This is a genomic window from Streptomyces sp. NPDC023541 (genome assembly GCF_055559995.1).
Genome location: NZ_JBVHJO010000024.1, coordinates 1 through 57,671, shown reverse-complemented (window position 1 = coordinate 57,671; position 57,671 = coordinate 1). Strand labels below are relative to the sequence as shown.

The following is a 57,671-nucleotide window of genomic DNA, read 5'->3' as shown; positions in this document are numbered from 1 at the left end:
CGTCCGCCAGTCCAGGCCCTGGGGCAGGGCGGGAACGGTGAAGGAGTCGAGCTCCTGCGCCTCGGCCGGCTGGGGCGCGCCGACGCAGGGGAGGGCGTCGGTGGCGGGCCGGCCGGTGCCGGCGCACACGGTGAGCCCGAAGGGGTTCCACGGGGTCAGGCAGAGCGCGTGCTGCGGCAGGTACTCCTCGTCCGCGACGAGGGCGATCGACTGGCCGCAGTCGGGGCAGATCGCGTGGTGGATCTCGAACCCCCCGCCGTCGTCGAGGTATTCGCCGTCAGCGGGATAGGCGTCGTCCCCGGAGTCGAGCGGTTCGAGAGGCTCCGGTTCGGTGCGACCGGCGCGCTTGGTGTTCAGCATGGATGTACTCCCCCTTGGGTGGGCCGGGCGGGCTGGTACTTCGGCCTCGGCCACAGCAACCATTTCCCGTCGAGCGTCACGAGTAACCACAACAGACCAGCCTCCACCTGCATACCCCTGTGGCCTTGGTCACATGCCCGGCGCAGATGCCTCCAGTGGGCGGACAGCACTGGGCCTGGCGTGCCTTTGGCCGTAAGTTGAGCGGCTATGAGCGCAATGGAGGAGCTGGACCGCCAGATCGTGGATCTGCTCGTGCGGGACGGGCGGATGAGCTATACGGATCTGGGCAAGGCCACGGGACTGTCCACGTCGGCAGTCCATCAGCGGGTACGCCGTCTGGAGCAGCGCGGGGTGATCCGCGGCTACGCGGCCGTGGTCGACCCGGAGGCCGTCGGCCTGCCGCTGACCGCGTTCATCTCGGTCAAGCCCTTCGACCCGAGCGCCCCGGACGACATCGCCGACCGGCTGTCCGGCGTGCCGGAGATCGAGGCCTGCCACAGCGTCGCGGGCGACGAGAACTACATCCTCAAGGTGCGCGTCGCCACCCCGCTGGAGCTGGAGGACCTCCTGGGCCGGCTGCGCGCCCTCGCCCACGTCGCGACCCGGACGACCGTGGTCCTCTCCACCCCCTATGAGGCGCGCCCGCCCCGCGTGTGACCCCGAAGGGGTACCCGGCGGTCGGGAAGGGCGGGGCGACGCGGGACACTGGTCGGCATGACTGACCGCACCGCCCCCTCCGCCGAAGCCGCCGGAGCACCGACCAGGACCGTCCTCCTCCGCGGGGGCGAGGTACACAGCCCCGCCGACCCCTTCGCCACGGCGATGGTCGTCGAACGCGGCCACATCGCCTGGGTCGGTTCCGAAGGCGCGGCCGACGCCTTCGCGCAGGGCGTCGACGAGGTCGTCGACCTCGGCGGCGCGCTCGTCACGCCTGCCTTCACCGACGCCCACGTCCACACGACCTCCGCGGGTCTGGCCCTGACCGGGCTGGACCTCACCGGAGCGGGCTCGCTGGCCGCCGCGCTGGACCTGGTACGGGCGTACGCCGTGAGCCGGCCCGGCGACCGGGTGCTCCTCGGGCACGGCTGGGACGCCGCCCGCTGGCCCGAACGCCGTGCGCCGCGCCGCGCCGAGCTGGACGAGGCCGCCGGCGGCCGTCCCCTCTACCTCAGCCGTATCGACGTCCACTCGGCCGTGGTCACCACCGCCCTGCTCGACCTCGTCCCCGGGGTGCGCCCCGACGGGGACCGGCCGCTGACCGCCGACGACCACCACGCCGTACGGCGGGCCGCGCTCGCCGCGGTCACCCCCGCCCAGCGCGCCGAGGCGCAGCGGGCCGCGCTGGACCGGGCGGCCTCCCTCGGTATCGGCTCCCTGCACGAGTGCGGCGGGCCGGACATCTCCTCCGCCGAGGACTTCACGGGCCTGCTCGCCCTCGCGGCGGAGCGGCCCGGGCCGCGCGTGTTCGGGTACTGGGCCGACCGGGACCTGGACCTGGTCCGGGAGCTGGGGGCCGTCGGGGCGGCGGGCGACCTGTTCGTGGACGGCGCCCTCGGTTCGCACACCGCCTGCCTGCACGCCCCGTACGCCGACGCCTCGCACACCGGTACGGAGTACCTGGACGCGGTCGCCGTCGCCGAGCACGTGGCTGCCTGCACCGAGGAGGGGTTGCAGGCGGGCTTCCACGCCATCGGTGACGCGGCGGTCACCGCGGTGGTGGAGGGGGTCCGGGCGGCCGCCCGGAAGGTCGGCCTGGCCCGGGTCCGCGCGGCCCGGCACCGCGTCGAGCACGCCGAGATGATGACCCCGGCCACCATCGCCGCCTTCGCGGAGCTGGGGCTCACCGCCTCGGTGCAGCCGGCGTTCGACGCGGCCTGGGGTGGCGGGGACGGCATGTACGCCGACCGGCTCGGGGCCGAGCGCGCCCGCACCCTCAACCCGTACGCGGCCATGCTGAAGGCGGGGGTGCCTCTGGCCTTCGGTTCGGACGCGCCGGTGACCCCGCTCGACCCGTGGGGCACCGTGCGCGCGGCCGCCTTCCACCGGACTCCGGAGCACCGGGTGTCGGTGCGGGCCGCCTTCACCGCGCACACTCGGGGCGGCTGGCGGGCGCTGGGCCGCGACGACGCGGGGATCCTCGTCCCCGGCGCCCCGGCCGACTACGCGGTCTGGCAGACCGGCGAACTGGTCGTCCAGGCACCGGACGACCGGGTCGCCCGCTGGTCCACCGATCCCCGCTCCGGCACCCCCGGACTGCCCGATCTGACCCCCGGGTCCGAACTGCCGGTGTGCCTCGCCACCGTCGTCGGCGGGCGGGAGGTATTCGTACGCCCACAGGGGTGATCCGGTCGGCCTCGGTTCGGTACGGGCCCTCGGACCCGGATAGGTTCGGCCGGGTCCACCACAGGACGTCGTGCCGGACGGATCCGTCTGCTCAGCGCGCCCGCGCCTCGGGGGCGAGGGAAGGTTTCGCCGGGCGGCGGGTGGCCCCAGGTCGGGGTCCGGCGGTCCAGTAGACAACGGTCACGGCGGCCCGCATCCAGCGGGAGTCTGATCGGCCCGAAGGACCGCGGGCCCCGATCACCCGACGGGGCGCCGCAGGGGAGGCCCACCGGCACCGCACCGCCGGGGCGGGCCGCGGCCGATGTTCTAAAGTCATCCTCTGCGACCAGACGTACAGGACGTGCCAAGAGCACAAAAGGGGACTCAGTGAGCGACGGCGGACAGCGGACCTACGGGCCGCTCGGTACAGCCTTGGTGATCATTCCGACCTACAACGAGGCGGAGAACATCGGGCTGATCGTCGGCCGCGTCCGGGCGGCGGTGCCCGAGGCCCACATCCTGGTCGCCGACGACAACAGCCCCGACGGCACCGGCAAGCTCGCCGACGAGCTCGCGGCCGGTGACGACCACGTGCACGTGCTGCACCGCAAGGGCAAGGAGGGGCTGGGCGCCGCCTACCTCGCGGGCTTCGTCTGGGGCCTGGAGGAGGGCTACGGCGTCATCGTCGAGATGGACGCCGACGGCTCCCACCAGCCCGAGGAGCTGCCCCGTCTGCTGACCGCACTGGCCGGCGCCGACTTGGTCCTGGGCTCCCGCTGGGTGCCGGGCGGCCGCGTCGTGAACTGGCCCAAGACGCGGGAGTTCCTCTCGCGCGGCGGTTCGACGTACTCCCGGCTGATGCTGGACGTCCCGATCCGCGACGTGACCGGCGGCTACCGCGCCTTCCGGCGCGAGACCCTGGAGGGCCTGGGCCTGGAGGAGGTGGCCTCGGCGGGCTACTGCTTCCAGGTGGACCTGGCCCGCAGGGCCGTGCGGAAGGGTTTCCGCGTGGTGGAGGTCCCCATCACGTTCGTCGAGCGCGAGTTCGGCGACAGCAAGATGAGCAAGGACATCGTCGTGGAGGCCCTGTGGCGGGTCACCCAGTGGGGCCTGAAGGCCCAGGCGGCCAAGCTGCTCGGCAAGGACAGCGGCAAGCGGAGCGGCACGGCCTGACCCGGCCCGATCGAGCGGGCCCCCTGCGGGGGTGTCCCGCCGATCATTCCGGGCTCGCGGCGCGGATCCGGGCCCGACCGGCGGGACACCCCTTAGGGGGTGGCCCGTACCTCCGGCTGAGGACACTTTTATCCCGCCCGGGCACACTGGGTGTTATGACGACCGGCACTGGATCCCTGCGAACGGGCACCCCGACGGCCCCCCGTCGGCGCTCGCCCGCCCGAACCTTCCTCCCCCTGGCCATCGCCGCCTGGCTGATCCTGGAGATCTGGCTGCTCGGCCTGGTCGCCGACGCGGCCGGCGGGCTGGCCGTGGCCGCGCTGATCGCGGGCGGACTGGTGCTGGGCGCGGTGGTCATCAAGCGCGCCGGGCGCCGCGCCTTCAAGAATCTGACGGACACCTTCCAGCAGGCGCAGCAGGGTGTGCAGCCCACCCCCCAGCAGCCCGGCCGGGGCAACGGCCTGACCATGCTGGCCGGCCTGCTGCTGATGCTGCCGGGCCTGCTCTCCGACGTGGCGGGCCTGCTCCTGCTGCTCCCGCCCGTCCGGGCGTTGGTAGGCCGCAGGGCCTCGCGTTCCCTGGAGCGGAAGATGGCCGCGGGCCCCGCGGGTAGCTTCGGGGACGCCTTCCAGCAGGCCCGTATCCACTATCCCGACGGCAAGATCGTCCAGGGTGAGGTGGTCCGCGACGACGGGCCCGGTCCGCAGGCCGGCCCGGACACCACGTACCGCCCGCCTCTGGCGCCGTAGGCGCAGCGGCGCAGGGAGCAAGCCGAGGGGCCCCGCCACACGATGTGTGGCGGGGCCCCTCGGCTTGTGCGTTCGTCCGGCTGTCAGGCGGACTTGCGGCTGTCCCGCGGATGCACGGCAATGTTCATGGCGCCGGAGCGCAGGACCGCCAGCCTTTCGGCCAGCACTTCCTCCAGCTCCTCGCGAGTGCGTCGCTCCATGAGCATGTCCCAGTGCGTTCGCGCAGGCTTGCCCTTCTTCTCTTCGGGCCCGTCCCCGTCAACCAGGAGTGCCATGGCGCCGCACGCCTTGCACTCCCACTCCGGCGGAATCTCTGCCTCAACCGAGAACGGCATCTCAAATCGATGTCCGTTCTGGCATGCGTACTCCACCGCCTGGCGCGGGGCCAGATCGATGCCGCGGTCCGTCTCGTAGCTGGTAACCACGAGGCGCGTACCGCGGAGAGCTCGCTCACTCATGAATCGTGCCTCCCGGGCTTGTCGCCCACAGGACAGGTGTCGCTGTCGTCGTCATCCGGTCAACGTCCGGTCGGCGGTATAGATTCCCGCTCCGGGTCATGCGTCGCCCGTCGTACCGCCCCTTGTTGTACCCACCAGTGCCCGGTTTGTCACATCTGGCAGCAGATGTCACCCAACGTCTAGACTTCTTTAGCGCGCAGTAACGGTCCGCCTGGCAGGCCAAAGGCGTACACTACCGGCCCTTCGCTGCAACGTCTAAATCCGTTCGGAATTCGTTCGTGAATCCGGACCGGAAGCGGGTGTGCACCCGGTCTCAGATCCGCTCCGGTACAGGATTGCCCGCCGCCTCCACCGCGCGCCGCACCGGCACTCGCGCGAGCAGCAGGAACCCCAGTGCGAAGAAGGCCACCAGCGAGATGATCGCGTCCCGATAGCTCCCCGTCACCTGGTAGGTCAGGCCGAAGACGAGCGGACCCACCCAGCTCAGGCCGCGGTCGCTCATCTCGTACGCCGAGAAGTACTCGGCCTCCTTGCCCGCGGGCACCAGGTGCGAGAAGAGCGAGCGCGACAGCGCCTGGCTGCCGCCCAGCACCAGGCCGATCATGGCGGCGAGGACGAAGAACCACACCGGCGTCCGCGCCGGCAGGAAGTAGCCGACCGCGAGCGTCACCGCCCACGCGGCGAGTGAACCCATGATCGTCCGCTTGGCGCCGTAGATCCGGGCCAGCCGGCCCATGCCCAGCGCCCCGCCGACCGCCAGGACCTGCACCAGCAGCACCGCCCCGATGAGCGTGGACTGCTCCAGCTCCAGCTCTTCCGAGCCGTAGACGGAGGCCTGGGAGATCACCGTCTGCACGCCGTCGTTGTAGATCAGGTACGCCAGCAGGAACGACAGGGTCAGCGGGTAGCGCCGCATGTCCTTGAAGGTGGCGATCAGCTGCCTCCAGCCGCTGACGGCAGGCGCCGCCCCGGGCTCCCGGACCACGGCCCGGTCCCGCAGCCGGCGCAGCGGGATCAGCGCGAAGGCGCCCCACCACAGGCCCGACGCCGCGAGGCAGATCCGCACCGCGGTCCCCTCGGAGACGCCGAAGGAGTCGTGCCCCAGGTAGAGGGCCAGGTCCGCGATCAGCATCACGGAGCCGGCGGTGTACCCGAAGGCCCAGCCGCGCGAGGACACGGTGTCCCGCTCGTCCGGGGTGGAGATCTGCGGCAAGTAGGCGTTGTAGAGCACCATCGACACGGACAGCGAGGCGTTCGCCACGACCAGCAGGAACCCGCCCAGCAGGTAGCGCTCGCCGCCTAGGAAGAACATCGCGGTCGTCGCCGCGGCCCCGGTGTACGCGGCCACCGCCAGCAGCGGCTTCTTGCGGCCGGTCCGGTCCGCGATCGCACCCGCGATCGGCATCAGCAGCACGGCCAGGATCACCGAGGCCGAGACCGAGTAGGCGAAGAAGGCCCCGGCCCGCACGGGTATCCCCAGCGGGTGCACGAAGCCCTCGGCGTCCGCGGCGGCCTTGGCCACCGAGGTGAGGTAGGGCCCGAGGAACACCGTCAGTACGCTCGCCGAGTACACCGAGACGGCGAAGTCGTAGAAGTACCAGCCGCGCTGCTCGCGCTTGCGCGAGGCCGCCGCCGAGGCCTTCTCGGCCGCGGTGGATCTGCCGTCCTCCGCCCCGGGTTCCGCTTCCTCGGTCCGGCTGCTGTTGTCCGCGCTCACTCGTCGTCCCCCCAGGTGGTCCCGTACCGCAACGGCCGCCGCGTCCGCCGCGACGGCCGGGAGCGGGTCAGGCCCAGGCGCCGCGCCGGTCCAGCACCGTGCGCAACAAGTCGATGTGGTCGGTCATGATGCCATCGACACCCAGGTCGAGGAGAGCCTCCATGCGTTCCGGTTCGTTCACGGTCCACACGTGGACCTGCAGGCCCCGCTCGTGCGCGGTCCGCACGAAGCGCCGGTCGACCACGCGGATGCCCGCCTGGGTCTCCGGTACCTGGGCCGCCACCGCGCCCACGCGCAGCGCCGCCGGGATCGCGTAGGAGCGCAGCCGCAGCCCGACCACCCCGCGCACTCCGTACGAGGTCGCCAGCCGCGGACCGGCGATCTTCTGCGCGCGGGCCACCCGGCTCTCCGAGAAGGAGCCCACGCAGACCCGGTCCCAGATCCCGGCCCGCGCGATCAGATTGACCAGCGGGTGCAACGCCGACTCCGCCTTGACGTCGATGTTCCAGCGGGCGTCCGGGAACTCCTCCAGCAGCTCCTCGAAGAGCGGCAGGGGCTCGGTGCCGCCCACCCGGGCCTCGCGGACCTGCTTCCAGGGCAGCTCGGCGATCCGGCCCCGGCCGTCGGTCACCCGGTCCAGCGTGGAGTCGTGGAAGGCGACGAGCTTGCCGTCGGCCGTGGCGTGCACATCGGTCTCGAAGTACCGGTAGCCCGCCGCGGCGGCCCGGCGGAACGCCGCGGCGGTGTTCTCCAGCCCGTCCGCGGCACCTCCCCGGTGCGCGAAGGGGATCGGAGCCGGGTGGTCCAGATACGGATGGCGAAGGCGTACGTGCGTCACGGCGGCAGTATCCCCCGTGACGGCAGGGACCGGTGGTACCCGAGGTGAACGGGATACGGCGGGCCCTGTACGGCCCTGGTGCAAGTGGACTGACTCGTGGCACGCTGTGCCCCGGACAGCAATCCAATCCAGGTCTCGGTCGAGGCCAATCGGACGAAAGTGGACCGCACGCCATGGCCGAATGGACCTCAGCGGTCGGTGCCGCACAGCTCGCCCGTCTCATCACCTCGCAGCAGGAGCGGACCGCCGTAGCCGGCGCCCGCAAGCCGCCTGCGTACCGCACCCTCGCCGACGGGATCCGGCTCCTCGTCCTTGAGGGCCGCATTCCGGTCGCCGCCCGGCTGCCCGCCGAGCGGGAACTCGCCGTCGCACTGTCGCTCAGCCGCACCACCGTTGCCGCCGCCTACGAGGCCCTGCGCGGGGAGGGCTTCCTGGAATCCCGCCGGGGCGCGGGCAGCTGGACCTCCGTCCCCGCCGGGAACCCGCTGCCCGCACGTGGCCTGGAGCCGCTGCCGCCGGAGTCCCTCGGCTCGATGATCGACCTCGGCTGCGCCGCCCTGCCCGCCCCCGAACCGTGGCTGACCAGGGCCGTCCAGGGCGCCTTGGAGGAACTGCCGCCGTACGCGCACACGCACGGGGACTACCCGGCGGGCCTGCCGGCGCTGCGCCGGATGCTCGCCGACCGCTACACCGAGCAGGGCATCCCCACCATGCCCGAGCAGATCATGGTGACCACCGGGGCGATGGGCGCCATCGACGCCATCTGCAGCCTGTTCGCCGGGCGCGGCGAGCGGATCGCCGTCGAGTCCCCCTCCTACGCCAACATCCTCCAGCTGATGCGCGCCGCCGGCGTCCGGCTCGTACCGGTGGCCATGGCCGACGGGCTGGCCGGCTGGGACATGGACGTCTGGCGCCAGGTCCTGCGGGACTCCGCCCCGCGCCTCGCCTATGTCGTCGCCGACTTCCACAACCCCACCGGAGCCCTCGCCTCTGAGGACCAGCGCCGCGCGATGGTCGAGGCCGCCCGCTCCGCGGGAACCGTCCTCGTCGCCGACGAGACCATGATCGAACTCCAGCTGGACCCGGACCTGGAGATGCCCCGCCCGGTCTGCTCCTTCGACCCGGCCGGCAGCACGGTGATCACCGTGGGCTCCGCCAGCAAGGCATTCTGGGCGGGCATGCGGATCGGCTGGGTCCGGGCGGCCCCCGAGGTCATCCGCAGCCTGGTCGCGGCGCGCGCCTACGCCGACCTGGGCACCCCGGTGCTGGAACAGCTGGCCGTGAACTGGCTGATGCGGACCGGCGGCTGGCAGGAGGCGGTGCAGATCCGCAGGCAGCAGGCCCGCGAGAACCGCGACGCACTGGTCGCGGCCGTCCGGCGGGAGCTCCCGGACTGGGAGTTCGAGGTCCCCGCGGGCGGCCTGACGCTGTGGGCCCGCGCGGGCGGACTCTCCGGCTCCCGCCTGGCCGAGGTGGGCGAGCGGGTCGGCGTACGGGTCCCCTCGGGCCCGAGGTTCGGCGTGGACGGAGCCTTCGAGGGCTACGTCCGACTGCCCTTCACCGTGGGCGGCCCGGTGGCCGAGGAGGCCGCCACCCGCCTGGCAGCGGCAGCGAGCCTGGTCGGCAAGGGCGCGGGCGACAGCGGGGCAGAACCCCCACGCACGTTCGTGGCGTAAGGCCGCGGGGCGGTGACCACAGGGCGGGGTGCCGTCGGGGCGGCCTCGGACGGGTCGGCCATCCGCGCGAGGGTGCCTGAGGGTCGGGGACAGGGCGGGGTGTCGTCCGGGACGTAGAACGTGATTTGTCGGCGCGGTATCGCCCGCGCCGACGAAACTCCGACAGGGCGCCATGAATCATGAGTCCCGGACGACACCCCGCCCTGGCACTTGCCCGCCCCGGCACCACCGGCCCGCACCACCGTCCCGCATCGGCACCGGCGGCCCGCACCGGCCCGCCCCGGCAACCACCGGCCCGCGCCGGCCCTGGCACCACCGGCCCGCACGGGCCAGCCCGCATCACCGGCCCGCGCCGGCCCGCCCAGGCACCACCGGCCCGCGCCGGCCCGCCCGCACCGCCCCCGGCGCTACGACGGTTCCGGCGCGTCGAGGACCTTGACCAGCGCCGGCCCCGCCGCCCCCGCAGGTCCCGCCGCCCCCGCCGGCGGCCCCACCGTTCCCGCCGGAGCCACGGACGCCGCCGCCCCCGCCGGCCCCTGCTGCCGCTCCGGGAGCAGTTCCAGCACCGCCTGCCGGTACCCCGGATGCGTGCCCTCGTCGTACGGGTCCGGCGTGGCCGGCACCTGGAGCCGGTGCACGGCCCCGGTCCCCAGCCGCGCGTACCCCCGCCCCGGCGGCACCTGGCTCGTGGGCGTGGTGTGCGGCGGCAGCCCCAGGACGTCGGTGATCTGCTGGATCGCGGCGGGCCCGAGCACGATCCGAGCCCGGGTGTGCTGCCACACCGCGTCGTGCAGCAGCTCCAGGTGGTCGAACTGCTCGGCAACGACCACCGTGACGTGCGCGGGCCGCCCGTGCCGCAGCGGTACCTGCAGGTGGTTCATGGGGTCGGGCCCGCCCTCGGCGACCGCGAGGTGCGCGAGCACGCTCGGCTGGTCGAGCAGGATCCACAGCGGGCGCCGGGTGTCCTCCGGTGCGGGCCGGCCGGCCTCGCGGGCCCGGTGGGTGGCGATGAGCCGCCGTTCGGTCTCCCGCGCGGCCCACTCCAGGGTGGCCACCGCGCCGACCGGCCCGCACTCCACGGCCAGGACGCCCGCTCGGCCGGTCAGGCAGGCGTACTCGCCGCTGCCGCCGCCGTCGACGATCAGCACGTCGGCGCCGTGCCGCAGGGCCTGGAGGGCGAGGGAGCGCAGCAGCGTGGAGGTGCCGCTGCCGGGCTGGCCGACGGCGAGCAGGTGGGGTTCGGTGGAGCGGGGCCCGGTGCGCCAGATGACCGGCGGGACGTCGCGCGGCTGCTCCCCCTCCAGCACGGGCAGGGTGCGCTGCACGCTTGAGGAGTCGGTGAATCCCAGCACGCTCTCGCCGGGGGAGGTGACGAACGGCTGGGCGGCGATGCCCGTCGGCAGCGCCGCCAGCACGCTCAGATCGAGCTGGTTGCCCTCCTCGTCCCAGTCGAAGAGGTACTCCCGTCCGCGCCCGGACTTGGCGTGCAGCAGTGCCTCGATCCGGGCCCGTGAGGCGGCCTCGCCGTCGGTGAAGTAGGCCGGGTAGCGGATGTGGAGCCGGGTGAGCCGGCCCGCCTCGTCGAACTCGTAGCCGCTGAAGGCCTTGTCCCACTCCCCGCCGTGGGCGAAGAGCGGGCTCGGATCCTCCGGGATGGAGAAGTAGGGCACGAGGGCTTCGTAGAGGGAGCCGAGCCGTTCGGCCTCGGCATCGCTCGGTCCGGTCTTCACCGGGGTGCGGTCGCGTCCCCGCCAGGCCGCCGCCGCCATGAGGGTGACCAGGGCGAGGAGCGGGCCGTAGGGGACGAGCGCGACCACGAGGACGCAGGCTGCGCCCAGGAGCAGGGCGGGACCGCGCTTGTCCTTGGGCGTCTCGGACCATCTGCGCCGCCCGGCCGCGGCCAGGATGCGCAGGCCGCGTCCGATGACGAGGAGCGGATGGAGGACGTCCGTGGCACTGTCGGCGGCCGTGCGAGCCAAGTCGCGGCCCCGGGCCAGCGACGCGGTGCCGCTGCTGAGAATGCGGGGGAGTGGGCGCCGGGCCACGGGCGTCTCCTGGATCTGTGGTGAGCGTTGTTCCGGGTGGGGCTGGTGTTCCTGCTCGGCGGCGGCTAGAGCTTGATCCCGCCGAGCAGGCTGGCAAGGCTCGCGGTGCTCGCCGTGATGCTCGGGGCGATGGCGGAGCCGGCGAGGAAGAAGCCGAAGAGCGAGCAGACGAACGCGTGCGACAGCTTCATCCCGTCCTTCTTGAAGAACAGGAAGCAGATGATGCCGAGCAGGACCACGCCTGAGATGGACAGGACCATGAGAGGTTCTCCTGGTTGGTGGGGACAGTCACCATCAGTTGTTCCAGGCTCACAGGAAGTATCAATGCGACAAAAGGTGCAAATGGGTGAATCCAGTGGTTTTTCACTTGACCGGCTCAGTCCGGCTGGCGCGGCCGCCGCACACGGGTCCCGGGTGGTCCCTGCCTCGGCCCGGCCCGGACATGCCCAGGCCAGGGCGCTACTCTGGCGGTTCACCCGTACGGACGCGGCGCCGTGCGCACCCCTGCCCCGCACGGCCTGGGGAAGCTTCATGCCAGCAGCGAGTGGAAGGCGGTACGCACGATGAGCGAGCACCCCGAGGGCACCTCCCCGGAAGGCCCCGACGAGGACGTCATCGAACTGGCGACCAAGATCTTCGACCTCGCCCGCCAGGGTGAGAGCGCGCAGCTCGCCGCGTACCTCGACGCCGGGGTCCCGGCGAACCTCACCAACGACCGCGGCGACACCCTCGTCATGCTCGCGGCCTACCACGGCCACGCCGACACCGTCACGGCCCTGCTGGCCCGCGGCGCCGAGGCCGACCGCGCCAACGACCGCGGCCAGACCCCGCTCGCCGGCGCGGTCTTCAAGGGGGAGGAGGCGGTGATCCGCGCGCTGCTCGCCGGAGGGGCCGACCCGAACGCCGGAACCCCCTCCGCCGTGGACACGGCGCGCATGTTCGCCAAGGCCGACCTGCTGGAACTCTTCGGAGCCAAGTAGTCCGCTTTTTGCCGGGCCAGGACCGGTACAGACCTCACAGGTTGGTCACGGCGGCCGTAAATGTGGTCGCGGCGCACAAACCGGCTGGGCCATCATGGCGTCGGATTCGATTCGCGAGCACGGGGGACGGGCAGACGGCCAGGACACCAAGGGTGTCCCGGCCCGGTCCGGCCAACCCTGGTCACGAACCACCGACGAGAGTGAGAAGGCAATGGTCTACATCGAGCGGAACAAGACGGCGGACGTCCTCACATGCTGTTACGCGGCCCTGTGAATCCCGATTCCCGGTTGCGTCCCCAGCTTGATTTGAGGCCACTCCCATGTTCGAACCAGTCATAGCGCCGAGCGGTACCCTGCTCGGCCTCCTCCAGCGGGGCCGTGGCGACGGCACGCTGCACGCACTCGCGGCGCCCAGGGCGGAGGCCCTCGCGGCCCTCAACCAGTGCGTGCTCCGCGATCCGCGCCAGGACTGGCAGGTCGAGAACCGCTCGCTGTACTACGCCAGGCTCTACCTCGACCTCGACGGCCCCCTCGGCGAGATCGAGAGCCACCTCTTCAGCGCCGACGACCTCGTCGACGACACGGACCACCGCACGGGCCTCGCCCTGTCCGTCCTGGGCCACCTGGCCTCGTACGGCCGCGACGACGCGCTCATGCTGCTGCGCCGCTACGCCGCCTCCGGGGCGAACTGGGCCTGGGCCCTCGACGAGCTCGCCCTGCGCGACGACGACGAGGGACTGCGGTCACTGGCGGCACCCGTCCTCGCCCGCTTCCCCGCCACCGCGGAGGGCGAGGCGCGGCTGGCCGCCGCCGTCCGCGACGCCTACGAGCCCCGGCCGTGGTGCCTGTGGGAGGAGTCGCCGCTGTACGGGGAGCGCCTGAGCGCCGCCCGCCGGCAGGGCTCCTTCGACCGCTGGCAGCGCCAGCTGACGCCGAGCGGGCCCCGGCCCGGCTGGGGCGTCCAGGCCGTCTTCGACTGGGCCGCCGACGGCCTGCGCCGCGGCACCCCCCTGCACGTGCCCGCCGCCCGCTGCCTCGCTGCCGTGGCCCAGCCCGAGGACCGCTCCGCCATCCTCGCGGCCGCCGCCGGCGCCGACGGCGAGGCCGCCCGGGCCACCGCCCTGCACCACCTGGTTCTCGCGGAGCCGGGCAACCCGGCCGTGCTGGACCTCATCGAAGCCGCCGCCGACGAGCCCGCCGTGGCCGCGTACGAGCGCATGTGCGGCCCCGAGGCCGTCGAACGGGCCCGGCGCTGGGTCCACCGGCCCGACGCCCTCGGCGAGGCCGCCGCGGCCACCCTGGCCGCCCGAGGCGGAACCGAGGACGCACCCCTGGTCCTGAGCGCGCTGCGCTCCACCGTGCGCGGCTCGGGCCCCGACACCGGGCGCCTGTTCGCCCTCGTGGACGGAGCGGGCCGCCTCGCCATCGGCTGCGCGGCCCCCGTGCTGCGCCACATCTACCGCGAGACCTCCTCGTCCCACCTGCGCGGCCGGGCCGCGCGCGCCCTCGCCAGCACGGACCCCTCCTTCGCGGCGGGCTTCGCGGTCGAGTGCCTGTGGGACTGCGAGGAGACCACCCGTGAGGTGGCGGCCCGCCATGCCGAGACAGCCGACGCCCGCGTGGCGCCCCGCCTGCGCCGCCTGGCCGCCGATCCGGCGGAAGAGGAAGACGTCCAGTCGGCCGTCCGCAGCCGCATCGCGCCGGAGTCGGCCGTGTAGGACACGGCGAGAGGCGGACCCCGCGCCCACACGCGTCCGCCCCGGCCCCGAGGGGCCGGGGCGCAGAGGCCGGTCCTGCCGCGACTACCGCGGTGACGGGCCGGCCGGCCGTGCGGGATCGCCCAGCGAGAAGTCGATCTGGCAGGGCGTGACCTTCGAGGTCTCCTGCACGCCGTACCCGACGTACGGGCTCGACGTCCCCGCCGGCTTGGAGAACACGAGCGTGTACCCCGGCGGGACGGTCCTGGAGTTGATCCTCAGGGTGCCGCTCCCGACGCCCAGCCTGGCTTCGGGGTCGGCCTGCGGACCGCGGTAGCCGCCCCCCACGTGCGGGCACTCCGCCGCCGGCTTCATCTCGGTCACCGCGACGCTGACCCCCTGAACCTGGAGCCTTCGCACCAGCTCGGGCAGTTCGCCGGGCTTGGGCACGGCGACCTCGATCGTGGTGCCGGCGTCCTTCGCGGGGGCGCCGGAGGCAGATGCCAGCAGTTCCTCCAGGCCTTCGGTGTAGTCGATGCGGCAGGACGCGACCTTGGAGTCCTCGATCACGCCGAAGCTGACCCCACCCGCACCCAGGGGGTGGTACTCCGCCCAGGCGAACGTCAGCGCGTACCCCGGGGGGACCGTCTTCGCGTTGACCTTCAGGTCGAAGCCGTCACCGCCGGCCTGCATGATCTCCGCCTCGGGGTCTGCCTGCGGACCGCGGTAGCCGCCGCCGGGCTCGGAGCACTGGGAGGGCGGCCGCATCGGGATCAGCACCGCGGGAACCCCCAGCGCCTTCAGCCGGTCGACCAGGGCCGGGATCTCGTCGTGCGCGGGCAGCCTGAACCGCAGCGACCCGTCCGGATCCTTCCTGATCTCGGGTACGCCGGTGGCCGACGGGCTCGGCGAGCCGGTGGGACCGTCCGTGGGCAGCGAGCCGTTGCGGGTGCTGCCGGGCAGCGCCATGACGGCGACCACGGAGGCGGTGGTGACCCCCACCGCGAGGGGGATGCCGTAGCGCCGGGCGAAGGACCGCGTGGGAGGCGCGGGCGCCGCCTGCGGAAGGCGGGCCAGCAGCGCCGCCTTGAGCCGGTCCTCGAAACCGCTGGGCCTGGCGTTCATCGGGTTGCCTCCAACCGGCGTTCGCCGGGAACGGGGTCCAGCGCGCGCCGGGCGCGATGCAGGCGGACGCGGATCGTCGCCTGGGTGACGCCGAGGGCCTGCGCCGCCTCGGCGGGGGTCAGCTGGTCGATGACGACCAGGTCGAGGGCGGCGCGCAGCGGCTCGGACAGGGCGGCGTGGCGCTCGGCCAGATCCCTGAAGGCCCGCTGGGCGTCGATGCGTTCCTCCAACGCGGCGACGTCCTCGGCGTCGAGGAGCCGGCGGCCGCTGAGCCGCGCCAGCGCGCCGCTCTCACGGGCCCGCCCGCGCGCATGACCCGCGAGGACGTTCCGGGCGATTCCGAACAGCCAGGCGACCGGGGCTCCCCTGTGGCCCCGGTACGTGCCGGCCGAACCCATCGCCGCGAGGAAGATGTCCGCCGTCAGGTCGGCCGCCAGGTGCGGATCCGCGACCCGGCGGGTGACGAAGCCGAGCACGGCATCGATGTGGTCCTCGTAGAACGTCCCGAATCCCTCGGCCGTGGTGAGATCCGGCGGGCCGGTCTCGTGTCGTGGGCTGTGCACCCGGTTCCTCCCCTGTGCAGGGAACCCCGTCGGCCCCCTCACCCCGTACTTGGCCGCAGCCCCCGAAAGCGTTTCATCGGGCGGGCACGAACGTGACCGGGGTTCCCGGCCGGGCCTGCGCCGCCGCGTCGAGCGCCCGGCCCGGGGGGACCACGCCGACCACCGGGTAGCCACCGGTCACCGGATGGTCGGCCAGGAACACCACCGGCAGGCCGTCCGGCGGCACCTGCACCGCGCCCAGCACCATGCCCTCGCTCGGCAGCTCCCCGGCCCGGCTGCGGACCAGCGGCGCTCCCGCCTCCGTGCGCAGGCCGATGCGGTTGGACATCGCCGACACCCGGAACGCCGAACGCCACAACCCGGCGAGCGAGTCAGGCGTGAACCAGTCGGCCCGCGGCCCGAGCCGCAGGGGGAGCAGCAGCTCCGCAGGCGCCCCGGGCAGGCCGCAGGTGTCCACCGCCGGGGACGGCCCGGGCCCGGCGGGGCCCACCGGCAGCGTCATCCCCGCCGACAGGACCGGTGGCCCCAGGCCGGACAGCAGGTCCGTGGAGCGACTGCCGAGGACCGGCGGGAGGCCCACGCCTCCGCGCACGGCGACGTAGCTGCGCAGCCCCGACTCCGCCGGGCCCACCTCCAGCTCCGCTCCGGCCGGCAGCCGGACCGCGGCTCCCCAGGCCACCGGACGCCCTGACGCACGTACGGAACAGGGTGCGCCGGTGACCGCCACGGTCACCGGAGCGAGGGCCCGCAGCCCCACCCCGTCCAGGGTCGTCTCCAGTGCCGCAGCGTCCGGCGGGTTGCCGAGCAACCGGTTCGCCAGCGCGTACGCCGCCGTGTCCAGCGCCCCCGACCGGGGGACCCCGAGGTGCGCGTACCCGGGGCGGCCCCGGTCCTGGACCGTCGTCAGCGCCCCCGGCCGCACCACCAGCAGTTCAGTCACGGCCGGCCTCCGTGAACCGCACCCGGACTCCCGGAGCGAACAGCGCCGCCGGTTCCCGCTCCGGGTCCCACAGCACCGCGTCGGTGGAGCCGATCAGCTGCCAGCCGCCGGGGGAGGAGCGCGGGTAGACCCCCGCGTACTCGCCCGCCAGTGCCAGAGAGCCCGCGGGAACGGCCGTGCGCGGCGAGTCCCGGCGCGGAACGTGGAGACGCTCCGGCAGGCCCGTCAGGTAGCCGAAACCCGGCGCGAACCCGCAGAAGGCCACCCGGAACGGGGTGGCGCCGACGATGCCCGGCACCTCCCCGGGGTCCACCCCCCACAGCCGGGCCACCTCCGCCAGATCCGGCCCGTCGTACCGCACCGCGACGGTGACCTGCGGCCCCTCGGCGGCCGCGAGCGGCGGTACCTCCCAGCAGGCGATCCGGGCCCCGAGCGCGGCCGGATCCCGTACGCCGTCGAGCAGTACGGTCCGCGCCGCGGGCACCAGGTCCCGTACGGGGCCCAGCGCGCCCGCGTCCCGGCGGCGCAGCAGCTCGGCGTGGAGCGCGGCGACCTCGTCCGCCGAGTCCAGCTCGATCAGCAGCGCCTGCGAGCCCACCACCAGCGTCCTCACGTGAAGGCCTCCACCCGCACCCCGGCGGCGCCCAGCGCCTCCCTGACGCGCAGGGCGAGCCCGGCCGCCCCGGGGGTGTCCCCGTGCAGGCAGAGCGAGCGCGCGGCCACGGGGACGGCGGAGCCGTCGGCGGCCGTCACCGTCCCGTCGGCCGCCATCCCGACGGCCCGCGCCACCACCGCGTCCGGGTGGTTCACGACCGATCCCGGCTCGCCGCGCGGCACCAGGGTCCCGGCGGGGGTGTAGGCGCGGTCGGCGAACGCCTCCGGTACGGGAGCGAGCCCCGCCTCCTCGGCGGCGGCGAGCAGGAGCGAGCCGGGCAGCCCCAGCACGGGCAGGCCGCCGGTCGCCCCGGCGCCGGCCGCCAGCCGGACACCCGCGACGACGGCGGCGGCCTGGCCGGCGTCGTGCACGGTCCGGTTGTAGAGCGCGCCGTGCGGTTTCACGTAGGACACCCGGGAGCCGGCCGCCCGCGCGAAGACCTCCAACGCGCCGATCTGGTAGGCCACCTCGTCGGCGAGCTCGCCGGGCGGCACGTCCATGGAGCGCCGGCCGAAGCCGGCCAGGTCGCGGTAGGAGACCTGCGCGCCGATCCGTACGCCCCGCTCGGCGGCCAGTTCGCAGACCCGGCGCATGATGGACGGGTCCCCGGCGTGGAAGCCGCAGGCGACGTTGGCGCTCGTGACGACGCGGAGCAGGGCCTCGTCGTCGGTGAGCGTCCAGCGCCCGAACCCCTCGCCGAGATCGGCGTTGAGGTCGATCACCGGAGTGGATGCGATCATGGAAGCCATGCGCCGAGCGTAGAGCAGGCGGCCCGACCGGATGCCGAAGCGGCTGCCGAAGCGGCCGCCGATGCGGATGCCGGCGCGAAGGCCGGACGATCCGGCCGAACCATGCCGTTTGGGATGTTGTCCGTGGCAGCGCCTAGTCTTTGTCCGTGACTCTCCCAGCCCCGGCGAAGACCCTTCCGTCCCCGGCGCCGGGCCCGGCCGCCGACGAGGGCCTGGCCCGGCGGCTGCGTGCCCTCGCCTGCACCGCCCCCCTGCACGACCTCGACGTACGCAAGGCCAATCTGGCGGGCGAGTACGGGATCTACGCGATGGCGGAGGTCGCGCTCGCCGCGATCGACCTGGTCACGCTCAACATGGACTTCGACACGGGCGCCGACCACGAGCAGATAGTGGCCAGACTGCTGCCGCGCGTCGCGGCCCAGGCCCCCTCCCGCCCGGCGGTCGAGCACGAGCGGGTGGCCCGCTGGGTGCTGGAGAACCTGATCAACGTCGGCAGCGTGGACCGCGGCTTCCGCGCGATCTACGGCACGTTCGGCCCGGACGGCGTCTACGTCCGCCGGGACTACGACTTCAAGCTGGTCGAAGAGGTCCCCTACGGCGGCGCGGTCTACCTGCGCACCACCGACGAGGCCGTCAACGTCCTGGTCGGAGCCCTCGACACCGACGTCACCAGCGCCCAGATCGCCGCAGAGGTCAAGCTGGAGGTGCTGATCAGCCGCGGGCGGCTGGCGGACGCCCAGCTGGCCGCCGAGCAGGCCCGCTACCGGACCGTGCAGTACGCGGAGACCCTGCGCCGCACCCTGGAGGCGACCCGGCGCAACGTCCGGGCGGTGGACTGGCTCCAGGCCGTCCCCGACATGATCGCCGAGGCCCTCGACCACGTCGCCGACCGCTACCGCCACGAGAACGCGATCCTGACCAACATCCGCAAGGCGCGCGACGAGGCCGAGGAACCGGAGAACAAGCGCCGCGCCGCCGAGCTCGTCGACATCGTCAAGGACTGCATCCGCCGCCACACCCAGCTGCAGTCCCGGCTGCTGGACGCGGGCCCGCTGTTCCGTGCCGAACAGGACCGCCAGGCCTTCGCCGCCCCCGCGCCGCGCACCGGCATCGACCTGTACGGCCAGCTCGTCGCCCCGGTCCTGCCGCTGCCCGTGGAGCAGGCGCGCCGGGTCACCGACGCCTTCTTCGCCGCGGGCACGGGGCTGCGCACGCCCGTCTCCGTGCGGGTGGCCGACCTCGTCGAGATCCTGCTCACCCCGCCGGTGGAGCGCGAGCACCTCGGCGCGGAGATGCCGGAGCCGGACCTGATCGCCACCCCGGACGACAGCCGCTTCACCGAGGAGCAGCTCGCCGCCGCGATGGGCCTCCTGGACCTGCCGCACGACGCCCCGCGCCGGCTGTCCGGGCTGCTCGCGGAGGCCCGCCGCAGCGACGCCGACCTGCCGTACCTGGTGGCGCTGCTGGCCGTGCACGCCGCGAGCCCGGCCGTGGGCACCGCGTACCGCCAGGGTGAGGAGCGACTGCTCTTCGCCGTGGACGACGGCACGCAGCTCGACGACCCCGAGTTCGGTGGCGCCGACCTCATCGTCGGCACCGCCCTCCTCGACGCCGCCGGCATGGCCGCCGACCGCGCGGAGGCCTCGTGACCACCGCTGCGAATCCAGCCCCGCCGGCGTACGAGGCGCGGGTCCGGGCGGAGCCCGGTGCCCGGCGCAGCCGGGTTGCCTCGGGTGCCGCCCGCGTAGCCGCCACCACCCGTGCCGTCCGCACCCCCCTACCGTCCGCACCCCCCCCGTACCGCCGAGGAGACGCACCCGTGAGCGACCACCACGCCGAGCACCCCGCGTGGAGCGAGTCCGACATGCCGTCGGCTCCTGTCGCGCCCGCCACCGGGGGCGTGACCCCGGCGGACGCCGCGGACGCGGCCCGGCTCGTGGCCTTCGGGCTCCAGCCCAAGCTGGCGCCCGCCCGCGACGCCGAGTACGCCGAACTGCTGCGCCGCTACCGCGAGGAGCCCGCCTTCGGCCGCCTCGCCGACGCCGTCGCGACCGGCCTCGGCCTCGTCGTCCTGGAGGTGTCCCCGCGCGCCGGCATGGCCGTGGCCGCCGACGAGGACTCCGTCTTCGCCGTCCGGATGGGCGACTACGCCCGCCGTACCGCCGCGGACTCCGCCGACCGGTTCCTGCACGGCCTCGCCCATCTCGCCGTCGCCGCCCTCGCCTTCCCGCGCCCCGAGGACCTCGCCGACGACGGCTACATCGGCCGTGTCACCGTCAACGGCGTGGACGCCTTCGTCCGGCAGACCTGCCGCCGCCTGGAGGAGCGCGCCGAGGAACTCGGCGAGAACACCGACCCGGCGTCCGACGCCCCCGGCCTGGAGGCCGCCTGGCGGGTCTACGCCCGCCGCAGCGCGACCGGCGCCACCAAGGACGCCCGCCGCCTCGCCGGTTCCACCACCGGCATCGTCGGCAAGGCCGCCGCCTTCCTCACCGACTCCGGTTTCCTCCAGCGCACCGGCGACGAGGCCGGCGGCACCTACCGCACCACCCCCCGCTACCAGCTCCAGGTCCGCGACATGGCGGGCAGCTCAGCCATGGCCGAGCTCCTGGAACTCGGCGTGGTCCCCGTCAGCGACGGCTCCGCCACCCTCCTGCCGCCGCCCGAGGGCGACGACCTGGAGCTGGCCGCCGACGCCGGGCTGCCCTTCCACGCCTGAGTCCTGAACCCCGTAGACCCCGCCTCACCCAGACACCACGAGAGTCCGCCGCCATGTACGAGCTGTCCCGGATCCGCCTCTACTCCATCGGGCCCGCCGGCGCGCGCTACGCCGACACCGTGCTCGACCTGCGCGGAGTCGGCGAGCCGGTGCCCCACCCGGCGCCGGCCCAGGCGGAGTTCTTCGAGGACGAGCCGACCGGACCACCGCGCCGCCCCGCGCCCGCCGGCGTGCTCTTCCTGGAGAACGGCGGAGGCAAGTCCGTCCTCCTCAAGCTGATCTTCTCGGTGATGCTCCCCGGCCACCGCAACACCCTCGGCGGCGCCAGCTCCGGCGTCCTGCGCAAGTTCCTGCTGGCCGACGACTGCGGCCACGTGGCCCTGGAGTGGCAGCACACCCAGACCGGCGAGTGCGTGGTCGTCGGCAAGGTCAGCGAATGGCGCGGCCGCCAGGTCTCCAACGACCCCCGCAAGTTCGCCGAGGCCTGGTACTCCTTCCGCCCCGGCCCCGGCCTGAGCCTCGACAGCCTGCCCGTCGCCGAGTCAATTGCCGTGCGACCGCCCGTCGAAGGCGCCTCCGGCGCCCAGGGCCGCCGCCGCACCATGAAGGGCTTCCGCGACGCGCTCACCGACGCCGGCAAGGCCTATCCGCACCTCGAGGTCTACTTCGAGGAGATCCACGACCGCTGGAACGAGCACCTCACCGAGCTGGGCCTCGACCCCGAACTCTTCCGCTACCAGCGTGAGATGAACGCCGACGAGGGCGAGGCGGCCGGTCTCTTTGCGGTCAAGAAGGACTCCGACTTCACCGACCTGCTGCTGCGCGCCGTCACCGACACCCGCGACACGGACGGCCTCGCCGACCTCGTCCACGGCTTCGGCAACAAGCTCGGCCGCCGCGCCGAGCTCATGGCCGAACGCGACTTCACCGCCGGCTCGGTGGACCTCCTCACCAAGATCGTCGAAGCCGCCGCGGCCCGCTCCCGGCTGCGCGACGTCCACGCGGGCGCCGAACGCCGCACGCGCACCCTCGCCCGCAGGCTGTCCGCCCGCGCCGCAGAGGAACGCGGCCGGGCCGCCGACCTCGCCCAGCGCGTGACCGCCGCCGCCCACGACGTCACCGCCGCCGAGTCCGCCCGCACCCGCAGCGCGGCCGTCTCCGCCGAACTCGCCTACCGGCACGCCTCCCTGGCCCTGACCGTCGCCGACAAGGCAGCCGCCGCCCAGCGCCGCGAACTCCTCGAAGCCCGCACCCTGCACTCCGCCTGGCAGGCCGCCGAGACCGTGCTGCGCCACCGGGCCGCCGCCGACCGCTCCGCCCGCGTCGCCGCAGCGATCCTGGAGGCCGAGCGCGACGCCGCCCCGGCCCTGGCCGCCCGCGCCACCGCCGCGGGCCGACTCGTACGGGCCCTGCACACCGCCGCCGAGGAGGGTGAGCGGCTCGCCAACGAGGAGGAGGAGCGTTCCGCGGCCCTCCAGGCCACCGGAGAAGACTCCCACCGCGACGCCACCGCCGCGGCCACGGCCGCCCAGCGGGCCCGCAGCGAGGCCGAGCACCTCAGGGCCAGGCTCAGCGAGGTCCAGCAGGAGACCGCCGAGGCCGTCCGTGCCGGCTGGCTCGACGACTCCGCCCCCGACGCCGACCCGGCCCGCGCCGCCCTCGCCGCCGCGGACGCCGAGAAGGCCGCCGTGGCCGCCTGGGACGAGTCCCGCGAGGCCGCCCGTGCCGCCACCGAAGCCGCCCGTGAGGCCGCCGCCGCGGAATCCCGGGCCGAGCTGACCGCCGCCCGCGCCGCGGACGCCGCCGAGGCCGCCGAAGCCGCCCACGACGCCGAGTACCGAGCCGCCGCCTCGCTCGCCGCGTCCCCGCGCCTCGCCGAACTCCTCGGACTGCCCTCGGCGGTGGACCCCGCCGACGTATCCGTCCCCTCGCCCCGCACGGGCGACGGCTCCACCGGCGCGTCCGCCGGGGGCCCGGCAGCCGCCGGCGGCCCGCACGGCGCAGCGCAGGGCACCGCCCGCGGCGCGGTGGCCACCGCCGTCGGACTGCTCACCGCCGAGGACCTCGACCGGAGCGCCGACGACCTGCGCGAACTGCTCGCCGACGGCGTCGCCTCGGCCGAGCGCCAGCTGTTCGAGCTGCGCACCGCGGCCGCAGACGACTCCCGCATCCTCGGCGCACTCGGCGACGGCGGCCTGCTCCCGCCCGGCCCGGACGTCCTCGCCACCGTCGAGTACCTCGGCGAACACGGCATCCCCGCGCTCCCCGGCTGGCGCTACCTCGCCCAGGCCGTGGACCCCGCCGACCACGCCGCCGTCCTCGCCGCCCGCCCCGAGCTCGTCGACGGCGTCGTCATCACCGACCCCGACACCCACAGCCGGGCCCGCGAGGTCCTCTCCGGCGCCGCCCTGCTGCCCCGCTCCACCGTCGCCGTGGGCACGGCCGCAGCCCTGCTCGCGCCCGTCCCCCCGGCGGGCCCCGACGGCGAGGACACCGCCGTCTTCCTCGTGCCGCCGAACCCGGCCATGCACGACGAGCACGCCGCCGACGAGGAGCGCCAGGCGCTGCGCACCCGCGCCGCCGCCCGCGACACCGAGATCCGCGACCTCGCCGCCCGCCTCGCCGGCGACCGTGAGCTCTCCGCCCGGCTCGCCTCCTGGCGCACCGGCTGCCCGCCCGGCCGCCTCACCGAGCTCGCCGAGGCGGCCGCCGCCGCCCGGATGTTCGCCCAGGAGACCGACGCCGAGCTCGCGGAGGCCCGTACCGCACGCGCCGAGGCCGACGAGGCCGCCGCCGACGCGGCCCGGGTCCGCGAGGAGCGCCAGGACACCGCCCAGCGCGCCCGCCGCGCCGCCGACGCCCTCGCGGGCCTCGCCTTCCGCCTGCGCGAGCGCGCCGGCTGGCAGGCCCGCCTCCGGGAACTCGCCGACGAGGCCGCCGAGTCCGAGGCCCGCGCCGAGGTCTGCCTCGATCGGGCCCGCGCCGCCGACGAGGACCGCCGCGCAGCCCAGCGCGCCGCCGACGACGCCCGCCGCACCGCCCGGGCGCTGCGCGCCGAACGCGCGGAGATCGCCGGCGCCCCCGACCAGCTGCCCGACGGCGACGACGGCCCGCGCGTGCCTCTCCCCGACCTCCGCGAGGCCTACCGCGCCGCCTCCCAGCTCTACGAGAAGGTCGGCGTCGGCGCCGACCTGCGCGCCGAACAGGCCCGCGCCGAGAGCGACGAGAGCGCCGCTCTCGCCGAACTCGACCGCCTCACCAACAAGGTGCGCACCCGCGCCGCCCAGCTCCTGGAGGGCACCGACGGCGCCGACGGCCCGTCCCGCCAGGCCGCGGCCGCCCGCGCCGAGTCCCTCGTACAGATGCTGGAGACCCGGGCGTCGGCCGCCAGCGAGCAGCTCGGCCGGCTGCGCGGCGAGGCCGAACGGCACGCCCCCGCCGAGGGCGAGGCGCACACCGACCTGCCCGAGGAGCTGATCCCCGGGGACGTCGAGCACGCACAGGCCCTGCTGCGCACGGCCACCGCCCAGCTCGCCGCCCACACCGCGGCCGTGGAGGGCGCCCGCGCCGCCCACGCGGACCTGCTGCGCGCCCACCGCACCGCCGAGGACGGCGCAGGCGGCTTCGACGAGACCGCGGCGCTCCTGAGGGACCTGCTGCGCGACCACACCCACCAGGACGACGAGCAGGAGCCGGTGGCGCACCACGGCACGCTGGAGGAGGCCCGCCAGTCGGCCGCCGAGGCCCGCCGCTCCCTGCGCGGCTGCTCCGCCGACCTGTCGGCCGCGGAGTCCGCGGTGCGCGAGGCGAGCGACGTCCTGGTCCGGCACGCCAACGCCACCCGCTACGAGCAGGTACGCACCCCCGCGCGCCAGCAGATCCGCGAACTGCCCGCCTCGGCCCTGCCCGAGCACGCTGCGGCCTGGGCTGCGGCCTTCGCCCCCCGGCTGCGCGTCCTCACCGACGAGCTGGCGCAACTGGAGCGCAACCGCGACAGCATCGTCGACCGGCTGCGCGGCCTGGTCGAATCCGCCCTGGCCACGCTCCGTTCCGCGCAGCGCCTCTCGCAACTGCCCGAAGGGCTCGGCGAATGGTCCGGGCAGGAGTTCCTGCGGATCCGCTTCGAGGAGCCCGACCAGGCGACCCTCACGGAGCGCCTCGGCGAGGTCATCGACGACGCCACGCGCACCGCGGTGAAGAAGAACAGCGGCGCCTCCTTCGGCGAGGGCCGCCGCGACGGCATGTCCCTGCTGCTGCGCGGCGTCCAGGCGGCCCTGGAGCCCAAGGGCATCTCCGTGGAGATCCTCAAGCCGGACGCGGTGCTGCGCGCCGAACGGGTGCCGGTGGGCCAGATGGGCGACGTGTTCTCCGGCGGACAGCTGCTGACCGCGGCGATCGCGCTGTACTGCACGATGGCGGCGCTGCGCAGCAACGACCGGGGCCGCGACAAGCACCGGCACGCGGGCACGCTGTTCCTCGACAACCCGATCGGCCGCGCGAACGCCACCTACCTGCTGGAGCTCCAGCGGGCCGTGTCCGACGCGCTCGGCGTCCAACTGCTGTACACGACCGGACTCTTCGACACGACCGCCCTCGCCGAGTTCCCGCTGGTGATCCGCCTGCGCAACGACGCGGACCTGCGGGCGGGCCTGAAGTACATCAGCGTCGAGGAGCACCTGCGCCCGGGCCTGCCGCAGCAGTCGCCCGAGGGGGAGGCCATCCACGGCGAGATCACCGCCACCCGGATGTTCCGCCGCAGCGCCGCGCCGACCGCCTGACGGGCCGCGGGCGGCGCCCCCCTGCGCCGTTTCGGCGCAGGGGGGCCACCGGCCCGCACGGCGTGCCCCGTCGGGACGCTCAGCGGCGGCCGAACCCCGCGAGCGGCCCGTCCTCGCGGGCTATTCGGACCGGCCCGGCGAGCTTGTGCGCCGCCCGCGCGGCCCGGGCCGCCCGGCGGGCCTCGCGGCGGCGCAACCGCGCCGTGCTGCTCGGCTCCGAGACGACCCCGTAGCGCTGGTTCCACGTCTGCCGGGTGATCCACACGTCCAGCACGGCCCAGGTGGCCAAGACGGTCGCGGCGACCGAGCCGAGCACCATCGGGAAGGCCATCCAGGAGCCCGTCAGGCTCAGGAAGAACGTGATCGTCGCCTGGGTCAGCGTCACGGCCACGACCAGCACCGACCGCACCGCCGAAGCCCGCACCGGGTCCGGCATCCGACGCCGGCGCGCCGGCTCCTCCACCCACAGGCCGCGCCGCGCCGCACCGGCGCCGCCGCCCTCGTCACTGCTCATGGTCCGCTCACTCCCCACGCGGTCCGCCATGCCTACCCCACACGTCTACCCCGACATGTCCCTCGTACAGACAGACGTCCGGCGGTCCCTGGAGATTCCCGAATGCCGGATGCTTCCAAGGGCCTCGAAGATCGCGGAACGAATAATTCCAGCCATCCATCAGCCTGCGCGATTTGACGCCTCACCAAGTGTCATCTGCCACATATCGGGCTGCACTTGACCGGAAGTGTCGGACAACTGGCGATCTTCCTCAGGGGGTCAGGCCGAAAACGTCCGGACACGCCTTCGAACCTACTCCCCAGCAGTAGTAGGCTCACGCCGTTTAAATGACGGAACACCGACCCCCGGCAACGGGGTTGACCTGGGGGAGGCTGGGGAGGCCATGCGCTTTCGCGGGAAGTCCATCCGCCGGAAGATCGTGGCGTTGCTCCTTGTGCCGCTCGTCTCCCTGACCGCCCTCTGGGGCTTCGCCACAGTCATCACGGGCCGCCAGGCCCTCCAGCTCTTCGACGTGGCCTACGTCATCGACAAGGTCGGCTACCCCGTCGAGGACGTCGCCCGCGTCATCCAGAAGGAGCGGCGCCAGACCCTCGTCGTCCTCGGAGACCCCCGGGCCGCCACCGCCACCGCCGAACTCGCCAAGCGCCGCGCCGAGACCGACCAGGCCGTCGAGAAGATCAGCGTGAGCGCCCGCGACCCCAAGGTCGTCGACGAGCTCAGCCCGCAGAGCGCCCAGCGCCTGCGCTCGATCGTCTCCGCCTTCCACGGCATCGGCTCCATGCGCCGCTCCGTCGACCAGAACGCCCTCGACCCCGGTCAGGCCCTGGAGCTCTACAACCGGCTCGTCGACCCCTGCTACGACTTCCTCATGAACCTCCACGGCCTCGACAACGTCGAGGTCGACAAGGAGGGCCGCGCGCTCGTCGGCATCAGCCGCGCCCGCGAGCTGCTCTCCCGCGAGGACGCCGTGATCGCCTCCGCCCTCGCCGCGCGCAACATCAGCGCCGGCGACGTCCGCCGCGTCTCCGACTTCGCCGCCAACCGCTCCCTGCTCTACGAGTTCAACCTCGTGACCCTCCCCGCCGACGACCGGGAGCGCTTCGAGCAGTTCTGGAAGGACCCCCAGACCCAGCCGCTGCGCGACGCCGAGGAACGCTTCATCTCCGGCGGCGCTGTCAACAAGCCGCGCAACCTCACCGCCGCCCAGTGGGACGAGGCCTCCGCCAAGGTCCTCGACGACCTCGCGGACATGAACACCGACGCCGGCGACCGCTACCAGCGGCGCATCGAGCCCGTGGCCACGGACGTCATGATCCAGGCCGCCGCCGCCGGCTTCCTCGGCTTCCTCGCCCTCATCGTGTCCCTCGTCCTGTCCGTGCGCATCGGCCGCGACCTGGTCCGCGACCTCTCCCGGCTGCGCAAGGAGGCCCATGAGGCCTCCGGCGTCCGCCTCCCGAGCGTCATGCGGCGCCTGGCCGCCGGCGAACACGTCGACGTCGAGACCGAGGCGCCCCACCTCGAATACGAGAAGGACGAGGTCGGCCAGGTCGGCCAGGCCCTCAACACCCTCCAGCGGGCCGCCGTCGAGGCCGCCGTCAAGCAGGCGGACCTGCGCCGCGGCGTCTCCGAGGTCTTCGTCAACCTGGCCCGCCGCAACCAGGTGCTGCTGCACCGCCAGCTGACTCTCCTCGACACCATGGAGCGCCGCACCGAGGACACCGAGGAGCTCGCCGACCTCTTCCGCCTCGACCACATGACCACCCGCATGCGCCGCCACGCCGAGGGCCTGGTGATCCTCTCCGGAGCCGCCCCCTCCCGCCAGTGGCGCAAGCCCGTCCAGCTCATGGACGTCGTACGGGCCGCCGTCGCAGAGGTGGAGGACTACGAGCGAATAGAGGTGCGCCGCCTCACCCGCCTGGGCATCGTCGGCCCGGCCGTCGCCGACGTCACCCACCTCATCGCCGAACTCCTCGAGAACGCGACCGTGTTCTCCCCGCCCCACACCGCGGTCCAGGTGCACGGCGAGCGCGTGGCCAACGGATTCACCCTCGAGATCCACGACCGGGGCCTCGGCATGACCCCGGAGGCGCTCCTCGACGCGAACCTCCGGCTCGCCGAGACCCCCGAGTTCGAACTCTCCGACACCGACCGGCTCGGCCTGTTCGTCGTCAGCCGCCTCGCCCAGCGCCACAGCGTCAAGGTCGTCCTCCAGCCCAGCCCCTACGGGGGCACCACCGCGGTGGTCTTCCTCCCGTCGGCCCTGCTCACCGACGCCCCCGAGACCAGCGGCAGCGGCGTACGGCTGGACGGCCCCCGGGCGGCCAAATCCGGCAGGGCCGCGAAGGCCGGCCAGATCGGCAGGACGCACTCCGAGCGCCCCCTCACCTCCGCCGTGGAGCGTGCGTCGTCCGGCCGTCCGCTGCCCACCGCCGAACTGCGCGGCCCGGTCGAGCTGGAGGCCCCGCTCGACGGCCGCGGCCTGGACGGCCTGCGCCCCCTCGACGACACCGCCGCCCTCGACGACGATCCGGCCGCCGCCGCGGGCCGCCCGGGCGCCGGCCGCCCCGGCCGCCCGGCCATGGCGACCCTCGACGACGAGACCCCGCCGAACGGCACGCCGCGCAGCGCCCTGCTCGGCCTGCGCCCGGCGGACCGGCCGCACACCGACCGCCACGCCGAGCGCAACGACTCCACCCGCAACGGCTCCACCCGCAACGGTTCCTTGCGCAACGGCTCTTCCCGCAACGGCGACCGCGACCGGGAACGCGAGCCGCTCGCCCCCACCGGACCGGTCCGGCTGGACACCCAGCGCCTGGAGGCCCCCCGCCCCGACGGCCCCCGCTCCCCGGGAGCCGTACCGCTGCCGCGCCGCCGCCCCACCCCGACCCTGGTCGCCGAGCACGGCCGCCGGGTGGACCCCCGCCCGGTGTCCGCGGTCCCGCAGCACGCCCCCGCGGCCGGATCCGACGACGCGGAACCCGCCGTCGGCCCCGACACCGGCGGGCTGCCCCGCCGCATCCGTCAGGCCAGCCTGGCCCCGCAGCTCAAGAAGTCCACGTCGTCCGCCCCCGCCGAAGCCGCCCCCGACCAGGTGGCAGACCGCGACGCGGAGGACGTACGCACGCGCATGTCCGCTCTCCAGCGTGGCTGGACGGCGGGCCGCAACCGGCACGCACAGCAGCAGTCCGAGACCGAGGCGGGCACATTCCCCGCCGGCGGTCCCGCGAACGAGAACGAAGGGGACGGTCGATGACCGCACCGCAGACCGGCAACGACAGCAGGGGCCGCGGCTCCGGCCCGCTCAACTGGCTCCTCGACGAGCTCGTCGACCGGGTCGGGTCCATCCGCAAGGCGGTGGTCCTCTCCGGCGACGGCCTGCCCACGGGCAGCTCGAAGGACCTGACCCGCGAGGACAGCGAGCACCTGGCGGCGGTCGCGTCCGGGTTCCACAGCCTGGCCAAGGGCGTCGGCCGGCACTTCGACTCCGGCCGGGTCCGCCAGACCGTGGTCGAGCTGGACGAGGCGTTCCTCTTCGTCATGGCCGCGGGCGACGGCAGCTGCCTGGCCGTCCTGGCCGACGCCGACTCCGACGTGGGCCAGGTCGCGTATGAGATGACGCTGATGGTGAAGCGGGTGGGGGACCACCTGGCGACCGCCCCACGCACCGGGCTGCCAGCCGGAGGGTGAGTCGGAAGGCATGAGCGACCCAGGCCAGGACCATCTCGCCGACACTACCGCCGGCATGCCCTTCGACCCGTCCACCCCGGACCACCCGCACTGGTTCGACGACGACGCGGGTCCCGTCGTACGCCCCTACGCCATGACCCGCGGCCGGACCAGCCATGCGGGCCAGCACCGCCTCGACCTGATCGCCCTCGTCGTCGCCGAACCGGCGGCCGATGATCCGGTCTGGGACATGACCCTCTCCCCGGAACACGCCCACATCCTCGGGCTGTGCCGGGAACGGCCCCAGTCGGTCGCCGAACTGGCGGCCGACCTCGACCTCGCGGTCGGGGTCGTACGCGTCCTCATCGGCGACCTGGTCGATGAGGAACTGGTCCACGTGACCAGGCCGGTACCCCCGGCAGAACTGCCCGATGAATCCATTCTGCGTGAGGTGATCGATGGCCTTCGGGCGCTTTAGCCGCACCGGTGCCATGCACGCGGTGTCGCCGGTCGAGCCGCTGACCTTGAAGATCCTGGTCGCGGGCGGCTTCGGGGTGGGCAAGACCACCCTGGTCAGCGCGGTCAGCGAGATCAGACCGCTCCGGACCGAGGAACGGCTCTCCGAGCCCGGCGTCGGCGTAGACGACACCGGGGGAGTGGAGGGCAAGAGCACCACGACCGTGGCCATGGACTTCGGGCGCATCACGCTCCGCGAGGACCTGGTGCTGTACCTGTTCGGCACGCCCGGACAGGACCGCTTCTGGTTCCTGTGGGACGAGCTGGCCCAGGGCTCCCTGGGCGCCGTGGTCCTCGCGGACACCCGCCGCCTGGCCGACTGCTTCGCGGCCATCGACTACTTCGAGCGGCGCGCGATCCCGTTCGTCGTCGCGGTCAACTGCTTCGACGGCGCGGACCGCCACCCCGTGGTGACCGTGCGGACGGCACTCGACCTAGACCCCGGGGTCCCGGTGCTGCTGTGCGACGCACGGGACCGCGAGTCCGTGAAGGACGTGCTGGTGGGGGTCGTGGAACACGCGATGTCCCTGGCCCGCGAGCGGCGCCGGAGCCTGTCCGCGGGAGCCTGAACCGGGCGGGTCCGCGCGACGACACGGGCGCGGCCCGTACCCCCGCCGACTGGGGTACGGGCCGCAGCTCTCACGTGGGGTCTCGTGGGCCCGGAGGCGGTGCGGGACCGTGGAGCGAGTGTGAACCTGCCGCCGGGGGCCGTCAAGCGCCAGGACAACACGAACTGTTCAGCGCACGGCGACGACGGCCGACCCGTGCCCGAACAGCCCCTGGTTGGCGGTGAGCCCCGCCCGCGCGCCGGGCACCTGCCGCTGCCCGGCCGTACCGCGCAGCTGCCACGTCAGCTCGCACACCTGGGCGATGGCCTGGGCCGGCACCGCCTCCCCGAACGAGGCCAGCCCCCCACTGGTGTTGACGGGGATCCGCCCGCCCAGGGCCGTCGCCCCCTCCCGCACCAGCTTCGCCCCCTCGCCCTCGGCGCACAGCCCGATGTCCTCGTACCACTCCAGCTCCAGGGCGGTGGACAGGTCGTACACCTCGGCGAGCGAGAGGTCCTCCGGCCCGAGCCCCGCCTCCTCGTACGCGGCGCGCGCGATCGAGGACCGGAAGGACCCGGCGGCCGGCCCCACGGCCGTCGTCGAGTCGGTGGCGATGTCCGGCAGGTCCAGCACCGTCCGCGGATAGGTGGGCGTCACCGTCGACACCGCCCGGATCCGCACCGGATCGGCCACGCCGCGCGAGCGCGCGAAGTCCATGCTGGTGAGCACCAGCGCCGCGCCCCCGTCGGAGGTCGCGCAGATGTCCAGCAGCCGGAGCGGATCGGCGACCACCGCCGAGGCGGCGACCTCGTCGGCGGTGACCGCCTTGCGGTAGCGGGCGTTCGGGTTGAGCCGTCCGGCCGCCGCGTTCTTCACCTTGACCTGGGCGAAGTCCTCCAGGGTGTCCCCGTGGAGGGCCATCCGGCGGCGGGCGTAGAGCGCGAAGTACGCCGGATTGGTCGCGCCCAGCACACGGAACCGCAGCCAGTCCGGATCGTCCGGCCGGTCGCCGCCCGCCGGTGCGAAGAACCCCTTGGGCGCGGCGTCCGCGCCGACCACGAGCACCACGTCGGCCAGGCCCGCCAGGATCTGCGCGCGGGCCGCCCCGATCGCCTGGGCCCCTGACGCGCAGGCCGCGTACACGCTGGTCACCCGGGCGCCCTGCCAGCCGAGGGCCCGGGCGAAGGTGGCGCCGGCCACGTAGCCCGGGTATCCGCAACGCACGGTGTCGGCGCCGACGACCGACCCCACGTCCGTCCAGTCCAGGCCCGCGTCCGCGAGCGCCGCCCGCGCCGCGCTCCGCCCGTACTCGACGAAGCTGCGGCCCCATTTGCCCCACGGGTGCATGCCGGCCCCCAGGACGGCCACCTCGGCGCTCACGCGGCCCCTCCCACCGGCTTGAACAGCCAGGTGGTCCAGGCGGTCCCGGCGTCCTCGTTCAGCACGCCGCCCACCACCTCGACCTCCATGCCCACCGCCAGATCGGCGACTCCGACCCCGGGCGCGGCCCGGCCCAGCACCACCATCCCCTCCGCCTCCAGCTCCACCGCGACCAGGGTGTACGGCTCCCAGGGCGCGGCCGGGTCGGACACGTACGGCGCGGGCGGCCGGTAGCGCCCGTCGGTGTAGGACCAGACCCGGCCCCGCGGGGACAGCGGTACCTCGGCGAGTTCCCCGCCGCCGGGGCACCGCGGGTTGCGGCAGTGGGCGTCCTCACGGGGGAAGAACACCGCGGTACAGGCCGAGCACCGGGTGCCGAGCAGCCGGAAGCCGCCCCCGTCCGGCGCGTTCTCGGTGAACCACCCGCTCACGACGGGTGTACGTGTGCGTGCCAAGACCCCTCCCATGCCGAAGAGCTGACGCCTCGTCAGAAGTTAGGAGTCTGCCACGGCCGTCCGGCCCGGGTCACCGGTTCTCGGCGAGCCACTTCCGGGCGATCTCGTCCAGCTCCGCGTCCCGCCCGGCCAGCATCATCCGGATCATCTGCGCGTCCCCGCGCAGCGACCACGCCGGATGCCCGAAGGTGGCCGGATTGTTCCCCTCGATCAGGAAGTGCGCCGGCCATCCCGTCTACATTGAGTGTCGTATCAAGGGAACGGCATGAGGGAGGTGCACGACTTGAACGCGTATGCGCAGATCAGAGCCCTGATTGCGGTCCGTCTGAGCGACTTGACGGACGTCACCACGTCTCCGCTGCGTCAGCGGGAGTCGGGGGAGGGCCAGGCAGCGCGCATCGGCGCGCGCGTCGTGGGTTACGCAACGGACCTGGACGTCTCGGCGACGAAAACCACTCCGTTCGAGCGTCCGGAGCTGGGCGACTGGCTGCGCCGCCCTGACGAGTACGACGTGATCATTTGGTGGCGGCTGGACCGGGCGGTGCGGTCGCTTGCCGACATGGAAGATCTGGCCAGGTGGGCGAAAGAGCATCGAAAGCGGATCATCTTCGCTGAGGGTGCGGGCGGCACTCTCGATCTCGACATGTCATCAGCTCTGGGGGTGGGCGAGATCATCGTCCGCCTGCTGGCATGGGCCGCTCAGATGGAAGCGCAGGCCATCGCTGAGCGCGTGTCGGGCGCAAGGGCGGCACTGCGCGCGCAGGGTCGTTGGCCAGGTGGGATCCCGCCGTACGGCTATAGGCCCGTCCCGCGCGATGGCGCCCCGGGATTGACCCTGGTCCCCGACCCGTCGGCCGTCAGCGTCCTGGAACAGATCATGACGGATCTCCTCGACGGCGCTCAGCCCCACACCGTGGCCATGGAGCTGAACGAGGCTGGCGTTCTCACGCCTCGCGATCACGACAATGTGCGGCGGGGGAAGGAGCCACGCGGGCGGAAGTGGGTCGGTACGACAGTCAAGAGCGTCGCCACGTCCCCCACACTGCTCGGCTACCACATCCACCAGGGGAAGCCGGTCCGTGACGGCAACGGGCGGCCGGTGCTGGCCGGCCCGCCGCTCGTGGAGCGGGACAAGTTCGAGCAGATCAAAGAGGCGGTGGCCGCGATGGCGGCGCCCGAACGTCGGGAAAGGAAAGACACGAACGCCCTGCTCTTGGGCGTCGCACACTGCGCCACGTGTGACGGCCGAATGTACATGTACGGCGCCAACAGCGGTAAGACCATCGTCTATGGGTGCCGTGCGCTGGCGCGTGGCCGGAAGTGCGAAGCAAAGGCATCCATGCGGGCCGATTGGCTCGACGAATGGGCGGAGGAGCAGCTCCTAAAGCGTCTTGGCAGCTGGCAGGTCACCCGCCTAGTACGCCACCCGGGCTACGACCCCGGGCCGGAGCTTGTGGAGGTCATGAACGAGCTCCGCGCCCACCAGGAAGAGAAGGGGAACTACACGTCTGCGTCTGGATTGCAGATCTGGCGGGAGAGGACGGTTGCGCTCAACACACGCATGACTGAGCTGGAACAGACTCCGCGTGTGGAGCCGAGGGAAGAGCTCATTCGTACTGGCAAGACGTACGCCGAACTCTGGAGCGACGCCGATCAGGTAGGTAAGCGCCGACTGATGATCGATGCAGGCGTTCGGATCATGGTGAGCCCCGCTCGCGGACGTGGGGGGCGAGTGACCAAACTCGACGAGTCGCGCGTTTCCTTCGAGATCGGGGAGCACGCGGATCCGGTGGCGGAAGAGTTGGACGCGATCCGGCGCGAGGAATCCGAGTAGCAAAGCAGCACGACAACCGTCCCGCATCCGCGGGCGGACATGGCGCAGGCCCAGGGAATCGACTTGGCGGAAGAACCCCGGGCCTGCTCCTCACATCAGCGAGGAGATACAATCATGACAGACGCGCACTACATCCTCCCCGGCGTCGACGTATCCGCCCTCACCCTGCCCCAGCTCGACGGCGTGGCCTGCGTCGTCTGCGCCAACGAACGGCGCCCCATGCGACCCGTCGGCACCGTCGACGGTTGGCAGGTCTTTGGATGTGTCGCCTGCCTTGACGGCGAGCCCGCCGGCCCCGTGTTGGTAGTCGGCCCGGTCGCGACTGACGACAACGTCGCTGATCTTCGGGCCTACGCATTCGACGTGGCGGACCAGACCGGGACGGCCGCGACGTACGCGGAGCACAGCGATTACCTCGTCACCGAATACGCCGCCCTCTACGTATCGGCCGTCGACTGGGAGGACGAGGACACAACCGCCCTCGTCCTCGTCGCAGAGGCACTCGCGGCCGGCGTACCCGTCCACGGCCCGATAAGCCCGCAGGACGCGACGTCGTGCGAGCTCTGCGACCTCCCCCTGAACGTGCGCCCCTTCGTGGGGGAGCGGGGGGACGTGCTGTGTGGAACCTGCCGCCACACGGACACGTCGTGCGCCCACTGCGGCGAGGAAGCAGACGACCGATGGATGCAGCCGGTCGACAACGGCTCGACGTGGTTCCCCGTACATGCGGGGTGTGTCGACGAGGGGCGTCGGGCGGACGGACCGGACGTGTTCGTGACGATGTAGGTAGCACTGCGTAACCAACGGCCGGGCGTTCCCTTCGTGGGAGTGTCCGGCCGTCGGCGTTTGTGGCGGGCCGACGAGTCCGATACGTCCGGTCTGCTCCTCCGCCACCCCGTCGACGTGTCCAACTGGACAGATTCGGTGCCAAGTTTGACCCGGTCGTTTCCGCAGCTCAGCGGCCGTTTTTGCCCGATGGGGGTCAAACCACCCCTCTACTTCAACTTTCTCTTCAACGCGCTATAGAGAAAGTGAGAATGGCAGCTAGTTCGGCACTTCGACCCTGATTCGCCCCCGGCGGCCGATGAGGCGGCGTCCATGCGACGTCGAGCGGGCACGGTGGCGACGAGGGAGCCGACGACGGCCCTGGAGGGCCCTTAGGGCCGCTTGCGTGGCTCGGTTGGCGCTAGCCCGTAGAGGAGGCTCCGGGGCTCCAGGAGGCCGCCTAGGGCCGCCTGTGGGATGCGCGCGCCGGAGGGGTGAACCCGGGGCCTCGTCACGCGGAGTCACAACTCACACGCGACCCTGCAATAAAACGTTTTGATAACGGTTCCTGTCGTCGCTCCGAGCGGAGTCAATCCCGCTGACGTGCGAAATCAACGGGCGAAAGGGCTGCGCACGCGTCGATTCTGGCGGCAAAAGTGATGACCGCCCCCCAGAACCTAAGTAGGAGGGGCAATCAGCGGCGCCGGTACGGGATAGCTGCACTATGCATCCGTTGCTGGGGCTCCCCCATAAAGAAAGTAGAGGGAAAATCGCGCGCGGGCGAGTGGCGCAGCGCGGACCTCGTCGACTGCATGCGGCGGTTGCCTTTCCCGCTGCATGCCGGCCCGTGACGTCGAGCGCGCGTTGAGATGCGTAACTCTCCTCCGGATCTCCGCGCGCTCCGTCACGGGCCTTTGAACTTTCGAACCGCTGTCCAGTGGACGGCGGTTTCTTTATTTGCCCTGAATTCGACAGAAAGTCGAGACAACAGACAGGACCAGCCATGGCCGACGTGCCTACTCCTCCGTCCCACGACCGCCCGTGCACGTGGTGCGGTCGTCAACTTCCGCGTGACGTCCGCTTTTTCAGCCGCGACGTCATGGGGCGTCAGGGGCTGTCCGCCCGGTGTCGCCAGTGCCGTGCGGCGATCGCCCGTGAGAGGTACGCGCGCACGTCGGCCGACGTCCTAGAACGCAGGCGTCAGGCGCGTATCGCGCGGGCGGAGATGTTCCGGGACTCACCCCAGTGGAACGCCGCTTAGGCGCCCGTACAGACCCCTTCCCGAGCCCCTGCCATCCGGCGGGGGCTTACCCGTTTCAACCGAGAGGCATCATGAACAGCAATCCCGAGTTTCACGCAGCATGGAGCGCCGTCCCTGACGTCGTCCACGCTGAGACGCAGCTCCGCAAGCTGGAGGAGCGTCGCCGGGCCCTGGGGGACGTCCCGAGTCCCAACGTCGCCCGACGCAAGGTGTTTGAGGAGGCGTCGGCAGCAGTGCGGGCCGGCGCGGAGTACCCCAGCGATATCGGCAAGCGTGGCGCGGATGCCTACCGGAACGCCCTGGAGGCTGAGTCTGAGGCTCTGGGGCTCCAGGAAGGCATTAACAGCCTCCGGGGGCACCTGGAATACCTCCGCATCACGGACGGCGCTGAGACGGCCCTTGAAGCCCTCGGGAAGCGGCTGAAGGAATTCCTTGCGGACGTGAGGAAGCCTGCTGCCGACCTGAAGGGCGCGCGGTCGGCAGAAGAGGCCATTGCTGCGGGCGGAAAGGCGCCCGACGCATGGCGACTCCTGACGTCGATGCTCGGGACGCTGCGGAATATACGCGCCGCTCAGTTCGAGATCCTGAAGGGGCTAGGCGACGGCCACAGGCTCCAGTTGCTCCGCATGAAGGGCCACTTCGAAGCGGCCGGCATCACGCCGGGCGGCGTGCCCGACGACATCATGCGCGCCATGACGTCGGGGCAGTACACGGTGCCTTATCTCGTCTACATCGCGGATCTTCCGACCGTTTGGGTACCGACGAGCTTCGAGGAAATCGAGGCGGAAGACGCTATAGACGTCGGTACGCCGGATGACTCGTTCATTGACTACACGCCGCACGTTTCACCGATTCCCACCCCACCCGCTCCGGAGCCCACGGGCGCTGAGCGCACCCCCGACATTTCCCTTCGATAGGAACAACCATGAACGACGCAACCCCCGCTCAACTGGTCGCAGGCACCGCCAACGGCCTGACGCCCGCCCAGTGCAGTTGGCTGCGTGGTGAGACCCCAGAGGAGTTGGCCGCGGACGCCGTCGCAGTCCTGGCGCAGTTCGCTCCGCCCCCTCCGCCCGCCGTACGAGTAGGCGGCCCACGAGGCGTCGACGTGGATGGTGGCGGCGCCCGCGGATCCGTCGGCGCCGGCGCTGAGCTGTACCGCGCACGGCACGGACTCGAAGAGGGCGGACAGCGGCCGGAGCGAAAGCCGGTGCCCACGCAGGTCAGTAACCCGTTCATGGAATCGCCCCGGTTCTCGGAGGGCTGACGTTGCGCCCCGTGCTCGCACACGGGGCGACGTCGTTCTACTTGCGGCGCCAAAAGTGCATGAGCTCAGCCAACGCACGGATGATCTCGGGCCGGTGCTGAGCGGGTGCGCGTCGGAGCGCAATGGCGAGTGACACCAGGATTCCCAGCATCAGCAGGCCGACGATGTACGCCAACACCATTGGGGCGCTTGCGGCTACAGGTTCCAGTACAGCCCACATGGGAGTTCTCCACACAGGAGGATGAGCCGCCTGCGTGGAGGATGCGTGGCCGCAACTACCCCAACGAGGCAGGCGACTGGCCGGCCATAACCACGGCGCCCGCGCTCGCCATGTCCGCCGTCGTGGCGGTCCGTTGGGGTCGTGAGACCCGGGTCTTGTAGTAGCCAGTGAAGGCGCGGGGAAAGAGCCAGCCCAAAGATGCGGCCCTGAGCACACGACAACATGGTCACATCGGCCAGCCACGGGGCTGGCGCCGTCGTCTCAGCAGTCTGAGCGTGGGTGCTGCCGCGAGTGTACTGGCGGCGCCGCAGGGTGGGCCAGGATCGCCGTGATCACCCAGGGGGGTGACCCCTTGATCAAGACCTTGAAGACCGTACAGGTGCTGGTGGTCGCGTTCTGTACGGGTCTGGGAGATCTGAAGCGCGCCGTTTCGGAAGCCACGCGGACAGGCCGTTAGGCGCCCACGTGGGCCCTTCCTGGGGCGTCTGAGCCCGGATCCCGCGTTGAAAGTGTGACGCGCCGCCATGGTCAACGACCTATCTATGCAGGTGGGAGGCTTGAAAGTGTGACGCGCCGCCACTACGATGAACCCATGACGCGAACGTGCGCGATGTGCCCGGCGGAGCTGCCGCTCATGGCTCGCTCACACGCACGCACCTGCTCCCCCCGTTGTCGGAAGGCGCTTTCACGCGCGAAGGCAACGGCGCTCCCCGCTGAGCTGACGACCTGCGACAGGTGGGTTCGGCGCTCCGCGACGAAGGTCCCGCTGACGACTGGCGACATGCCGGCCTCGTCGACGAACCCGCGGACCTGGAGCACGCATAAGGACGCCGCTGCCTCGACGGCCGGCGTTGGTCTGGGGTTCGTCCTCTCAGACGTCGACGACATCGTGTGCATCGACCTTGACCACTGTCTCAACCCGCTTACGGGCCGCCTGGCCCCGTGGGCCGCAGCCATCGTTCGCAACGCGGGCGCCACCTACGTAGAGGTGTCCCCGTCCGGCGACGGACTGCACATCTGGGGCCGTGCGGACGTCCGACAGGGACGCCGCATCCGACGCCCCGACGGTACGGCCGTAGAGATCTACGGGACCGGCCGCTACATCGCAATGACGGGGCGCCGACATGGCAACGCCCCGTCCGTGCTTGCGGACCTGACTGCGGTTATCCGTTCTCTGGCGCCGGGGCGCTAGCCGGCGGCTTTCCGCCCCGCAGCTCTCGCAAGAACTCGCGGATGGCGCGCACCGCCTTGCTCAACTCTTCGCAGATCTGCGGAATCACACGGATGACGGCAATGAGAACGGCGGTGGCGACGCCCAGCAGCGTCAGGATGTCGGTGGCGATGTCTTGGATGTTCACGGTCTAGCGAGCTCCTTAAATAGGTGCCGCGACCGAGCAAAATGGCGCACTCGGTCGCGACCACATGAAAATGCGGTCGTAACCGAGATGCGCACCCAACCAGAGCCCCGGACACTTGCCGGGGCTCTACTGCGGATCCCGATGTGTTCGGTAGATCCTTTAAGTTTCTGTGCTCGCGGACAGTTGCCGACGTTGGGAGTCGGGCATCCCGCGTGTTGAGGGCGCTCACTGAGGGCCCCCACAACGAACCCTAGAGGGTCGCTGCGTGTCCACAGTACCACTGACCGTCAACACTCGTCCCACTTATTGGAGTTGATCTCCGTGGCGGGTTCCTGGCAGGACGCCGCACCTTAGGGGTCCCTCCCGGCGCCGCCGACCCTGAACAAGATCAACTGACCGGCCCTCGTCCTGCGTGGCGGGGGCCTTTTGCGTACCCGGAGGAAAGTCGGATGAACAGTACGTCGAGTCGCTGCCAACGCCCTGGGTGTTCGTTTTCCCGACGGACCGCAGCGAACAAGGACGGAACGATGCGGAGGCGCCGCGGGTGTTCTGCCGTCTGTGAGATATGGCTGTCCAAAGCCAGGAGAACGGCTGCCGGCTCCGGCCCGGAGGCGGAAGCCAAGGCGCGCGCACTTCTGCACCTGAGCGATCTTCTGGACGCTCGGACGTACGCGACGGAGCTCGTTCCTGGATTCTTCGAGGCACTCGACGCCTAACCCGATCCATCCAGGCCCCTGGCGATGCCGCCAGGGGCCTTTCGCATGCCCTTGAAAGGCTCCTTATGACGAATGTCGGTCGCTGTCTGCGGCCTTCCTGCCCGCTGACCCCACGACCTGAACTGACACGGGACGGAAACCTAAGGGTGCGGGCCTACTGCTCCGAGCCGTGTCAGGTCTGGTGTGAGGCGGCCGTGCGGCTCGCCACCGCAACGTTCCTGCCCGCAATTGAGTGGGAGTCCGAACAGCTCTACAAGATCGGGCAGTTCCTCAATACGCGCACGAGCGCCGACGACGTCGAGATGGAGGCGTAATGCCCGACCTGGATATCGTCGGCCGCGTAGCCGTCGACGTCGTGCCGATTGTGCCCGGTTTCCACGAGAAGCTGAGGGTCATCGTTCTCCCCGTTTCCGACCGTGTTGGTCGGGAGGCGGGGGAGCGAATGGGGCAGGCAATCGCCAACAACATCGTCGTTGCGATCCCCAACGCGATTACGCAGGGCGGCAACGCCGCCTCGTATGCCGCAACGCGTCAAGGGAACGACGTTGGCGGGGCGTTTGCCCGCAGCATTCGAGCGAAGCTGACCGCTGCATTCAAGGCCATGCCCAAACTGGATATTCGGTTGGGTGACACGGGCGTTGACGCGGAATTGACCCGCCTCCGCGCGCGAATGGAAGTGCTCTCCAACAAACGAATCGGCATCGACGTCGACGCGGCCGACGCTGAGCGCGAGATCATCGCGATTGACGCCGAACTGCGTCGTCTGGGCGCTTCCCACGCCAACGTAGCCGTCAGGGCGGACACTGGGACGGCAAGAGCGGCGCTGGCGGAGATCCGCGCAGAGATTGCGGCTGTCGACGCGTCAGATGCGCGAATCCGCGTAAACGTAGACGCCGGCCCTGCCTCGTCGGCTTTGTTGCACCTCACGCTCCAGGCTGCCGCTCTGGTCGCGATCCCCATCGGTCCTGTACTCGCCGCGGGTCTCGGCGCCGTCGTGACGATGGCGACGGCCGCCGGCGCTGCCCTGGGTGCGTTCGGACTCGCCTCAGTACCCGCTATCAAGGGCGTCACGGGGGCTATGCAGGCGCAGACGCAGGCACAGAACGACGCCTCGCGTGCGACGGCTGCGGCAGCTAATGCCGACGTGCAGGCGCAGCAGCGCGCCATACAGATGGCGGGCGCACAACAGGCACTCGCGGCTGCGGCCTCGTCGATTGCTGCTGCGTCGGATCAGGTGACTCGCGCTGAGCGCAGCCTGGCCGACGCCCAGCGGGCGGAGCTGACTGCGCAGTCCGAACTGACGCAGGCTCGACGCACTGCGGAGCAGCAGCTCCGAGCGCTCGACGCACAGCTGGCCGGCTCAGCGCTGGATCAGCGAGCCGCAGCCCTTCGGGTCAAGGAAGCCCGACAGGAGCTCGCCGACACGCTCGGCAACGGCTCCTCCACGGAAATCCAGCGCGAGCGCGCACAGCTCGCGTACGACGAGGCCGTTCAGGGGCTGAAGGACCAAACCGAACGACAGAAGGAGCTCACGGCGTCGGCAGCTGCGCAGCGGAAGGCCGGAGTTGAAGGCTCCGACGTCGTCCGTCGAGCGCAGGAGCGCGTGACGGAGGCGCAGCGGAACACCGCGGACCAGGCTGCAAACCTGGTAAAGGCACAGAAAGCTGTAGCTGACGCGCATGTGAAGGCTGCTGAGGCCATCACGACGGCTGAACGCGGCCTAGCGTCCGCGCAGCTGGCGACCGCAAAGGCTAGTCAGGGCGCGGCGTCGAAGGCGGACGCGTATCAGGAAGCGCTGAAAAAGCTCAGCCCGGAACAGCGGCGCCTCTTCGACTCCCTCGCCGGACCCCAGGGTCTGAAAAAGGCGTTCTCCGAGTGGTCGAAGTCCCTGGAGCCGGCGACACTACCTCTCTTCACCCGGGCCGTGGTCAGCGCAAAGAACGCCCTACCCGGCCTGACGGGCCTCGTTCTCGCGGCAGCTCGGGGAATTAAGCGCCTTTACGACAAGGTGTCGGCGGAGTGGAAAAACCCATTCTGGGTGTCCTTCAAAAAGGGCGTCACAGACAACGCCGAATCGTCGATCGTCGGTCTCGGCGTCGCCGTTGGAAACGTCTTCAAGGGCATGGCCGGCGTCGTCGACGCCTTTCTTCCGCACATGGACGGGATAGCGAACAAGTCGGATTCCATCACGGAGCGCTTCGCGAACTGGGGGACGAGCCTGAAGGGCTCGCCGAAGTTTGAAAAATTCCTGGATTACGTCAACACGGTTGGCCCGCCGTTTGCCGAGTTTCTAGGAAAAATGGCAGGTGCGGTTCTCGATCTCCTGAAGTCGCTATCCCCGGTTTCGGTGATCCTGCTCGGCGTCCTCGGAGGGATATTCACTGCGATTTCATGGCTTTCGACGAACGCCCCCGAGTTCGTGATTGCCCTCTGGGGGATCTACTTCGCGACGAAGGCGATATCCCTCGGGATGGCCGCTTTCGCGGCAGCCATGGTGCTTTACGAGGCAGTCATGATCGCGGGAACCATCGCGACGTCGGGGTTGGCCTTTGCCCTCGGCGCGACGGGGATCGTCCCTATCATCCGCGCCGTTGTCATAGTCGTAGCCCTTTTGGCGGCCGGCATCATCTGGGCATACAAGAACGTCGGATGGTTCCGGACGGCCGTTGACACGGCGTGGGCCGGCATCAAGACGGCGACGGTATGGCTCTGGGAAGTCGTGCTGAAGCCGATTTTCGAAGTTCTCTGGTGGGCGATCAAGGGCATCGGAACTATCGCCATGTGGCTCTGGGAGAACGGCATAAAGCCAGCCTTCCAGAACATCTGGGAATACGGACGGATTCTCTACACGATCCTTGTGGTCGCCGTCCTGACGCCAATCTACCTGTGGTTCAAGCTGCTGGGTGCTATCGCGTCGTGGCTGTGGGAAAACCACTTGAAGCCGTTCTTCCAGGACGTCGCTGAAAAAGCGTTGTGGCTCTGGGAGCACGGAATTAAGCCCGCGTTCAACAACTTCATGGCGCAGCTTCGAGCCTTGGGTGACGCGGCCTCGTGGGTCTGGGATCACATCCTCAGCCCGGTCTTTTCGTGGATCGGGGAAAAGGCGGCGTGGCTTTACCGTGAGGGCGTTAAGCCGCACATTGACCGGCTGAAGGATCTCCTCGGCGAACTCGGCGATCGGTTCTCGTCGACGAAGGACAACATCGGCCGGGCTTGGGATCAGATCAAGGAAATTTGCAAAAAGCCGGTCGAGTTCGTGGCCGACGTGGTTTACAACCGCGGAATCGTCCCCGTCTGGAACGCCGTGGCGAAGCTCACCGGTGTTGACCCTCTGGAGAAATTCAAGGGCTTCCACACGGGCGGCATCATGTCCGGGTATTCCCCGGGACGAGACGACCGGCTGATTGCCGTCGGTGGCGGTGAAGCCATCATGCGTCCCGAGTGGACGCGCGCCATCGGCGCCGACCGGATTAACCAGTGGAACGCTGCTGCCCGCTCCGGCGGAGTTGGCGGCGTACAGCGAGCCATCGCGTCCGGCATGCCGGCCTACGCGACGGGCGGCATCGTCGACTGGGTGTCCAACAAGGCTGGCAAAGTCGGTTCGCTCCTGAAGGGCGGATGGGACGCCCTGACCAACCCGACGGAGCTCTTCGACGAGCTGACCGGCGGAGTGCGCAGCAAGCTGACGGCTCTGGCGCGGAACCCCTTCGCGCAGGCCATCGGCAAGATGCCCATGAAGATGCTCGAAGGCCTGAAGAACAAGGCGGTCGAGTGGTTCAGCTTCAACGGCAGCGGAGGCGGCTGGGGTTCCCCGGTCGACGCCCGTCCCGGCACTCCGTTCGGCCAGGCCGGCGGCATGTGGTCGTCTGGCCGTCACACCGGCCTCGACTTCCCCGCAGCAATCGGAACCATCGTCCGTGCAGTGGCGGGCGGCAAGGTGTCCATGGCGACGGGTGGAGGCCCGTACGGCAACCACGTGATGATCAACCACGGTGGCGGCGTGCAGTCCCTGTACGCGCACCTGAACGAGATCCTGACAAAGGTGGGCGACACCGTCAGCGCTGGCCAGACCATCGGCCGCGTGGGCGCGACGGGCAACGTGACCGGCCCACACCTGCACCTCGAAGCGCGGGTGAACGGCCAGGCCGTAGACCCCATGACCTACCTGGGTGCCGGGGGAGGCGGCAACGGCGGATCCGGCGTTGCCCGTTGGCGTCCCGCGGTGCTTCGTGCGCTGGGGATGGTCGGTCAGCCGGCGTCCATGGCGGACACGACGCTGCGACGGATGATGCAGGAATCCGGCGGTGACCCACGGGCAGTGAACCTCTGGGACATCAATGCCCGGAACGGCACGCCGTCGGTCGGTCTGATGCAAGTGATCCGGCCGACGTTCGATGCCTACGCCGGCCCGATGCGCGGTGTCGGGCCGTTTATGCACGGCGTCAGCGTGGACCCTATCGCGAACATCTACTCATCGATGCGATACGCGATGAGCCGTTACGGATCCCTGCCGCGCGCCTACGACCGCCCTGGCGGCTACGCGAGCGGTGGATTCCCGGGCATCGGGGAGTTGGCGTGGGTCGGGGAGCAGGGTCCGGAGCTCGTCCGGTTCCTCAGCCCGGCGCAGGTCTACAACAACCGGGACTCCGTCGCGATGTCTCGGCAGGCGTCGAGTCTGAAGGGGCTTGGGACGACGGGCGGGGACTCGGCTCCGGTCAACCTCGTCGCTCACGTCTACGTCGGTGACCGCGAAATCACGGACATCGTCCGGCATGAAGTCACCGTGCACACGGACGACGTGGCTCGGAACCTGGACGTCGGCCGTCGACTCTGACGCACAACATGCACACCGGGCCCCCTCTACTTCGCGTGGAGGGGGCCCTCCCTCTGCCCGTCACGGGCACCTCAGACTTTGGAGAGATCATGGATTGCACGAAGCCGATCAAGAACGCCCCCGTCACCTGCCCATGCGGCGCGGAGGTGCCGCAGGTGTCCGGCCCGGGGCGCGTCAAGCGATACTGCAAGCCGTCGTGCGGGCGCGCCTGGCGCCGGCGCATGGCGGCGTACGGGTGGCTGTAGGACCGACACGCACCCTTGACGCTGATCCTCCCTGCCGCGATGGTCGTAGAACATTGCGCAACGTGCGCGACAAGGGAGGGCGTCATGACGCTACGGTTCATCGCGAAGGACCCGAACTCCAACGGGGACAACTGCCCTGCGGTTTGGGTCGACGAGGAAACTCAGGAACTCGTCATCCAAGGGTGGAAGATCGACAAGGCGACGGAGGCCGAGTGCCTTGCGGTCGGCTCGATTCCTGAGACGGAAGCGGTCGTCAGGATCCCGGCAAGGATGACGCAGATTCTCAGGGAGGCGTGCAATGCCGCGGACAGTGCCGCCGTTCGCTGACCTCCTTGGGGGATGCACGTCGACGGCCGTCCACCTGGAGACCCGCGACGTGTACGGGATTCCTGCGGAGGACGCGGACTATGCGGCGTGGCTCGCCGGGGAGCGCGTCAACATCGCTGACCGATCGACGTGGTGGAACTCCTTCCACACGTCGGTAGCCGATGCGGTGGCACGAGGTGTATCCGTCCGACGGGCCCGGGTGGTTTCCGAGCCCGTCAGCGAGTACATCCGGTACGAGCACGCGTGCACTCAGCAGAATCTCGAAGCAGGGGAGGAAGTCCGCTGGCTTCCGCGGGCGGACGCGTCGGACTTGGTGCTCCCCGGCAATGACTTCTGGATCTTTGACGGGCGGTTGGTCAGGTTCGGTCTGTTCGCCGGCGACGGCAGGTTCGTAAGGCACGTGCTGGAGGACGCACCGCACGTCGTGAAACAGTGCGCTGACGCCTTCCAAGCTGTGTGGGATCGAGCGACTCCCCACGCGGCGTACGAGATCTGAGTTAGGAACCTTGGCTCCATACCCGTCGTCCAGCGTCCAGGCCGCCCGTCACGCGCTCGCTGAGCGCCTGAGGGAACTGCGCCTGGACGCTGGCATGTCCGGGCGGGACATGGCACGTGAGACAGGGTGGCAGCCGTCGAAGGTATCCAGGGTGGAGACTGGCAGGACGGCGCCCTCGGATGACGACATCAAGGTTTGGTGCCGCGCCGCGCGTGCGGAGGCTCACGCCGCGGATCTGATCGCCGCCAACCGAACTGCGGATTCCATGTACGTGCAGTGGCGGCGCCTGCAACGTTCCGGCCTCCGTCGGCTCCAGGAGTCACGTGTCCCGCTGTACGAGCGGACCAAGACGTTTCGGGTCTACAGCTCCACCGTGGTGCCGGGGCTTTTGCAGACACCGGAGTACGCCAGGGCGCTGCTGTCGAGCGTGACGCGGTTCCACGGAACCCCTGACGACGTGAGCGACGCAGTGGCGGCGCGCGTGGCGCGGTCAGAGATCATCCGTCGGGGCGAGCACACGTTCGCGGTACTGATGGAGGAGTCGGTACTCCGGCACGTCATCGGCGGCGCCGACACGATGGCCGGTCAGCTTGGCCACCTGCTGTCGGTCATGGCCCTGCCGTCTGTCTCCCTCGGCGTGATCCCGGCCGGCGTAGCACGTGACATGTGGACGCTGGAGACCTTCAACGTCTTCGATGACGACCGCGTCCACGTCGAGCTACTGACCGCAGCTGTGACCGTCACAGAGCCCGGAGAAGTGGCGCAGTACGCCTCCGCGTTCGCATCCATGGCTCAGCTAGCCGTGTACGGCTCGCCCGCGCGTGCGCTGCTGACGACGGCGATCGACGCGCTCAGCTAGGTTGCGTGCAATTCCGTAGAACACTGTGGAACACACCCTCGTCCGCTCCGTAGCGTCAAGGTGATCCCACGGCGACGGAAGGCGGACCGGATGCTGCACAGATTCGAAACCCAGGGCACGCCCGGTGGCGGTATGGGAGCTCCCGTCACCCTCTCCATGCCTCGGCTGGAACCCACCCCCACGGCTGGCTGCGACGTGTGCGCCGCCCTGGCGTCCCAGCGTTCCGACGCTCGTAAGCGCGGGGACATGCCGGCTGTCTCCGACGCCAACGTGGAGATGCGCGCGCACCCTCACCGGAGGCGGGCGTGAAGGGCCCGCACGCCGGACCGTGGGAGTGCGGCGCCTACACCTTCCTTGACGAGGAGATGGCGACGCTGCACGCAAAGGTCACCGGGCGCGATCTTGCCGACGTGCCGATTGCCTGCAACCTCGACCAGGGTCACAGCGGGGAATCACACCGCGGACGGATTGCGGACGCAGGTACGCACTACTGGACGTCGAGTACGGCCCTGCGCACACGGGCCGCTCGAAATGACTCCCCTTCCTCCCGTGATCGCGGCGGTGCGGCGCGGTAGGGAGCGGGTAGACCCGCGCGCCGGCCGCTTGCGGCTGGCTGCGCGGTAGGGGCAGCCGGTGAGGTCGGCGCCCCGGGCCCCCGTCGTTCTTCGGAACGGCGGGGGCTTTGTCACGTGGATTTGATTCGTAACTTGCGGCGTACGGGCCAGGCGGTCCCGTACCCGATGAGGGGGAGGGCGGCGAGGTAGCGCGTGCGGCCGCGCGCCACCCCGTAGGCGGTCAGCGCCAGACCGGTGAGCGTGCCGGTGAGATGCACCCAGCGGGTGGCGGCGCGGGAGTGCATCGCGACGTAGTACGGCCAGAATTCCTCGTACGAGCTGAAAGCCATGCGGGCAAGGTACTCACGGCCGGACCTCGGCGACAGCGACGGGGAAGTCGAAATACGTGTCCGGGAAGGCCTCGGGCTTGTAGGTGAAGTGCCACCACTCCTCGGGAAGGTTCACGAACCCCTGCCCGCCCAGCACCCGCTTCAGCAGCTGCCGGTTGGCGCGGGCCGCACCCGTCACCCGCGGATCGTCCGTGTGCGACAGCGGATCGAAGAAGTCGAACGCCGTCCCCATGTCGACCTCCCGCCCGGAGAGCTCCACCAGGGTCACGTCGACCGTGCTCCCCCGGCTGTGCCCGGACCTCTCCGCGATGTACCCCTCGGAAATCAGCCGGCCCCGCTCCACCCGCGGATAGAACTCCGCCTTCCGCGCCATGTCGTCCGGACCGTCCTCCTCCCGGGCCCACCGCACGAACCGGTCGACCGCCCGCTGCGGCCGGTAACAGTCGTATACCCGCAGCGAGTACCCCCGCCGCAACAGCACCCGCTGCGCCCGCCGCAGCGCCTGCGCCGCCGACCGGGCCAGCAGGCACTCCGGCTCCTCGTAACCGTCGACCACTCCGCCGGTGAAGTTCCGCTCTCCGGCGTACCGGATGTCCTGCCGGATGCTCGGATCCACCTCCCTGAGCGCCGTGAACCCGGGCGGCGCCGTCCCTCCCGCCAGCACCCCGACCAGCCCCACAACAGCCGTCATCCGCATATCCCTTGGCATACCATCACGGAATGCCGGAACAGCTGAGGGACTCGCACTGCTCCACCTGCGGAGCGCCGTACGGTACGACCACCTGGCCCCGCACCTGCCCGGCCTGCGGAGCCACCGCCTACCGCAACCCCCTCCCCGTGGCCGTCACCCTCCTCCCCGTCGAGGACGCGGACGGCACCGGCCTCGTGGTCATCACCCGGACGATCGAACCGGCCCTCGGCGGCATCGCCCTTCCCGGCGGCTTCATCGACTTCGGCGAGGACTGGCGCGACGCCGTCGTCCGCGAGCTGCGCGAGGAGACCGGCATCACGGCCGCCGCCGCGGACGTCACCCTTGCCGACGCCCTCAGCTCGCCGGCCGGCCACCTCCTGCTCTTCGGCCTCCTCCCGCCCCGCCCCGCGAACACCCTCCCCGCCTCCGAGCCGACGGACGAGACCACGGGCTGGCACGTCCTGCGCGCCCCCACGGCACTGGCCTTCCCCCTCCACACCCAGGCGGCGTCCTCCTGGTTCGCGGGCCACTACGCCTGACGACTCCAGCCGGTCCGGCTCGCGCGGCGCGGGGGCGGACCCAGCCCCGCCGGCTGTTGGGGCGCGGGCCACGCCCAGCCCCGCCGGCCGCTGCGGCGCCGGCCACACCCAGCCCCGCCGGCTTCTGCGGCCCGGGGCACACTCAGCCCCGCCGGCGTTCGCGGCGGGGGGCCCGGGGCGGAGCCCCGTTCCTCAAGCCGCACCATTCCCCGGACCCTCCGCCCAGAGCCCCCGCACGACGACACCCTCCACAGCCGCCCCCGCCCCGTCCTCCACCACCACGGTCTCCCCGGCCCACCGCGAGGTGTACCGCTCGACCGCGCCCGCCCCGAAGCCCGGCCCCGGGTCCCGGACCACCACCCCGCCACCCGTACGGCCCCGGGCGGGCGCCCAGACCTCCAGCTCCACCCCGTCGCCCGCCGCGGACCGCACCGGCAGAACCGCACCCGCCCGCGCCAGCACCGGGATCCGGCCCTGCGGGGCGTCCAGCAGGATCTGGCCCGGCCCCTCGTACGCCGCCCCGGTCGCGGTGTCGTACCACCGCCCGCGTGGCAGCCGTACCGCCCGCCGGTCCGCGCCGCACTCCAGCACCGGCGCGACCAGCAGCGCGTCACCCAGCAGGAACGAGTCCTCGCAGTCCCGCAGCCGCCGGTCCTCCGGCGCCCCCCACCACACCGGCCGTACGTACGGAGCGCCCGTGCGCCGCGCCATGTGAGCCAGCGACACGAAGTACGGCCGCAGCCGCTCCCGTTCCGCCATCACCGCCCGGGCCTGCTCCTCCACCTCCGGCCCGAACTCCCACGGCTCCCGCCGTCCCGCCCAGATCGCCGAGTGCGTGCGGAACAGCGGTAGAAAGGAAGCGAGTTGCAACCAGCGCACGTACAACTCCGGTGTCGGCGAACCGCCGAACCCGCCCACGTCCGGCCCCGAGTACGGCACCCCGCACAGGCCCAGCCCCAGCACCAGCGCCAGCGAGGCCCGCAGCCCCTCCCAGCTGGTCTCCACATCACCCGACCAGCTGCCCCCGTACCGCTGCATCCCCGCCCAGCCCGACCTGGAGAACAGGAACGGCCGCTCCGCCGGCCGCAGCCGCACGAGGCCCTCCCACCCCGCCCGCGCCATCCCCAGCGCGTACACGTTGTGCCCCTCCCGATGGGTCACCGCCCGCCCCGTCCATCGCGTGCCGCGCCGACCGCGGCAGCGTGGAGTCCCCGAACGCCGTGAAGGACACCGGCTCGTTCATGTCGTGCCAGAAACCGGAGAAACCCTGCGCGAGCCGTTCCTCGTACAGCCCGCCCCACCACTCCCGCACCTCGGGATCGGTGAAGTCCGGATAGGCGCACTCGCCCGGCCAGACCTCCCCCCGCACCTCCTGGCCGCGCGCGTCCCGGACGAACGCACCGCCCGACCCCACCGTCAGCCCGGCCGCGTGCAGCGCGTCACCCGCCTTGACCGCCGGGTCCACGATCGATACGAGCCGCACCCCCTGCTCCCGCAACTCCCGCGCCAGGCCCGGCAGATCCGGGAACCGCTCCGCGTCCACCGTGAACACCCGGTGCCCGTCGTAGTGGTCGATGTCCAGGTGCACGGCCGACAGCGCGAGTCCGCGCGACGCGTACCCGGCGACCACCCGCCGTACCTCGGCCGCGCTACCGAACCCCCACCGGGCGTGCTGGTACCCCAGCGCCCACTCCGGCGGCACCGCGGCCGAGCCCGTCAGCCCCGACCAGCCCTGGAGCACCCGGGCCGGCGTCCCCACCAGCACCCAGCACCGCAGCGGCCCGCCCTCCATGCGCAGTTCGCTCACCCCCGGGCGGTCCGGCCCCGACCCCGCGCCCTCCTCGCCCTCGCGCAGCACCACCCGGCCGTCCCAGCAGTTGTCGTGGAACACCAGGTGGGTCCCGGCGTCCGCCACGACCATCTGCACCGGCATGGTGAGGTACAGCGGATCGACGCCCGGCCCGAAGCCCCCCTTCGGATCCGTGTTCCACAGCCGGTACACCCCGTCACGCAGCCTCGGCCCCGCGGCCCGCCCACCGAGCCCGAAGAACCGGGCGTCCGCCGGCACCTCAGTGCGCACCACCCACCGCCCCCCACCCCGTGCCGCACCGGTCCGCGCCGGCCCGGAGCCGGCCCGTTCCTCCGCGGGGCGCGTCCCGTCCGGGCGCGGACCCGCCGGGGTGGAGTGCGCCTCCTCCGCGGCCTCCCCGGCGAGGGGGACCGGCTCCCACCACCGCGGCGGCGACTCCCGCCGCAGCACCGTCCCGCCGGGGGTGCGCACCTCCACCGCCCCGTGCCGGGACACCGCCACCGTCACCCGCTCCGACACCACTCGCCAGCCGCCGCCGGTGTCCGGTTCCAGCGCGGCCCGCAGGTCCGGCTCGGGCCCGCTCCCCACCACCGCGTACGACGGCGTCGCCCCTGCCCCGTCCCAGGCCCAGAACACCACCCCGCCCGCCATCACCCGCACCACCAGTTCCGAGCGCGCGAACCGCAGCACGCCCCCGCCAGGCCGGGGCTCCGTACCGATCAGCAGACCCGGCACCCGCGCCCGCTCCGCGCCCCGGCGCGGTAGCCCCGCCGCGTCCGTGCGCCGCCGGCGCCACGCCGAGAGCCAGGCCCGTCGACCGCGCTCCGTACCGATGTCCTTCACCGCACGCACCAGATCACGACCGTCCATGCCGCTCACCCTGCCACCGGCCCCCGCCCGAGGGGACGGCGTTCAACTGCCGTTCACCCGCCGGCGGCGTCCCCCGCAGCTCACCCGACCGGCCAGGCCGGCCCTGGTGCAGCCGTCGATCACATGGCATCGTCCCTGTGAGCCGCCGCGCGCGCACCCCCCGCGCGATGGCACCGTACGCACACGAAGCGCGAGCCGCAGACTTGACCGGGAGCCGACCCATGACCTCAGCCACCCAGCCGGAACCCCTCTGGGCGCCGGGCCCCGACCGGATCTCCGCGGCCCGGATCACCGCCTTCCAGGCCTGGGCCGCAACGCGCTTCGGAGCCCCGGCGGAAGGCGGCTACCCGGCCCTGCACCGCTGGTCCGTCGACGAGCTCGACACCTTCTGGCAGGCCGTCGCCGAATGGTTCGACGTCCGCTTCACCACCCCGTACGCGTCCGTCCTCGCCGACCGGTCCATGCCCGGCGCCCAGTGGTTCACCGGAGCCACCCTCAACTACGCCGAGCACGCGCTGCGCGCCGCCGAGGACCCGGCCCGCACCGACGACCCGGCCCTGCTCTACGTCGACGAGACCCACGAGCCCGTCCCCGTCACCTGGGCCGCTCTCCGCCGCCAGGTCGGCTCGCTCGCCGCCGAGCTGCGCGCCCTCGGCGTACGCCCCGGCGACCGCGTCAGCGGCTACCTCCCCAACATCCCCGAGGCGGCCGTGGCCCTCCTCGCCACCGCCGCGGTGGGCGGCGTGTGGACCTCCTGCGCCCCCGACTTCGGCGCCCGCAGCGTCCTCGACCGCTTCCAGCAGGTCGAGCCCGTTGTCCTGTTCACCGTGGACGGCTACCGCTACGGCGGCAAGGAGCACGACCGCCGCGAGGCCGTCGCCGAGCTCCGCGCGGAGCTCCCCTCCCTGCGCGCCGTCGTCCACATCCCGCTCCTCGGCACGCCCGCGCCCGAGGGCGCCCTCGACTGGTCCGCGCTCACCGCCGCAGACACCGAGCCCGTCTTCGAGCCGGTGCCCTTCGACCACCCCCTGTGGGTGCTCTACTCCTCCGGTACGACCGGCCTGCCCAAGGCAATCGTCCAGTCCCAGGGCGGCATCCTCCTCGAACACCTCAAGCAGCTCGGCCTGCACTGCGACCTCGGCCCGGAGGACCGGTTCTTCTGGTACACCTCCACCGGCTGGATGATGTGGAACTTCCTCGTCTCCGGACTCCTCACCGGCACCACCGTCGTCCTCTACGACGGCAGCCCCGGCTACCCGGACACGGGCGCCCAGTGGCGCATCGCCGAGCGCACCGGCGCCACCCTCTACGGCACCTCCGCCGCCTACGTCATGGCCTGCCGCAAGGCCGAGGTCCACCCGTCGCGCGACTTCGACCTCTCTGCCGTGAAGTGCGTGGCCACCACCGGTTCCCCGCTCCCGCCCGACGGCTTCCGCTGGCTCCACGACGAGGTCGCCGAAGACCTCTGGATCGCCTCCGTCAGCGGCGGCACCGACGTCTGCAGCTGCTTCGCGGGCGCCGTTCCCACCCTCCCCGTGCACATCGGCGAGCTCCAGGCGGCCTGCCTCGGCACGGACCTGCAGTCCTGGGACCCCTCGGGCAAGCCGGTCACGGGCGAGGTGGGCGAACTCGTCGTCACCAACCCCATGCCGTCCATGCCGATCCACTTCTGGAACGACCCCGACGGCAGCCGCTACCGCGACAGCTACTTCGAGATGTTCCCCGGCGTCTGGCGCCACGGCGACTGGATCACGATCACCGACCATGGATCGGTGATCATCCACGGCCGCTCCGACTCCACGCTCAACCGGCAGGGCGTCCGGATGGGCTCCGCCGACATCTACGAGGCCGTCGAGCGACTCCCCGAGATCAAGGAGTCCCTGGTCATCGGCCTGGAGGAGCCGAACGGCGGCTACTGGATGCCGCTCTTCGTCCACCTCGCCCCCGGCGCCGCCCTGGACGACGGCCTGCGCGCCCGGATCAAGGCGACGATCCGCGCGGAACTCTCCCCGCGCCACGTCCCCGACGAGGTCATCGAGGTTCCGGGCATCCCGCACACCCTCACCGGCAAGCGCATCGAGGTCCCCGTCAAGCGCCTCCTCCAGGGCACACCACTGGCCAAGGCGGTCAACCCGGGCTCCGTCGACAACATCGACCTCCTCGGCTTCTACGAGGAACTGGCCCGTACCCGCACCCGCGACTGAGGTCACTGTCAGTGGCGGTGGTTACGCTGAGTGAGCAAGTGTTCGCACTCAGGGGGAGCCAGCCATGCCACGCAACAACGACACCGGTACCCACCGGACCCGCAGCACCCACCGGCGCCGCGCGCTGCGCCGCGAGGTCCCCGGCACCGTCGGCCTCCTGGCCGACGCCGGGGACTTCGCGGCCATGTGCGGCTACCGCAGCTTCGGCTTCGACCGCCGAGCCGACTACGCCGACTACCTCCGCCACGTCGACGGCCTGCTCCGGTCCTTCGCGGCCCGGGGCATCCACACCACCGTGGCGCTCTTCGACCCCGACGAGTACGCCGAGTACTGCGGGGAGCACGGGCTGAACCCGGACACGTCCGAGACACGCACTCGCTTCACCGCCGAACTCGCCGGCAGCGGGACCGTCCTGCCCTACACCGGCCAGCCCATCGACGAACTCGTGCCGCTCCTCGTCGACGAAGCCGTCCGCCACGCCACCTGGGAGTACGCCACCGCCGTCCTCGCCGGAGTGGGCCGCTGCGCGGACTGCGGCGAGGACATCGGCCACGCCTCCTTCGACCGTGCCGCCGACGCGCTCAAACGCCTCGTGGCCGGTGCCGGCCCGGGCCACCACCACTTCGTCTGCAGCGTCCCGACCGAGGACGAGCAGCTCGTCGCGGTCCTCCACGCCGACACCACCGGCGACCCGGACAGCCCACCGCGCATCGAGGGCCGCGAGAGCCTCGACTTCGTGACGGTCCTCGCCGCGGGCCTCGCCCTCGGCGGCCCCGGGGGACTGGTCGTCCGCAGCACCACCGAAGGCCATCGCGACCGGGTCCACGGCTGGCGCCTGGACCGCGGCCGCCTCACGGCCCTATCGGCGGCCGCCGTATTCAACGCGTACTGCACCGACGCCGAGACCGGAGACCTCGTCGCCCCCGAACCGGGCGTCGAATACTGCCCCGGCTACGAGGTCGACGCCCCCGGCCCGCACCACTGAAAGACCGCGGGGCCCCCGCCGTCGGCGAGGGCCCCACGATCTCCACACGACACACCGTCCGGCTACTCGCCGGAGAGCACCGCCTGTGCGGCCACGCGCGCCTCTTCGGCGCTGTCCGCGGCACGGGCCGCCGCGGCGGCCCGCTCGCACTGCGCCAGCGTGTGCTTGGCGAGCGTCGCCCGGACGTAGGGGATCGACGCGGCACCCATCGACAGGGAGGTGACACCCAGACCGGTCAGCACACAGGCCAGCAGCGGGTCGGAGGCGGCCTCGCCACAGACACCGCAGGTCTTGCCCTCGGCCTTGGCCGCCCCGGCCGCCATGGCGATCAGGTCGAGCAGCGCGGGCTGCCACGGGTCCTGGAGCCGGGAGACGGCGCCGACCTGACGGTCGGCGGCGAAGGCGTACTGCGCCAGGTCGTTGGTGCCCAGCGAGAGGAACTCGACCTCCTGGAGGATCGAGCGCGCACGGAGCGCGGCGGAGGGGATCTCCACCATCGCGCCGAACTTCGCCTGCAGACCGGCCTCGCGGCAGGCGTCGGCGAAGGCCTTCGCGTCGGCACGGTCGGCGACCATCGGGGCCATGACCTCGAGGTGGACCGGCAGGCCCTCGGCCGCCTTCGCCAGCGCGGTGAGCTGCGTCCGCAGCACCTCCGGGTGGTCCAGGAGCGAACGCAGCCCCCGCACGCCCAGCGCCGGATTCGGCTCGTCCGCCGGAGTCAGGAAGTCCAGCGGCTTGTCGGCGCCCGCGTCGAGCACCCGTACGACGACACGCCCCTCGGGGAAGGCTTCGAGCACCTTGCGGTAGGACTCGATCTGCTTCTCCTCGGACGGCGCCTTCTTGCTGTCGTCCAGGAACAGGAACTCCGTGCGGAACAGGCCCACGCCCTCGGCCCCGGCCTCGACGGCCGCCGGCACGTCCGCGGGACCGCCGACGTTGGCCAGCAGCGGCACCTTGTGACCGTCGGAGGTAGCACCGGGACCGGACGAGGCGGCCAGCGCCGCCTTCCGCTCGGCGGCCGCGGCCTCCAGCTCCGCCCGCTTCTGCGCGGACGGGTCGACGAACAGATCGCCGGTGCTGCCGTCCACCGCGATCACGGTCCCCTCGGCGATCTCGCCGGCGCCCGGCAGCGCCACGATCGCCGGCACGCCCAGCGCCCGGGCGAGGATCGCGCTGTGGCTCGTCGGCCCGCCCTCCTCGGTCACGAAGCCGAGGACGAGCGCCGGGTCGAGCAGGGCGGTGTCGGCGGGGGCCAGGTCCCGCGCGATCAGCACGTACGGCTCGTCGCTGTCGGGCACACCCGGCATCGGCACGCCGAGCAGCCGCGCCACGATCCGGTTCCGTACGTCGTCCAGGTCGGCCACCCGGCCGGCCATGTACTCGCCGGCCCCCGCGAGCAGGTCGCGGTAGGCGGCGAAGGCGTCGTACACACCGCGCTCGGCGGTGCTGCCGACGGCGATCCGCCGGTCCACGTCCGCCATCAGCTCGGGGTCCTCGGCGATCATCGCCTGGGCCTCGAGCACGTGCTGGGCCTCGCCACCGGCCAGCTGGCCACGCGCGATCAGGTCGGCCGCCACGGCGCTCACGGCCTGGCGGGCGCGCCCCTGTTCGCGCGCCGCCTCGTCGGCGGTGATCTGCCTGGCCGGCGGCTCGAGAACCGCCGTGCCCATGTGCCGCACCTCGCCGATCGCCACCCCGTGGCTCACGCCGACGCCTCGCAGCGTTGTCTCCATTTCACCCGTCTCCGATTGAGCGGCGGGCCTGCCCGCCGCGATGGATGTCCGTCACGCCCGTGCGGGGCGGAAGGCTCACTGCCAGCTGAAGAGAACTTCGTCAGCCTTCACGTCGCCGGACTCGACGACGTCGGACAGGGACTCGGCCGTCGCCTCGAGCGCCACGACGGGGCAGATCGGGGACTTGCCGAGGGCCTCGACGGCAGCGGGGTTCCAACGGATGACTGCCTGGCCGCGGGTCACGGTGTCGCCCTTGTTGACGAGCAGCTCGAAACCCTCGCCGTTGAGCTGGACCGTGTCGATGCCGAGGTGCGTGAGTACACCGTGACCCTCGCCGTCGACGACGACGTACGCGTGCGGGTGCAGGGAGACGACCACACCGTCGACGGGGGACACCGCCTCCGAGGCCTCACGCACGGGATCGATGGCGGTGCCCGGTCCCACCATGGCACCGGAGAACACCGGGTCCGGCACTGCCGCGAGTCCGATGGCGCGCCCGGCGAGTGGGGACGTCACGCTGGTCATGAGGGGCCTCCCAGGGGGTGGGGCTCTTGTGTCGCCGTCACAGCCTGTTGCGAACGGCGTACTCTTCAGAAGGATAAGTCACTAGATGTTCGGGTTCGTCCGATGTAGATCCCGATCCGGTCCGGGTCCTTCGGCACGGAGACTAGTGGACTAGACCGGTGGACTAGACCATACGCCTGAATCGATTTGCTTGGACACCCCCGGCGCTGTACTCTCGTGACTCCCGCCAGGACGCCCCGCGTGAACATCTCGCGAACGGCAGATGGACGGGCCTCCTCCTCTTCAGCCCCGATCTCGATCTCTACCCCTCATTCGTATGCCCATTCGGGAATACGGCGAGTGGTCAGGGAGAAGGAAAAGCGCTGATAGAATCGGAATCGCCGGAAAGGGAAACGCGAAAGCGGGAACCTGGAAAGCGCCGAGGAAATCGGACACGAAAGAGTCTGATAGAGTCGGAAACGCAAGACAACAGAACGAAAGCCCGGAGGAAAGCCCGCGAGGGTGAGTACAAAGGAAGCGTCCGTTCCTTGAGAACTCAACAGCGTGCCAAAAATCAACGCCAGAAGTTGATACCCCGTCCACTTCGGTGGATGAGGTTCCTTTGA

At 71.9% G+C, this 57,671-nt stretch carries 46 protein-coding genes and 2 pseudogenes (1 of these 48 running past the window's edge); 25 read left to right on the top strand and 23 right to left on the bottom strand.

Going from position 1 to position 57,671, the window contains the following annotated elements:
* A protein-coding gene (locus ACZ3X1_RS34505) for a hypothetical protein (protein WP_356813525.1) crosses the window boundary here: on the bottom strand, window positions 1–360 show its 5' portion. It extends 111 nt beyond the left edge of the window; the window shows 360 of its 471 coding nt (coding positions 1–360); it begins with the start codon at window positions 358–360; its stop codon lies off the left edge, out of view.
* 216 nt (window positions 361–576) lie between these two features.
* On the opposite strand from ACZ3X1_RS34505, the gene ACZ3X1_RS34500 reads away from it, so the two are divergent.
* From ACZ3X1_RS34500 to fxsA, 4 genes are all read left to right on the top strand, one after another.
* Window positions 577–1,017: an Lrp/AsnC family transcriptional regulator gene (locus tag ACZ3X1_RS34500; protein ID WP_030663734.1), complete on the top strand. Its 441-nt coding sequence runs from the start codon at window positions 577–579 to the stop codon at window positions 1,015–1,017.
* Window positions 1,018–1,074: 57 nt separating this feature from the next.
* Window positions 1,075–2,703, top strand: a complete 1,629-nt coding sequence (locus ACZ3X1_RS34495; RefSeq protein ID WP_467283093.1) for an amidohydrolase — start codon at window positions 1,075–1,077, stop codon at window positions 2,701–2,703.
* 366 nt (window positions 2,704–3,069) lie between these two features.
* Window positions 3,070–3,855, top strand: coding sequence for a polyprenol monophosphomannose synthase (locus ACZ3X1_RS34490; protein WP_362629136.1), 786 nt, complete (start codon window positions 3,070–3,072; stop codon window positions 3,853–3,855).
* Between the two features lie 155 nt (window positions 3,856–4,010).
* Window positions 4,011–4,604, top strand: coding sequence for an FxsA family membrane protein (gene fxsA, locus ACZ3X1_RS34485; RefSeq protein ID WP_362629139.1), 594 nt, complete (start codon window positions 4,011–4,013; stop codon window positions 4,602–4,604).
* Between the two features lie 83 nt (window positions 4,605–4,687).
* On the opposite strand, the gene ACZ3X1_RS34480 is transcribed toward fxsA, so the two are convergent.
* The 3 genes from ACZ3X1_RS34480 to ACZ3X1_RS34470 form a co-directional block, all read right to left on the bottom strand.
* On the bottom strand, window positions 4,688–5,062 hold the full coding sequence (locus tag ACZ3X1_RS34480) for an RNA polymerase-binding protein RbpA (RefSeq protein ID WP_007262928.1): 375 nt from the start codon (window positions 5,060–5,062) through the stop codon (window positions 4,688–4,690).
* A gap of 313 nt (window positions 5,063–5,375) precedes the next feature.
* Window positions 5,376–6,779, bottom strand: a complete 1,404-nt coding sequence (locus tag ACZ3X1_RS34475) for an MFS transporter (RefSeq protein ID WP_467283087.1) — start codon at window positions 6,777–6,779, stop codon at window positions 5,376–5,378.
* Between the two features lie 67 nt (window positions 6,780–6,846).
* Window positions 6,847–7,617, bottom strand: a complete 771-nt coding sequence (locus ACZ3X1_RS34470) for a glycerophosphodiester phosphodiesterase family protein (RefSeq protein ID WP_356813520.1) — start codon at window positions 7,615–7,617, stop codon at window positions 6,847–6,849.
* Window positions 7,618–7,790: 173 nt separating this feature from the next.
* Here ACZ3X1_RS34470 and ACZ3X1_RS34465 point away from each other — a divergent pair, with 173 nt between their 5' ends.
* Complete coding sequence (locus ACZ3X1_RS34465) at window positions 7,791–9,293, top strand: SCO1417 family PLP biosynthesis transcription factor (protein WP_467283085.1); 1,503 nt, start codon at window positions 7,791–7,793, stop codon at window positions 9,291–9,293.
* Window positions 9,294–9,700: 407 nt separating this feature from the next.
* Here the strand turns inward: ACZ3X1_RS34465 and ACZ3X1_RS34460 are convergent, their stop codons facing one another.
* Window positions 9,701–11,338, bottom strand: coding sequence for a hypothetical protein (locus ACZ3X1_RS34460; RefSeq protein WP_467283083.1), 1,638 nt, complete (start codon window positions 11,336–11,338; stop codon window positions 9,701–9,703).
* Window positions 11,339–11,403: 65 nt separating this feature from the next.
* Window positions 11,404–11,598 carry a hypothetical protein gene (locus tag ACZ3X1_RS34455; RefSeq protein WP_030706611.1) on the bottom strand — a complete coding sequence of 65 codons (195 nt, stop codon included), beginning with the start codon at window positions 11,596–11,598 and terminating at the stop codon, window positions 11,404–11,406.
* 303 nt (window positions 11,599–11,901) lie between these two features.
* Here ACZ3X1_RS34455 and ACZ3X1_RS34450 point away from each other — a divergent pair, with 303 nt between their 5' ends.
* Window positions 11,902–12,318 (top strand): ankyrin repeat domain-containing protein, encoded by a 417-nt coding sequence (locus tag ACZ3X1_RS34450; RefSeq protein ID WP_362629153.1) that lies wholly within the window; start codon window positions 11,902–11,904, stop codon window positions 12,316–12,318.
* 320 nt (window positions 12,319–12,638) lie between these two features.
* Entirely contained in the window at window positions 12,639–14,036 is a 1,398-nt protein-coding gene (locus tag ACZ3X1_RS34445; protein WP_467283079.1) for a HEAT repeat domain-containing protein, read from the top strand.
* A gap of 84 nt (window positions 14,037–14,120) precedes the next feature.
* Here ACZ3X1_RS34445 and ACZ3X1_RS34440 read toward each other — a convergent pair whose 3' ends face one another.
* The 5 genes from ACZ3X1_RS34440 to ACZ3X1_RS34420 form a co-directional block, all read right to left on the bottom strand.
* Window positions 14,121–15,140: a hypothetical protein gene (locus tag ACZ3X1_RS34440; protein WP_467283077.1), complete on the bottom strand. Its 1,020-nt coding sequence runs from the start codon at window positions 15,138–15,140 to the stop codon at window positions 14,121–14,123.
* Entirely contained in the window at window positions 15,137–15,703 is a 567-nt protein-coding gene (locus ACZ3X1_RS34435; RefSeq protein ID WP_467283075.1) for an RNA polymerase sigma factor, read from the bottom strand. The genes ACZ3X1_RS34440 and ACZ3X1_RS34435 overlap by 4 nt, the downstream gene beginning before the upstream one ends.
* A 73-nt stretch (window positions 15,704–15,776) precedes the next feature.
* Complete coding sequence (locus ACZ3X1_RS34430) at window positions 15,777–16,643, bottom strand: 5-oxoprolinase subunit C family protein (RefSeq protein WP_467283073.1); 867 nt, start codon at window positions 16,641–16,643, stop codon at window positions 15,777–15,779.
* Window positions 16,636–17,256 (bottom strand): 5-oxoprolinase subunit B family protein, encoded by a 621-nt coding sequence (locus ACZ3X1_RS34425; RefSeq protein ID WP_467283071.1) that lies wholly within the window; start codon window positions 17,254–17,256, stop codon window positions 16,636–16,638. Before ACZ3X1_RS34425 ends, ACZ3X1_RS34430 begins: the two co-directional genes overlap by 8 nt.
* Entirely contained in the window at window positions 17,253–18,020 is a 768-nt protein-coding gene (locus tag ACZ3X1_RS34420) for a LamB/YcsF family protein (RefSeq protein WP_467283126.1), read from the bottom strand. The genes ACZ3X1_RS34425 and ACZ3X1_RS34420 overlap by 4 nt, the downstream gene beginning before the upstream one ends.
* Window positions 18,021–18,193: 173 nt before the next feature.
* On the opposite strand from ACZ3X1_RS34420, the gene ACZ3X1_RS34415 reads away from it, so the two are divergent.
* The 3 genes from ACZ3X1_RS34415 to ACZ3X1_RS34405 all read left to right on the top strand — a co-directional run bounded on the left by ACZ3X1_RS34415 (window position 18,194) and on the right by ACZ3X1_RS34405 (window position 25,544).
* Complete coding sequence (locus tag ACZ3X1_RS34415; protein WP_467283069.1) at window positions 18,194–19,696, top strand: hypothetical protein; 1,503 nt, start codon at window positions 18,194–18,196, stop codon at window positions 19,694–19,696.
* 170 nt (window positions 19,697–19,866) lie between these two features.
* Complete coding sequence (locus ACZ3X1_RS34410) at window positions 19,867–20,766, top strand: hypothetical protein (protein WP_467283067.1); 900 nt, start codon at window positions 19,867–19,869, stop codon at window positions 20,764–20,766.
* 53 nt (window positions 20,767–20,819) lie between these two features.
* Window positions 20,820–25,544 carry a hypothetical protein gene (locus tag ACZ3X1_RS34405; protein ID WP_467283065.1) on the top strand — a complete coding sequence of 1,575 codons (4,725 nt, stop codon included), beginning with the start codon at window positions 20,820–20,822 and terminating at the stop codon, window positions 25,542–25,544.
* Between the two features lie 79 nt (window positions 25,545–25,623).
* On the opposite strand, the gene ACZ3X1_RS34400 is transcribed toward ACZ3X1_RS34405, so the two are convergent.
* Window positions 25,624–26,058, bottom strand: a complete 435-nt coding sequence (locus ACZ3X1_RS34400) for a hypothetical protein (RefSeq protein ID WP_356813508.1) — start codon at window positions 26,056–26,058, stop codon at window positions 25,624–25,626.
* A gap of 382 nt (window positions 26,059–26,440) precedes the next feature.
* On the opposite strand from ACZ3X1_RS34400, the gene ACZ3X1_RS34395 reads away from it, so the two are divergent.
* Genes ACZ3X1_RS34395 through ACZ3X1_RS34380 form a run of 4 tightly spaced genes read left to right on the top strand, consistent with a single transcriptional unit; the run spans window position 26,441 to window position 30,809 of the window.
* Window positions 26,441–29,311, top strand: coding sequence for a nitrate- and nitrite sensing domain-containing protein (locus ACZ3X1_RS34395; protein ID WP_467283063.1), 2,871 nt, complete (start codon window positions 26,441–26,443; stop codon window positions 29,309–29,311).
* Window positions 29,308–29,745 (top strand): roadblock/LC7 domain-containing protein, encoded by a 438-nt coding sequence (locus ACZ3X1_RS34390; protein ID WP_030964627.1) that lies wholly within the window; start codon window positions 29,308–29,310, stop codon window positions 29,743–29,745. The genes ACZ3X1_RS34395 and ACZ3X1_RS34390 overlap by 4 nt, the downstream gene beginning before the upstream one ends.
* Window positions 29,746–29,800: 55 nt before the next feature.
* Window positions 29,801–30,202: a DUF742 domain-containing protein gene (locus ACZ3X1_RS34385; RefSeq protein ID WP_356813528.1), complete on the top strand. Its 402-nt coding sequence runs from the start codon at window positions 29,801–29,803 to the stop codon at window positions 30,200–30,202.
* The gene (locus tag ACZ3X1_RS34380) at window positions 30,183–30,809 is read left to right on the top strand and encodes a GTP-binding protein (RefSeq protein ID WP_030016310.1); all 627 of its coding nucleotides are present in this window, start codon (window positions 30,183–30,185) and stop codon (window positions 30,807–30,809) included. The genes ACZ3X1_RS34385 and ACZ3X1_RS34380 overlap by 20 nt, the downstream gene beginning before the upstream one ends.
* A gap of 168 nt (window positions 30,810–30,977) precedes the next feature.
* On the opposite strand, the gene ACZ3X1_RS34375 is transcribed toward ACZ3X1_RS34380, so the two are convergent.
* The 3 genes and pseudogenes from ACZ3X1_RS34375 to ACZ3X1_RS34365 all read right to left on the bottom strand — a co-directional run.
* Window positions 30,978–32,168, bottom strand: coding sequence for a lipid-transfer protein (locus tag ACZ3X1_RS34375; RefSeq protein WP_467283061.1), 1,191 nt, complete (start codon window positions 32,166–32,168; stop codon window positions 30,978–30,980).
* Window positions 32,165–32,635 (bottom strand): Zn-ribbon domain-containing OB-fold protein, encoded by a 471-nt coding sequence (locus ACZ3X1_RS34370; protein WP_356813505.1) that lies wholly within the window; start codon window positions 32,633–32,635, stop codon window positions 32,165–32,167. Before ACZ3X1_RS34370 ends, ACZ3X1_RS34375 begins: the two co-directional genes overlap by 4 nt.
* A 58-nt stretch (window positions 32,636–32,693) precedes the next feature.
* Window positions 32,694–32,858 (bottom strand): annotated as a pseudogene (locus ACZ3X1_RS34365) (Mpo1-like protein); the annotation flags it as partial.
* Window positions 32,859–32,888: 30 nt separating this feature from the next.
* Here ACZ3X1_RS34365 and ACZ3X1_RS34360 point away from each other — a divergent pair.
* From ACZ3X1_RS34360 to ACZ3X1_RS34345, 4 genes are all read left to right on the top strand, one after another.
* Window positions 32,889–34,457 (top strand): recombinase family protein, encoded by a 1,569-nt coding sequence (locus ACZ3X1_RS34360; RefSeq protein WP_467283057.1) that lies wholly within the window; start codon window positions 32,889–32,891, stop codon window positions 34,455–34,457.
* A gap of 114 nt (window positions 34,458–34,571) precedes the next feature.
* Complete coding sequence (locus ACZ3X1_RS34355) at window positions 34,572–35,243, top strand: hypothetical protein (protein ID WP_467283055.1); 672 nt, start codon at window positions 34,572–34,574, stop codon at window positions 35,241–35,243.
* A gap of 1,311 nt (window positions 35,244–36,554) precedes the next feature.
* Entirely contained in the window at window positions 36,555–37,400 is an 846-nt protein-coding gene (locus ACZ3X1_RS34350) for a hypothetical protein (protein ID WP_467283053.1), read from the top strand.
* An 8-nt stretch (window positions 37,401–37,408) separates the two neighbouring features.
* Window positions 37,409–37,750: a hypothetical protein gene (locus ACZ3X1_RS34345; RefSeq protein WP_467283051.1), complete on the top strand. Its 342-nt coding sequence runs from the start codon at window positions 37,409–37,411 to the stop codon at window positions 37,748–37,750.
* Window positions 37,751–39,133: 1,383 nt separating this feature from the next.
* On the opposite strand, the gene ACZ3X1_RS34340 is transcribed toward ACZ3X1_RS34345, so the two are convergent.
* Window positions 39,134–39,328, bottom strand: a complete 195-nt coding sequence (locus tag ACZ3X1_RS34340) for a hypothetical protein (RefSeq protein WP_467283049.1) — start codon at window positions 39,326–39,328, stop codon at window positions 39,134–39,136.
* Window positions 39,329–40,357: 1,029 nt separating this feature from the next.
* On the opposite strand from ACZ3X1_RS34340, the gene ACZ3X1_RS34335 reads away from it, so the two are divergent.
* From ACZ3X1_RS34335 to ACZ3X1_RS34320, 4 genes are all read left to right on the top strand, one after another.
* Complete coding sequence (locus tag ACZ3X1_RS34335; protein ID WP_467283046.1) at window positions 40,358–44,878, top strand: peptidoglycan DD-metalloendopeptidase family protein; 4,521 nt, start codon at window positions 40,358–40,360, stop codon at window positions 44,876–44,878.
* A 329-nt stretch (window positions 44,879–45,207) separates the two neighbouring features.
* Window positions 45,208–45,450 carry a hypothetical protein gene (locus tag ACZ3X1_RS34330; protein WP_467283044.1) on the top strand — a complete coding sequence of 81 codons (243 nt, stop codon included), beginning with the start codon at window positions 45,208–45,210 and terminating at the stop codon, window positions 45,448–45,450.
* Window positions 45,422–45,946: a DUF6879 family protein gene (locus ACZ3X1_RS34325; RefSeq protein ID WP_467283042.1), complete on the top strand. Its 525-nt coding sequence runs from the start codon at window positions 45,422–45,424 to the stop codon at window positions 45,944–45,946. The genes ACZ3X1_RS34330 and ACZ3X1_RS34325 overlap by 29 nt, the downstream gene beginning before the upstream one ends.
* 10 nt (window positions 45,947–45,956) lie before the next feature.
* Entirely contained in the window at window positions 45,957–46,805 is an 849-nt protein-coding gene (locus ACZ3X1_RS34320; RefSeq protein ID WP_467283040.1) for a helix-turn-helix domain-containing protein, read from the top strand.
* Window positions 46,806–47,523: 718 nt separating this feature from the next.
* On the opposite strand, the pseudogene ACZ3X1_RS34315 reads toward ACZ3X1_RS34320, so the two are convergent.
* Window positions 47,524–47,709, bottom strand: a pseudogene (locus tag ACZ3X1_RS34315) (Mpo1-like protein); the annotation flags it as partial.
* 13 nt (window positions 47,710–47,722) lie between these two features.
* A complete protein-coding gene (locus ACZ3X1_RS34310) occupies window positions 47,723–48,400 on the bottom strand; it encodes a M15 family metallopeptidase (protein WP_467283038.1) in 678 nt (225 codons plus the stop codon).
* Window positions 48,401–48,429: 29 nt separating this feature from the next.
* Between ACZ3X1_RS34310 and ACZ3X1_RS34305 the strand changes: the two genes are divergently transcribed.
* A complete protein-coding gene (locus ACZ3X1_RS34305) occupies window positions 48,430–48,939 on the top strand; it encodes an NUDIX domain-containing protein (protein ID WP_356813502.1) in 510 nt (169 codons plus the stop codon).
* A 192-nt stretch (window positions 48,940–49,131) separates the two neighbouring features.
* Here the strand turns inward: ACZ3X1_RS34305 and ACZ3X1_RS34300 are convergent, their stop codons facing one another.
* Both ACZ3X1_RS34300 and ACZ3X1_RS34295 read right to left on the bottom strand, forming a co-directional pair.
* Window positions 49,132–50,061, bottom strand: a complete 930-nt coding sequence (locus ACZ3X1_RS34300) for a glycoside hydrolase family 31 protein (protein WP_467283034.1) — start codon at window positions 50,059–50,061, stop codon at window positions 49,132–49,134.
* Window positions 49,946–51,619: a TIM-barrel domain-containing protein gene (locus ACZ3X1_RS34295; RefSeq protein WP_467283032.1), complete on the bottom strand. Its 1,674-nt coding sequence runs from the start codon at window positions 51,617–51,619 to the stop codon at window positions 49,946–49,948. Before ACZ3X1_RS34295 ends, ACZ3X1_RS34300 begins: the two co-directional genes overlap by 116 nt.
* A gap of 221 nt (window positions 51,620–51,840) precedes the next feature.
* Here ACZ3X1_RS34295 and ACZ3X1_RS34290 point away from each other — a divergent pair, with 221 nt between their 5' ends.
* On the top strand, window positions 51,841–53,823 hold the full coding sequence (locus ACZ3X1_RS34290; protein ID WP_467283030.1) for an acetoacetate--CoA ligase: 1,983 nt from the start codon (window positions 51,841–51,843) through the stop codon (window positions 53,821–53,823).
* Between the two features lie 64 nt (window positions 53,824–53,887).
* Window positions 53,888–54,808, top strand: coding sequence for a hypothetical protein (locus tag ACZ3X1_RS34285; RefSeq protein WP_467283026.1), 921 nt, complete (start codon window positions 53,888–53,890; stop codon window positions 54,806–54,808).
* A 62-nt stretch (window positions 54,809–54,870) separates the two neighbouring features.
* Here ACZ3X1_RS34285 and ptsP read toward each other — a convergent pair whose 3' ends face one another.
* The 3 genes from ptsP to ACZ3X1_RS34270 form a co-directional block, all read right to left on the bottom strand.
* Complete coding sequence (ptsP, locus tag ACZ3X1_RS34280; RefSeq protein WP_356813498.1) at window positions 54,871–56,541, bottom strand: phosphoenolpyruvate--protein phosphotransferase; 1,671 nt, start codon at window positions 56,539–56,541, stop codon at window positions 54,871–54,873.
* A gap of 75 nt (window positions 56,542–56,616) precedes the next feature.
* Window positions 56,617–57,066, bottom strand: a complete 450-nt coding sequence (locus tag ACZ3X1_RS34275) for a PTS sugar transporter subunit IIA (protein WP_356813497.1) — start codon at window positions 57,064–57,066, stop codon at window positions 56,617–56,619.
* Window positions 57,067–57,374: 308 nt separating this feature from the next.
* Window positions 57,375–57,671: hypothetical protein (locus ACZ3X1_RS34270; RefSeq protein WP_467283023.1), on the bottom strand; the 297-nt coding region annotated here is incomplete at its 5' end.

Bases quoted from the DNA above. Each gene is read 5' to 3' on its own strand.
- ACZ3X1_RS34385 (WP_356813528.1), top strand. From the start codon at position 29,801: ATGCCCTTCGACCCGTCCACCCCGGACCACCCGCACTGGTTCGACGAC.
- ACZ3X1_RS34295 (WP_467283032.1), bottom strand. From the start codon at position 51,619: ATGGACGGTCGTGATCTGGTGCGTGCGGTGAAGGACATCGGTACGGAG.
- ACZ3X1_RS34310 (WP_467283038.1), bottom strand. From the start codon at position 48,400: ATGACGGCTGTTGTGGGGCTGGTCGGGGTGCTGGCGGGAGGGACGGCG.
- ptsP (WP_356813498.1), bottom strand. From the start codon at position 56,541: ATGGAGACAACGCTGCGAGGCGTCGGCGTGAGCCACGGGGTGGCGATC.
- ACZ3X1_RS34480 (WP_007262928.1), bottom strand. From the start codon at position 5,062: ATGAGTGAGCGAGCTCTCCGCGGTACGCGCCTCGTGGTTACCAGCTAC.
- ACZ3X1_RS34360 (WP_467283057.1), top strand. From the start codon at position 32,889: ATGAGGGAGGTGCACGACTTGAACGCGTATGCGCAGATCAGAGCCCTG.
- ACZ3X1_RS34500 (WP_030663734.1), top strand. From the start codon at position 577: ATGGAGGAGCTGGACCGCCAGATCGTGGATCTGCTCGTGCGGGACGGG.
- ACZ3X1_RS34395 (WP_467283063.1), top strand. From the start codon at position 26,441: ATGCGCTTTCGCGGGAAGTCCATCCGCCGGAAGATCGTGGCGTTGCTC.
- ACZ3X1_RS34405 (WP_467283065.1), top strand. From the start codon at position 20,820: ATGTACGAGCTGTCCCGGATCCGCCTCTACTCCATCGGGCCCGCCGGC.
- ACZ3X1_RS34450 (WP_362629153.1), top strand. From the start codon at position 11,902: ATGAGCGAGCACCCCGAGGGCACCTCCCCGGAAGGCCCCGACGAGGAC.
- ACZ3X1_RS34400 (WP_356813508.1), bottom strand. From the start codon at position 26,058: ATGAGCAGTGACGAGGGCGGCGGCGCCGGTGCGGCGCGGCGCGGCCTG.
- ACZ3X1_RS34275 (WP_356813497.1), bottom strand. From the start codon at position 57,066: ATGACCAGCGTGACGTCCCCACTCGCCGGGCGCGCCATCGGACTCGCG.
- ACZ3X1_RS34325 (WP_467283042.1), top strand. From the start codon at position 45,422: ATGCCGCGGACAGTGCCGCCGTTCGCTGACCTCCTTGGGGGATGCACG.
- ACZ3X1_RS34455 (WP_030706611.1), bottom strand. From the start codon at position 11,598: ATGGTCCTGTCCATCTCAGGCGTGGTCCTGCTCGGCATCATCTGCTTC.
- ACZ3X1_RS34440 (WP_467283077.1), bottom strand. From the start codon at position 15,140: ATGAACGCCAGGCCCAGCGGTTTCGAGGACCGGCTCAAGGCGGCGCTG.
- ACZ3X1_RS34390 (WP_030964627.1), top strand. From the start codon at position 29,308: ATGACCGCACCGCAGACCGGCAACGACAGCAGGGGCCGCGGCTCCGGC.
- ACZ3X1_RS34495 (WP_467283093.1), top strand. From the start codon at position 1,075: ATGACTGACCGCACCGCCCCCTCCGCCGAAGCCGCCGGAGCACCGACC.
- ACZ3X1_RS34445 (WP_467283079.1), top strand. From the start codon at position 12,639: ATGTTCGAACCAGTCATAGCGCCGAGCGGTACCCTGCTCGGCCTCCTC.
- ACZ3X1_RS34345 (WP_467283051.1), top strand. From the start codon at position 37,409: ATGAACGACGCAACCCCCGCTCAACTGGTCGCAGGCACCGCCAACGGC.
- ACZ3X1_RS34285 (WP_467283026.1), top strand. From the start codon at position 53,888: ATGCCACGCAACAACGACACCGGTACCCACCGGACCCGCAGCACCCAC.
- ACZ3X1_RS34290 (WP_467283030.1), top strand. From the start codon at position 51,841: ATGACCTCAGCCACCCAGCCGGAACCCCTCTGGGCGCCGGGCCCCGAC.
- ACZ3X1_RS34305 (WP_356813502.1), top strand. From the start codon at position 48,430: ATGCCGGAACAGCTGAGGGACTCGCACTGCTCCACCTGCGGAGCGCCG.
- ACZ3X1_RS34380 (WP_030016310.1), top strand. From the start codon at position 30,183: ATGGCCTTCGGGCGCTTTAGCCGCACCGGTGCCATGCACGCGGTGTCG.
- ACZ3X1_RS34330 (WP_467283044.1), top strand. From the start codon at position 45,208: ATGACGCTACGGTTCATCGCGAAGGACCCGAACTCCAACGGGGACAAC.
- fxsA (WP_362629139.1), top strand. From the start codon at position 4,011: ATGACGACCGGCACTGGATCCCTGCGAACGGGCACCCCGACGGCCCCC.
- ACZ3X1_RS34335 (WP_467283046.1), top strand. From the start codon at position 40,358: ATGCCCGACCTGGATATCGTCGGCCGCGTAGCCGTCGACGTCGTGCCG.
- ACZ3X1_RS34465 (WP_467283085.1), top strand. From the start codon at position 7,791: ATGGCCGAATGGACCTCAGCGGTCGGTGCCGCACAGCTCGCCCGTCTC.
- ACZ3X1_RS34355 (WP_467283055.1), top strand. From the start codon at position 34,572: ATGACAGACGCGCACTACATCCTCCCCGGCGTCGACGTATCCGCCCTC.
- ACZ3X1_RS34350 (WP_467283053.1), top strand. From the start codon at position 36,555: ATGAACAGCAATCCCGAGTTTCACGCAGCATGGAGCGCCGTCCCTGAC.
- ACZ3X1_RS34300 (WP_467283034.1), bottom strand. From the start codon at position 50,061: ATGGCGCGGGCGGGGTGGGAGGGCCTCGTGCGGCTGCGGCCGGCGGAG.
- ACZ3X1_RS34370 (WP_356813505.1), bottom strand. From the start codon at position 32,635: ATGGGAGGGGTCTTGGCACGCACACGTACACCCGTCGTGAGCGGGTGG.